A 55789-nucleotide genomic window follows, 5' to 3' on the forward strand; every position below is an offset into this window, starting at 1 on the left:
ACCACCCGCGTCTGGCACTCCGCCCCGGGGCCCCCCCCCCCCCCCCCCCCCCCCCCCCGGGGGGGCGGGGCCCGGCCCCCCGCCCCCCCCCGGGGGGGCCCCCCCCCCCCCCGGGGCCCCCGCGCCCCTGGAGTCTTTGATGAACATCCTCGGTTTCGGCGACAACGTCGTGGACCGTTTCGTGGACCGCGGCATCGACTACCCGGGCGGCAACTGCGTCAACGTCGCCGTGTACGCCCGCCGCCTCGGTCTCGACAGCGCCTATCTGGGGGTGTTCGGCGACGACGACCTCGCTTCCTTCCTCCGTACGGCCGTGGCGGCCCAGGGCGTCACGGTGGAGCGCAGTGTGGTGCGCCACGGTGAGTCCGGCGTCTCCACTCTCCATGTGCGGGACGGCGACCGGGTGTTCCTCGGCTACAACGGCGGTGGTGTCACCGTGCGAGAACCGCTCGTCCTGGACGACGCGCTGCTTGAGTACGCCTCATCGTTCTCGCTCGTGCACTCCAGCGTCTACTCGCGCACCGAGACCGAACTGCCCAAGCTCGCCGCGGCCGGCCCCCTGGTCAGCTTCGACCTCTCCGACGACGACGAGTTCCGCTCCCCCGCCTACCTCGACAAGGTCTGCCCCCACCTCGACCTGGCCCTGCTGTCCTGCTCGGACCTGGACGAAGCGGCCACGCGGCGGTTGCTGGAAGCCGTGGTGGCCCGGGGAGCGCGCATGGTCCTGGCCACCCGCGGGCTGGCGGGGGCCACCGTGTACGACGGCCGGACCCTGGCGACGGCTCCGGCACGCCCGGCGGACGCCCGGACCATGGCCGACACCATGGGCTGCGGTGACGCGTTCCTCGCCGGTTTCGCGGTGTCCCTGCTCCACGACGGCTGGTCCCGCCGCGATCCGCCGTCCCGCCCCTCTCTGGAGCGCGCCCTGCGGCAGGGCGCGCAGTCGGCCCATGACCAGTGCTTCGTCGAGGCCGCCTTCGGCCACGGCCGGCCTGCCGCGGCACCCGGGGCCGCCGCCCCGAAGGCACCGGTCCCGGTGCCGCCCGACCGGACCGGCACGAACGCCACGGAGTCCCAGCCGTGACCAGCCGTGCCGCGCGGCGGAGCCCATCACCTGTGCGCTGTCGCCAGGCTCAGGGTGGGTGGCGCTGCCGGGGCCGGAGACCGTATGCGCGTGTGCGCCGTCGCGTGGCACTGCTGCGGGACCTTCGTGCTCGGCGGGCGGGACGGGGTCTGTCTCGTCGTGCGGCCTTCGGTGCCGGACCGGTCGGTCCGCCGGGCGACGGCCGGTCGGCCCGGGTGAGCGTGACGGGAGTGCCGGCCGGGAACGGCGTCCGCGCACCGCTCAGAAGAGCCGGCGAATGACCTCGACCGCGCGCGCCAGGTGGGGTTCCTTGCGGTCGGCGCGGTGGGCCACGGCCAGTTCGATCGACGCCGCCGGGCGCACCAGGGGCCGGTAGACGACACCGTCGAGCGCCAGTGCGGTCACCGGCTCGGGCGCGACCGCGACTCCGAGGCCGCCGGCGACGAGGGTGATGAGCGTGGAGGTCTCCCCGACCTCGTGCCGGATCCGCGGCTCGATGCCGGCTTCCCGGAGGACACCGAGCACGACGTCGTGCATCACCGAGCGGCGGTCCGCCGAGTGCATGATCATGTCGAGGCCGGCGAGGTCGGCGGCGCGCACCCGGGTCTTGGCCGCGAGCGGATGCTCGGCCGGGAGTGCCACCACGAGGCGGTCCCGGCGCAGGGTGTGGACGGCGAGGGACGGGTCGGCCGCGGGCGGGCGCAGCAGGGCCACGTCGATGGCGCCGCCGCGCAGCGCCTCCACCTGATCGGGGGCGAGCATCTCCCCGCGGAAGGAGAAGTCGATGCCCGGCAGTTCGGTGGCGAGGTGACGCGAGAGTGTCGGCAGCAGGCTGTACGTCGCCGAGCCGACGCAGCCCAGGGTGAGGTGACCGACCGAACCGGCGGCGACCCGGCGGGCGTGGTCGGCGGCCTGGTCGACCTCGGTGAGGATCGCTCGAACCCGGTCGAGGTAGGCGCGGCCGGCCTCGGTGAGGTCTACCCGGCGTGTGGTGCGGTGGAACAGGGCGACACCGAGCTCGCCCTCCAGCTGCCGGATCGCCTGGGAGAGCGGCGGCTGTGCCATGTGGAGCCGTTCGGCCGCACGCCCGAAATGGCGTTCTTCCGCGACGGCGAGGAAGTAGCGGAGCTGGCGCAGATCCATATCCCCAGGGTATCAATCGAAAGCGATATCGATACTTCACGATATCGGCGGTGCGGTCTAGCCTTCGAGCCATGAAGAGCGCATTCCTCTACGCGGCCACGCGGACACCGTTCGGCAAGTTCAACGGCGCGCTGGCCGGCATCCGGCCCGACGACCTGGCTGCCACGGCGATCGGCGGCGTGCTCGGACAGGTGCCGGCGCTGGATCCCGCCGCGATCGACGAGGTCGTGTGGGGCAACGCCAACGGCGCGGGCGAGGAGAACCGCAACGTCGGCCGGATGGCCGCGCTGCTGGCCGGTCTGCCGACCAGCGTGCCCGGCACCACGGTCAACCGGCTGTGCGGGTCGAGCCTGGACGCGGCGATGACCGGCTCCCGCACGATCGAGACGGGCGACGCCGAGGTCGTTCTCGTGGGCGGTGTCGAGTCGATGACGCGGGCACCGTGGGTGCTGCCCAAGCCGTCGCGGGCCTTCCCGGCGGGCGACGTCACCGCGGTGTCCACGACTCTGGGCTGGCGGCTGGTCAACCCGCGGATGCCGAAGGAGTGGACCATCCCGCTGGGAGAGTGCAACGAGCAGCTCCAGGAGCGCTTCGGCATCTCCCGCGAGCGCCAGGACGAGTTCGCCGTCCGCTCCCACCGCCTCGCGCACCGGGCGTGGGAGGACGGCTTCTACGACGCGCTGGTCACCCCGGTCGGCGACCTGGTCCGCGACGAGGGCATCCGCCCGGACTCGGACACCGAGAAGCTCGCCGCGCTGAAGCCGTCGTTCCGGCCGGACGGCACCATCACCGCGGGCAACGCCTCCCCGCTCTCCGACGGCGGCTCCGCGGTGCTCCTCGGCAGCGAGGCGGCGGCGGCTACCATCGGCCGCGATCCGCTCGGCCGGATCCTCGGCAGGGGCGCGATGGCGCTGGACCCGCGGGAATTCGGCTACGCCCCGGTCGAGGCCGCCAACCGGGCACTCGCTCGCGCCGGGATCACCTGGGACCAGGTCGGTGCGGTCGAACTCAACGAGGCGTTCGCGGTCCAGTCACTGGCCTGCGTCGACGCCTGGCTCAAGGACGGCCTGCGCGACCCCGGGATCGTCAACCAGCGCGGTGGGGCCATCGCGATCGGGCACCCGCTGGGCGCCTCCGGCGGCCGGATCCTCGGGACCCTGGCCGCGGTCCTGAAGGAACGCCGCGAGCGGTACGGCGTGGCCGCGATCTGCATCGGCGTCGGCCAGGGGCTGGCCGTCGTCCTGGAGAACCTGGAGGTGTCGAAGTGAGCCGCGCCGCCGTGCTGGAGTCGACCGACGAGGCCGTGGCCGGGATCGAGGACGGTTCCACCGTCCTGGTCGGCGGCTTCGGCCTGGCCGGGATGCCGTTCGACCTCATCGACGCCCTCATCCGGCAGGGCGCGAAGGACCTCACGATCGTCTCCAACAACGCCGGGAACGGCGATGTCGGACTGGCGGCGCTGCTCGCGGCCGGCCGGGTCCGCAAGGTGGTGTGCTCGTTCCCACGGCAGGTCGACTCCTATGTCTTCGACGCGCTCTACCGCGAGGGGAAGATCGAGCTGGAGGTGGTTCCCCAGGGCAACCTCGCCGAGCGGATGCGGGCCGCGGGCGCCGGCATCGGCGCGTTCTACTGTCCGACCGCGGTCGGCACCCCGCTCGCCGAGGGCAAGGAGGTGCGCACCATCGACGGACGCGACTACCTGCTGGAGTATCCGATCAAGGGCGACTACGCCCTCATCTCCGCGCACCGGTCCGACCCGATGGGCAATCTCGTCTACCGCAAGACGGCCCGCAACTTCGGCCCGGTCATGGCGACCGCCGCCACCGCCACGGTCGTCCAGGTCGACGAGGTCGTCCCGCTCGGCGCGCTCGACCCGGAGGCGGTCGTCACGCCGTCCATATACGTCGACCGCGTCGTCCCGGTCGAGACCCGCCACTACACCGTCCAGGGGGCACGATGACCACCGACACCACCGCCGCGGCACGCTCGGCGTCCCCGGGCGGGGCGCCGATCGCCGCCGACCGTCCGCTCAGCATGGACGAGGTGGCCGCCGTGATCGCGCGGGACATCCCGGCCGGCGCGTTCGTCAACCTCGGCATCGGCCGGCCCACGAGGATCGCCGACCATCTGCCCGAGGAGCTCGGCGTCGTCCTGCACACCGAGAACGGCATGCTCGGCATGGGCCCGAAGGCGGAGGGCGCCCAGATCGACCCCGACCTCACCAACGCCGGCAAGGTCCCGGTCACCGAGCTTCCGGGAGCGGCGTACTTCCACCACGCCGACTCCTTCGCCATGATGCGCGGCGGCCACCTCGACGTCTGCGTACTGGGCGCCTACCAGGTCTCCGAACACGGTGACCTGGCCAACTGGCACACCGGCGAGCCCGGCGACATTCCCGCCGTCGGCGGCGCGATGGACCTCGCCATCGGCGCCAAGGACGTCTACGTGATGATGACGCTCTTCACGAAGTCCGGCGCGCCCAAACTGGTCCGGCGGTGCACCTATCCGCTCACCGGCACCGGTTGCGTCAGCCGCGTCTACACCGAGGTCGCCACCTTCGACCTGGGGCCCCAGGGCGTCCGCGTGCGGGAGACCTACGGCATCACCGTCGACGAGCTGCGCTCACGGCTCGACGTCGAACTGCGCTGACCTCCTCGACCGGTCAGCCGCTCGTCCAGCCGTGCTCCCCGTGCACGGCATCGGTCGCGTCCTCGCCGAGCCATTCCAGCGTGAACCGCCGGTCCCGCAGCCGGAAGCATCGCGAGGCCCAGTCCCGGAGCTCCTCATCGAGTTCGTCGGCACCGACGATCCCGTCCTCGAACTCGGGCACCCGCTGTGCCGCACCCACCCGGAACACGGCCCACCGAGGAAGCTCCCGCGGGTTCACCCACCGCCTGCGCCGGACCGGGTCTTCCCGCCACCACCACGTGGTGACCGTGGTCATGAGTACGCCGACCTGTTCGTCACCGTCCATGAGGCGGGCAGCGGCACGGCGGTACGGGTCGAGCCGGACATCCGCGGGCGGCTCCGCCCGCTCACATCTGAACACGCCCGCGTTCTCCCAGGCGACGGGGGATGACGGACGGTCGCCGCGAGCCGGCGGTCACCAGATGGGGACGAGTCCACCGTCGGTGATCAGGTCGCAGCGCCGTCCGCCGGGAGCCTCAGGAACGGATGGCGGTGTCGCTGTCCGGGTGGAGAGCGAAGATCTGGTCGAGGCCGACGATCCGCAGGACCCGCAGGGTGTTGGCGGGTACGGCCGCCAGCGCGATGTCGGCCCCGGCGGCCTGGGCGTGGCTGCGCGCGGCGATCAGGGCGGTGATGCCGCTGGAGTCGCAGAACCGCATGCCGCCCAGATCCAGGACCAGGCGCTGGCCGGGCTGGAGGGTGGCAGCGGCGACCCGTTCACGCAGCTCGCTCGCGTTGGTGTAGTCGAGCTCGCCGAAGATCTCCAGAACAGGACCGGTCGGGGCGTCTCGGGTGGTGATCTTCAGCGGGCTCATGTTCTGTTTCTCGCGGGGTGGTCGGGGGCCGGTGCGCCGAGGGCGAGCAGGGCGGTGTCGTCGTCGAGGCCGTCGCCGAAGCTGTCCAGCAGGCCGGTCAGGGCCTCGATCACGGCGTGGGGTGGCTTGCCGCCGTGGCCGGCGGTGAAGGCGAGCAGTGCCTCGTCGCCGTACAGGCTGGTGCGGTCCGCGCCGGTACGGGCTTCGGTGAGGCCGTCGGTGTAGAGCAGCAGGGTGTCGCCCGGGGCGAGGACCGTCGTGGCGGTCGTGAAACGCGCCGTGGGCAGTACGCCGACGAGCAGGCCGCCGGGGGTCGGCAGGAAGTCTGCCGTGCCGTCGGCCCGCAGCGTTATGACCGGTGGGTGGCCGCCCGAGGCGAGGTGGACGGTGAGCCGCCCGGTCGCCGGGTCGGGGTCGAGGGTGCCGAAGACGGCGGTGCAGTAGCGCGGGTCGCCGCTGCCGGAGTAGCGCTCGTGGAGCACCTTGTTGAGGGTGGTCAGGGCGGAGACGGGGTCGGAGTCGTGGAGGGCGGCGGCGCGCAGGGTGTAGCGGGTGAGCGAGGTGAGCGCGGCGGCCTGGGGTCCCTTGCCGCACACGTCACCGAGGAAGAAGGCGAAGCGTTTGCCGTCGAGGGGGAAGACGTCGTAGAAGTCGCCTCCGAGCCGGTCGGGAGAGGCCGTGTGGTAGTGGGTGGCCGTCTCCACCCCGGGTATGCAGGGCAGGGTGTCGGGCAGCAGTGACTGCTGGAGTACGGCGAGGGCGTCCTGCAGCCGGGCGCGATCGGCCTCCGCCTGTCTGCGTGCCGCTTCGGCCGCCTTCCGGCCGCGCAGCAGTTCCTCCTCGTAGGCCCGGCGGTCCCTGGCGTCGAAGACGGTGGTGCGGATCAGCAGCGGCTCGCCGTTGCCGCCGCGTTTGACCACCGAGGAGACCAGCACCGGTATCCGGTCACCGTCGGTCCGCTTGATCTCCAGGGCGATCCCGCTGATCTCGCCCTGCATCCGCAGCAGCGGCGCGAAATGCGTCTCGTGGTACAGCTTGCCGCCCACGCTCAGCAGGTCGGCGAAGCGCATCCGCCCCACCACCGCCTCCCGCTCCAGACCCAGCCAGCCCAGCAGGGTGGCGTTGATCTTGGCGATGGTGCCGTCCATCAGCGTGGACAGGTATCCGCACGGCGCCTTCTCGTACAACTCCTCGGCGCTGTCCTCCAGCAGTGCGGCGAACGCCGCGTCCGCCGCCTTCTCGTCGTCGGGGTCGTACGGGCCGTGCGCGTCGTGGGGGTCGGGCTGATGCCCGGCGCGGCACATCACCGTAGGCCGGCCAGGAAGCTCCGGATCGCCTCGTTGGTGGCTTCGGGCGCCGACAGGTGCGGGCAGTGCCCGGTCGCCTCCAGGGTCACCAGCGTCGATCCGGGGATCGCCCGGTGGACGAAGGCACCTACCTCCCGGGGGGCGATGACGTCCTCGCTGCATTCGAGCACCAGGGTCGGCACCTTCACGCTCTTGAGGTCGTCCCTCGAATCCGACAGGAACGTGGTGCGGGCGAAGACGCGCGCCATGTCCGGGTCGGTGGCGCAGAAGCTGTTCTTGAGTTCTTCGCCGAGTTCGGGGCGTTCCGGGTTCCCCATGATCACCGGCGCCATCACCGTCGACCAGCCCAGGTAGTTCGACTCCAGTGACGCCAGCAGTTCGTCGATGTCCTGCGCGCTGAACCCGCCGCGGTAGCCGTCGTCGTCGATGTACCGCGGAGACGGAGCGACCATCACCAGCGCCCCGATGCGCTCCGGAGCCGCGTCCGCGGCCAGCACCCCGATCATGGCGCTGACGGAATGCCCCACGAACACCGCGTCTCGCAGGTCGAGCGCCTCACACACCTCCACCACGTCCCGGGCGTAGCCGTGCAGAGAGCCGTAACGGTTCTCCGAGAACGCGGCCAGGTCAGAGCGGCCCGAGCCGACGTAGTCGAAGAGCACCACCCGGTAGTCCTCGACCAGGGCAGGCAGCGTCAGTCGCCACATGTTCTGATCACAGCCGAACCCGTGGGCCAACACCACGGTGAACCCCTGCGGGTTGCCGGTGACGGCGACGTTGTTCCTGCGGGCGATATCCATACCCGCCAGTCTCCCAGGCACGGACCACCGCTCTCCCACTGCCCCCAAGGCCCAACCATTACCTGTTCGAGCAAGTAATGCCAGGGCTCCGCCTTCGAGGCGACTGCGGTGGCGGACTAAGACGCTCCGTGCGCCTATGGGCCGACATTTGCCCGCCTGCCTCGCCGCTGGTGACGCAGCTCACATCTACCCAAGGAACGCTGATGGCTACTTTCCTGTTCGGACAAGTAATGGCTCCGCACAGACCAGCGTGGCCGTACGAAGACGCCCTTCCCCTACAGAGGAGATGACGATGTCGAAGGCATTCGAGCCCTACGAGCTGGGTGGCAAGCGCCTGACCAACCGCCTGGTGATGGCGCCGATGACCCGGAGCCGCGCCTACGGCCCCGGCCAGAGCCCCGTGCCGTTGACGGCCGACTACTACGCGCAGCGCGCCTCCGCCGGGCTGATCGTCACCGAGGGCGTCCAGCCCTCCCGGGTCGGCCAGGGCTACCCCGACACCCCCGGCATCCACACCGCAGGGCAGGTCGCTGCCTGGCGCCAGGTGACCGACGCGGTGCACGCCCAGGGTGGCGTGATCTACCTCCCGATCATGCACACCGGACGGGTCGGCCACCCGGCACTCACGGGCCTGCGGCCCGTCGGCCCCTCCGCCGTCGCGGCCGCCGGGCAGGTGTACACCCACGAAGGCCCCCAGGACTTCGTCACCCCGCGCGAACTGACCGATACCGAGATCCGCGCCACCATCGCGGACTACGCCGCCGCCGCCCGCAACGCCGTCGAAGCCCGCTTCGACGGCGTCGAGTTGCACGGCGCCAACGGGTACTTGATCCACCAGTTCCTCGCCCCGAACAGCAACCAGCGCACCGACGCCTGGGGCGGCAGCCCCGAGAAGCGCATCCGCTTCGCCGTGGAGACCACCAAGGCCGTCGCAGAGGCCATCGGCGCGGACAGGGTCGGCTTCCGCCTCTCCCCGGGCAACCCCTACAACGACATCGACGAGTCCGACACCGCCGTCACCGAGGCCACCTACACGGCCCTGGTCGAGGCCCTCGCCCCGCTGAACCTCGCCTACCTGCACCAGCTGGAGGCCCCCGGCGTACGCGAACTGACGCTCCGGCTGCGCAAGGCATGGCCCACGACCTTCATCCTCAACCCCTTCACCGGCCGGGAGCCCACCGGACCGGCCGAGCTGGAACTCGTCGAGAACGGCACCACCGACCTGCTCGCCTACGGCGCCCTCTTCCTCGCCAACCCCGACCTGCCCGCCCGCCTGGCCCAGGGCGGCCCGTTCAACACCCCCGACCCCACCACCTTCTACGGCGGCGGCGAGAAGGGCTTCACCGACTACCCCACGCTGGAGGAAGCCCGCGGCTGACCGCTCGGCCACGGATTCGAGCCCGTCGGGCGTGCCGCGCCTGAGCAGCACATACCCTGCTGCACAGAAACGCGGACCCGAGAGCCTGTACGCGGCAACCGGCGCCGGCACCGGCTGCCGCGGTCGGCACGGGCAAGGACGGCCGCACGGGAGAAGGCAGAAGGCAGCACCATGGACTCCGAGGCAATGGACCAGGTCACCGAGACCGGGGAACTCCCCGAGGCCGCACACCGCGGACCCATCAGCCATGCGATCTTCCGGGTGGCCCGCCTGCACCGCATGCTCGCCGGCCAACTGCTGCGCGAGGTCGGCCTGCACCCGGCCCAGGAGCTGGTCATGATGCAGCTGTGGGACCGCGGCCGGATGCGCCAGACCGACCTGGCCCGGCACGTCGGTGCCGACGCCGCCACCATGACCCGCACCATCCAGCGTCTGGAGAAGGCCGGCTTCGTGCGCCGCGTGCGCTCCACCAGCGACCGGCGCTCCGTCCTTGTCGAACCGACCGCCGCCAGTCAGGCCCTGCGCCAACAGGTCGAAGACCTCTGGGCCCGCCTTGAGGACTACGCCACCGGCGACCTCACCGACACCGAACGCGGCGAGGCCCTCGCCGTCCTCGAAGCCCTCGAAGCCAACCTCGCCGCCCGCGTCAGCGACACCGAACCCCCCTCGCGCCCCGGCGCGCCCGACGCCTGACCACGGGATCGCCGGTGGCGGCGAACAGACGGAAGTCCGGTCACCGAGGAGTCCGAGCGGGGCGGATGCGGACATCAAGTCGTCCTGTGTGTAGGCGCAAGGCTCCCTGGGAATGACGGCGCGTCGCTCAGCGGTGGCGGCGTCAGCGGCGGGAACACGCACCTGGCTCTGCGCCTCCCAGGCATCCGCCGCCGCGCCCCGCTCCCGCGTACCGACGTGCCCGGGAGAACCGCCTGTCTGGAGCGGACGCACACACGGCAGCTCGGCTAGCTTCCGTAGCGGCGTTGGCGGTTCCCGTACTCGGTGATGGCCTGCCACAGGTCGCGGCGATCGGCGTCCGGCCAGTAGCCGGACGTGAAGTACAGCTCGGCGTACGTGGACTGCCAGGGCAGGAAGTTGGAGGTGCGCTGCTCGCCTCCGGTGCGCCACAGCAGGTCGACGTCGGGCAGGTCGGTGAGAGCCAGGTGACGTGCGAAGTCGTCCTCGCCGACGAGGTCGGGGTCGAGGTCGCCGGCCCGCGCCGCGCGGGCGAGGGAGGCGGCCGCGCGGGTGATCTCGTCCCGGCCGCCGTAGTTGAAGCAGAGGGTGCAGGTCAGGCCGGTGCGGGTGCGGGTGGCGGCCTCCTTCTGCCGCAGGGACTCGACGAGGTCCGTCGGCAGCTTCTCGGGGTTGCCGGACCAGCGCAGGCGTACGTCCAGGTGGCGGAAGGGGTCGTCGTCCAGTTCCTCGCGCAGGGTGCTCATGATGCGCTCGACCTCCTCCGTGTCACGCCTCCAGTTCTCGGTGGAGAACGCGTACACGGTGAGGTGGCGGAGGCCGATCTCCAGAGCGCCGTAGACCATCTCGCGCAGGGCGGCGGCGCCGGCGCGATGACCCTCGGACCGGGGCAGGGCGCGTTGCTCGGACCAGCGGCCGTTGCCGTCCATGACGATGGCCACGTGGGCCGGCATCGCCTCGGCTTCGATCCGGGGAGGCCGGCAGCCACTGGGGTGTCTCGGCGGCTGCTGGAACGCGGTCGTGCCAGGAATCGGACGGGCTGCCGGGCAGGGTTCGGTCGCTGCGCGCCTCTGCCGGGTGTCCGGAGGCGTCAGTGGTGTCAGGCTCCATACCAGAGCCGTCCGGAGGCGAGCGGGAAGGAAGATGCGCGCACGTGTCAGGTGTGAGGGGCGCGGCTGGGAGCGGAGCAGGGCGGGGCCGGCCGCCTCGACCGCGTCGAGCAGGGCGAGCAGGAGACTGATCAGCGCGTTGCCCGCGGTGGCGGTGCCCGGGTGCATGCCGTGGGTCAGGTGGGGCTGGTTCACCCAGCGGCGGGTGATGGAGGTCAGCTCGGTGACCAGGTCCGCGGCTGCTGGGCTCCATCGGCCGTGCAGCAGGTCGTCCTCGGCTCCGGGGAACTGGTTCAGGATCTCGTCCGGCAGAAGGAGCTTGTCCTCGCCCTGGTCGGTGTGCAGGTCGGTGAGGGTGTCGACGAGCCGGATGCCGTCGTTGAGCTGCTGGTAGCTCTCCAGCCGGTCCAGGCGGAAGACCACCGGCACACCCGCCTGCCCGAGCAGAAGGCGAACCGTGTCGAACATGGGGACAATGTGGCCGCGGCTCCAGGCCCGCCACTGGGCCCAGTCATCGAAACGCCGGTGGTCGATGTCGTTGCGCGACACGGATACAGCGTTGCGGAAGTCGGAGAGATCGACATGCCAGCGTTCGGCCGTGTCCACCAGAGCACGGCGAATCGGGTCGGTGCTGGTCCCGGCGGCCATGTCGGTCTCCAGCGCGGCCATCCACGCGTCGGCACGGGTGGCCCGTTCGGCTGGTGTCGCATCCCGGTCGTCGATCAGATCGTCGACGACTGTCAGTCCCGCCCAGACGGCCCAGCATGCCGGGTGCAGCACGGGGGGCAGCAGGCGCAGAACGGCGTACGCTCCGGGGTCCTGACTGCGTGTGATGCGACGGCACAGACGATAAGCGGCCCGCAGGTCGGTCTCGACGCGGCCGCCTGGGAGGGGTACGGTCCGCTCGGCGACCGGGCTGTCCTGCGGTGCGCCGGCCGGCGGCCGACGCCCACGGAGGAACCGACGGAAGCGTGCACGATCCTGGGCGATGTCCATGAGGGCTCCACGAGGCAGCGGAAGGGCCTGAAGGTTGCTGGGCGCGGGTGCTGCGGGAGGTTCAGCCCGCCGCCGTCGGGTCCGCGTTCACCGCCTGGTCCCGAGCGGTTCCGCGGGGCCCCGGCACGAAGGGGCGGGCTGCCGGGGGAAGGGCGTTGCGCGTCCGGCGGTGGAAGGCGAGGAGACCGGCCAGCGCGGCGGCCGCGAACCAGACCAGCTGGATGGCCACGTGCCCCGGCACGTCGGCGGTCGAGAAGCCCGCGGCGGTACTGGCCTGCATCGCGCCGTAGGAGGGCAGGAAGCGCGTGACGGGGCTGTCGCTCCCGGAGCTGGAAACGGGGTTCTGCAGGCCGAGGTCGATGATGCTCGTCATCAGGATGGCGAACATGCCCTCGACCTCCCTGCGCATCACGGCACCGAAACCGACGCCGAGGACGCCGTAGGTCATGGCGGCGCTGAACAGTGCCACGGCGAGCAGGACCGGCTGGCGCGGTGTCCAGATCAGACAGGTGACGGCGGTGGCGTAGGCGGACACAGCGGCGGAGGCCAGGGCGAGCGCCGCGACCTTCGCCAGGACGAGATGGCTCCGGGGATAGCCGGCCATGGCCAGGCGGCGGTCGAAGTCGTGGCCGGCGAACGTGGCCGCGAACATCATGAACCCGGTGATCAGGGTGACGGCGTTGAGCGCACCGCTGATTTCGGTGATCTCGTTCCCACGCGGAGCCAGCACCTGCCCGGTGGCCCGGAGTCTCATCCGGGCCGGGGAATCGGGCATGACCAGGTACGCCAGCATCGTCCACAGCGGGATGAACACGGCGACCAGCACCATCGCGAACCGATTGCGTACGTGTTCGGTCAGCGCGTACCGGGTCGCGGTGGCGAACAGTCCCAGGTGCCGTTTCACGCGGCACCCGCCGCCGGCCGGAGCGTCCCGTGGTTCAGCTGCCACAGTTCGTCCAGCCGTTCGGCGTCATAGGCGAGGTGCGAGACGACCAGGACCGAGCGGCCGGCGTCCCGCAGCCGGGCCGCCAGGTCCCAGAAGCGCTGGTAGGTGTCCCAGTCGAAGCCCTGGTAGGGCTCGTCCAGCAGCAGCACCTGCGGGTCGTGCATCAGGGCCAGGGTCAGGTTCAGCTTCTGCCGCGTCCCGCCACTGAGTACCGCGGCGCGTACGTCGGCGTACTCGGCGAAGCCCAGGATCTCCATCGCCTCCTCGGCGTGGCGCAGGTCGGCCAGGCCGAACGCGGTCCTGAAGAAGTGCAGGTGCTGCCGGACGGTGAAGGCACCGTTGAGGACCGGGTGTTGCGGGCAGTACCCGAAGCGGCCGGTGTGGCGGACGGTGCCGCGGGAAGGGCGCAACTCGCCCGAGAGGATCTTCAGCAGTGTGGACTTGCCCGCCCCGTTCTCCCCGACGATCCCGACCAGCGCACCGGCGCGCAGGTCGAAGTCGACCCCGCGCAGTACCGTTCGCCGGCGGTACGAGTGATGCACGTTCCTGACCTTCACGCCCCTCCAGGCAAGTCGGTTGTGTGATCCCGCGCCGCACCGGCCAGGTGGCACCGCCAGTGCGGTAACAAGCCGATGCAGTAAGCGAGTTGACGCCTCTTCAGTTGGGCGACACACAGACCGTACAGTCCACGAAATGATGGTTGAGGTGCCGGTACGTTAATCCCCTCGATCGGGTGACAGCCGAGTCCGGCCTTCGGTACGGCGGCCACATCAGGGCCTCACCCGGTGGGCGGACACGTACACGCACCGGTCGGTGTCACCGGCCGTGAGAGCCACCCCGGCCCACGGCTCAGGGGGGTGAGCCGCCGGCGGCCGGTGCGCGGACCGTCCAGGAGACGGACGATCACTGAGCGACCGTGAGCACGATCTTGCCCTGGATGTGCCCTCGGGCGGCGCGTTCGTGCGCTGCTCGGGCATCCGCCAGAGCGAAGGTGCTGTCGATCGCGACGCGGACCGTGCCCGCGTCGAGCAGGCGCCCCAGTTCGGCAAGCTGCGCGCCGTTCGAGCGGACCTGTGCGCTGGAGACCGTGACACCCAGTTTCGCGGTCTCCTCCTCGTCGAAGTCCCCGGGGAGCACGGGGAACTGGGCGCCGCCGCGCTTGAGTGTGCGCAGGAAACGCCTGCTGTCGGGGCCGCCGACGGTGTCGAGAACGAGGTCGACGTCGTGCACCAGTTCCTCGGGACGACTCCTGGTGTAGTCGATGAACCGGTCGGCGCCGAGTTCTCCCAGGAACGACTCATGTGCGCCCGACGCCACCGCGATGACCCGTGCGCCCTTCCACTTCGCCAGCTGCAGCGCGAAGTGCCCCACACCGCCCGCGGCGCCGTTGACGAGCACCGTCGTGCCGGCGTCGAGTGCCATCGGGCGGTGCTGTGCGTCCTGGAAGGGCGAGGGGCGATCGTGTCCCAGGTCGATCAGGAACTGCCACGCCGTCAGCCCGGCCATGGGCGCCCCGGCGGCGTGCACGTGGTCGACGCCGGCCGGCTTGCGCGCGAGGTCCGATGCGGGCGCGGCCACGTACTCGGCGTAGGCGCTGCCGCGGAAGCTGGGAAAGCGCAGGAGACCGAAGACTTCGTCACCTACGGCGAAGCGGTCCACGTCCGCGGCGACGGCCTCGACGACACCCGACACATCCGTCCCCGGAATCACCGGCAGACTGACCCTCGACTCCGCCTCCCCGGGGATTTCGGTCAGCCCGCCCCGCAGGTACCAGTCGGGGGGATTGACGCCGGCCGCGTGGACGCGGACCAGTACCTCGCCCGGCCCCGGTTCGGGGATCGGCACCTCGTCGTAGCGCAGGACCTCAGGGCCGCCGTGCTCGTGGAGCCGGACGGCCCTCATCGTGTGTGTAGGCATCGTTTTCTCCTGCCCGCGCTGCGGGGATACGCTATTCGGATCAGCGGTCCATATAACCGGACCACTGATCCGAATATATGGACCACTGATCCGGATAGTCAAGAGGGAAGATGCGGGCCGACGCCAGGAAGAACCGCGACCACCTGCTCGCAACAGCGGGCACCGCCATCGCCGAACATGGCGTCGACGTGTCACTGCGCGACATCGCCCGCCGGGCCGATGTCGGGCTCGCGACGCTGCTGCGGCACTTCCCGACGCGCGAGGCGCTGCTCGATGCCCTGCTGCGCGCGAGCTTCGAGGAACTGACGGCGAAGGCGGGCGAGCTTGAGGTATCGAACTCGCCCGAAGACGCTCTGGTCGCGTGGCTGCGCGACTGCGTCGCATGGACGACCGAGTACCGCGGTGTGACCGTGCTGATGGCAGCCGCCATCGAGGACACCGAATCCGCACTCCACACGTCATGCGTCACTCTGCGCGCGGCCGGAGCGCGGCTCCTCGCCCGCGCCCAGGCCGCGGGCGCGGCGCGCACCGACATCGATGGCGCCGATCTGTTCGCACTGGTGGCGGCGCTCGCGTGGCTCGGCGACCAACCCTCGCTCGCACGCCAGGCGGACCACCTCTTCGAGGTCGTCGCGAACGCGATCGTGACGAGACCAGCGAGGACCGGCGCCGAGTGAACGGCACCACCAGGTTGCCGGTCAGGCCGCTCAGCGGGCGAAGACGGTACTGACCAGAGCCACGTGGACGGCCGTGCCTCCGAGAATGCTCAGCAGCGCGTTGCGGCGCCACAGGTGCAGGCCGACGGTGACGGCCAGGGCGGCCGGCGGGGCCGAGGAGCGGGTGTCGGTGAGGGGGAGGTCGCGCAGGCAGTAGACCACCAGGATCAGCATGACGCCGGCGGGCATGCGGGTGCTGAGGTACCGCACGGTCGCGCTGTTGCGCAGGGCCATGAGCGCGGCGAAGGGCAGGGCGCGCAGCGCCCAGGTGACGGCGGCGGCGGCGAGGACAGCGGCGACGACGTAGGGCGTGTCAGGCATGACTCGGTTTCCTGCGGGTCGTGAGGCGGCGGGTCAGGAGGCCGGCGGTGAAGAGGGCGAAGGCGGCCAGGAGCATCCGGTCCGGGACGAGGAGCCGCGCGGCCGGCGCGCTGAGCAGCGCCAGTGCCGGCGTGGGCAGGTCGCCGCGGGGGCGGGCTCAGGGGCTGATCCTGCCGGGGGCGGCTTGAGGGCCGGTCCCGCCGGGGGCGGATTGCGGCTGGTCCCGCGGGAGGCCGGCTCAAGGGCTCGTCCTGCCGAGGGCGGCCTCAAGGACTGGTCCAGCCGGGGGCGGGCGGCTGACGTGCTGGACCGTCCCCCTGCTGCCGCACGCCGGCGGGGTGGGCCGTGGCGGTCAGGTCATCCCGCTGCCACGGGCCGCGAGGGGCGAAGAGAGAGCTTCCCGTCAGGCGGCGGGGCGGATGGTGATCTCGTCCGCCGTGCGGAGCCGTTCGGCCCCGTCGTACGTCATGTGGCCGATGATGACGAGGCCCGCGGCGTAGGGGGCGTCGTGGTAGTAGGTGGCGAGGGTGCCCCAGGGCGCGTAGTAGGCGATGTCGCCGACGCGGGGGTCGGCGCCCTCCGACGCGCCGGCCGTGGACAGTCGGCTGGGCAGGTCGCCGGTCTTCTCGGCCTGGTTGAAGTCGGTCAGGCGGAGCGTGAGGGGGAGGTGGCTGGCGAAGTCGCGGGCGGTCGCGCTGTCGTTCAGGGTGGCGTCCACAGTGGTGCCGTCGAGGGTGAGCCGGATGGACGACGCGCCCGTACGGCCGGGGGCGGTGGTCGGTGCGGAACTCGCCGTCGTGACCTCCGGCTCGGGAGCGGAGGCCGACGAGTCGTGCGTGCAGGCGCTGACGGTGGTGGCGGCGAGCAGCGCGGCGGCGGTGGTGGTGGAGGCGAGGGTGACCGCACGAGGGCGGCGGGTGGTACGGGGGTCCGGTGTCACAGGGTGTCCTGGGTCAGTCGGGGAGGGGTTCGGCGTAGTGGCGGAAGGCGCCACGCTCGTGGTGGATGCCGGACAGCCGCCGGCGGTTCCGAAGCGGCGGGCGGTGGGCAGGTAGGCGCGCACGGGGGCGGGGCCGCCGCGTAGTCCGACGTGGCGAAGGAACCGACCGCGGACTGGCCCGGCCTGACCGAGGTGACCTCATCGCCCGCCTCCTCCTCGATGCCCACGCACTCGTGTCCCATGGGGTGCGGATCGCCGATGGGTTCCAGACCGCGGTACGGCCACAGGTCCGAGCCGCACACGCAGGTGGCGACCGTACGGATGATCGCGTCGGTCGGGTGGACGGTCTCCGGGTCGTCGCGCTCCTCGAAGCGGACGCCGCCGGGGCGTGGATCACTGCGCCGCGCATGGTGGGGCTCCCTTCGGTGCCGGGGAGGTCTTGCAGCCGAGACTCACACGCGGCGCTGAGGTGCGAGAAGAGGAGGGACACATCCGTGGAGAGCGACATCCTGGGAAGGATTTCTCCCCCCTTTGCCAGGTGGAACCAGTGCCATTCTGGGAAGCATGACGAGCAACGTGCCCCTCGACGAGCTGGGGCAATTCCTCAAGAAGCGCCGTTCGGAGCTCAGTCCCCGCACGGTCGGGCTGCCGGAGACCGGCCGGCCCCGGCGGGTCGCCGGACTGCGCCGGGAAGAGGTCGCCCAGCTCGCCAGCATCAGCACCGACTACTACACCCGCCTCGAACAGGGGCGCATCCAGGCGTCCGCCCCCGTGCTGGACACCCTCGCCCGGGTGCTCCACCTGGACGACGACGAGCGGGCCTACCTCTTCCAGCTGGCGGGCAAGACCACCACCCGCTCCCGGGGCCGGGGACGGCAGAAGGTCCAGCCGCAGTTGCAGCGCGTGCTGGACGACCTCACGGCGACCCCTGCCCTCGTCCAGGGCCGCCGTGGCGACATCCTGGCCTGGAACGCGCTGGCCGCCGCGCTGGTCACCGATTTCTCGCGCCTGCCGGAGAAGCACCGCAACTATCCCCGGATCCAGTTCACCGATCCGGCGATGCGCACCTTGTACGCCGACTGGGAGACATCCGCGCGGATCTCCGTGGCCCAGCTGCGGATGGAGGCGGCGAAGTACCCCGAGGACCCCCGCCTGATCGAGCTGGTCGGTGAACTGTCGATGAGGGACGAGCAGTTCGCCCAGTGGTGGGGTGAACACCGGGTCGCCGCCCGCACGGTGGGCACGAAGACGCTCCACCATCCGGTCGTCGGCGAACTCGTCCTGGACTGGGACACGCTCACCGCCAACACCGACCCCGACCAGCACCTGACCGTCTGGACGGCCGTCCCCGGCTCCCCCACCCACGAACGGCTGCGCATCCTCGCCTCCTGGGCGGCCGACGAGGAGGTCCCGGCCTCTTCGGCGCTCAGGTGAGGATGCGTTCCGCCACGGATGTCCGGTCCCGGTGGATCGGGCCGGAGAGCCGGGACAACGGCAGGCCGGTTCCCCGGTTGACGGCGGCGATGATCTCCGCGGCGATGGAGACGGCCGTCTCCTCGGGCGTGCGGGCGCCCAGATCCAGACCGATCGGCGAGTGCAGACGGGCCAGCCGTTCAGGGGGGACGCCCGCCTCGCTCAGCAGGCGCAGGCGTTCGTCATGGGTGCGCCGTGACCCCATGGCGCCTATGTAGGCCACGGGCAGCGTCAGAGCCACCCGCAGCAGGGGGATGTCGAACTTGGCGTCGTGGGTGAGGACGCAGACAGCGGTGCGGTCGTCGGCCTCGGTGTCCGCCAGGTACCGGTGCGGCCAGTCCACGACGACGTCGTCGGCGTGGGGGAAACGGGCTCGGGTGGCGAACACGGGGCGTGCGTCGCAGACGGTGACCCGGTAGCCGAGGAAGCGGCCGGCCGCGCTGAGGGCGGCCGCGAAGTCGACCGCGCCGAAGACCAGCATGCGGGGGCGGGACGCGTGGACGTGGACCAGGACGGACAGCCGCTCCGGGCAGGTGACGGCGTCGCCCCCGACCTCCGCACGGGCCGTGGTTCCGGCCCGCAGCAGTGCCCGCGCCCGCGCGGTCACCTCACGTCGTACCGCGCCGGTGAGACCGCCGTGCCCGGTTTCCTGACGGGTGCCACCCTCCGCGTCGACGTACGTGATCCGCCCGAGGAGGTCGGCCGGACCGTCGATGACCTGGGCGACTGCGGTGGGCCTGCCGTCCCGTACCCACGCGAGAGCCGCGGCGAGCCGCGGCTGTGCGTCGGCGTCGACGCGCTGGACGAAGACTTCCAGTTCGCCGCCGCAGGTCAGGCCCACGGCGAAGGCGTCGTCGTCGGAGTATCCGAACCGAGCGCGTCGCGGTGCTCCGCCGTCACCGAGCACCTGTCGGCACAGGTCGTGGACCGCGCCCTCCACGCAGCCGCCGGAGACGCTGCCGGCCGCGTTGCCGTCGACGTCGACCGCGACCGAGGTACCGACCGGCAGGGGTGCGCTGCCGGTGACGTCGACGACGGTGGCCAGGGCGAAGGGCCGCGCCGTGCGGCACCAGTGGTGCAGTGTGTCCGCGATGTTCAGCATGGGCGGGTCTTTCGTGAAGGGTGGCTCGGGCGGGCCGCCGCCCCGCCGCCGGGGAGCGACATGGCGCGGCGGCGGCCCTGGAGAGTCCGGCGCCCGGACGGGGGGACAGGCTGCCGGACGAGGGAGGAGCGCCCGGGTGCGGGAGCTGTCACACCGCTTCCGTCCGGTCCGGGGCGCTCGGTCTCAGAGCAACGCCTCGGCGGTGATGGGCAGTTCGCGCACCCGTCGGCCGGTGGCGTTGAAGACCGCGTTGGCGATCGCGGGAGCGACACCGACGTGGACGACCTCGCCGAGCCCCTTGACGCCGAGCGGGTCGGCCTCGCGGTCCTCGCCGTTCAGGTAGATCGCCTTCAGGTCGGGGACGTCGGCGTTGACGGGGACAAGGTAGTCCGCGAGGTCGGCGTTGACGATCCGTCCGTCGCGGTGGTCGGTGACCGTGTGTTCCAGCAGGGCCGTGCCGATGCCGCCCACGATGCCGCCGAGGGCCTGGCTCTCGGCGAGCTTGGGGCTGATGATGCGGCCGGCGTCGTAGACGCCGAGCATCCGCCGCACCCGTACCAGGCCGAGCGTGGCGTCCACGGCGACCTCGGCGAAGGTGGCGTTGTAGGCGTAGAAGGAGTGCCGCTCCGGTCCCGACGGTGGCGCGAAGGACCCGTCCGCTTCCAGGTGCGGGCGATCGTTGCGGGTGAGCAGCCGCTGGTACGTCTCGCCCCGGGCCGGATCGCCCTGCACGTGCAGCCGGCCGCCCCGGACGACGACGTCCTCGGCCCGGGCGCCGTACAGCGGTGACTCCTCGTCCCGGACGGCCAGTTCGATGGCCTGCCGTCGGACCCGGTCGCAGGCGTCGAGGGTGGCGGAGCCGACGCTGGCCATGGTCATCGAGCCGCCGTGCGGCGGAGTCCGCGGGTAGCGGGAGTCGCCGAGCCGGAAGGTGACCGCGCGCATGATCAGCCCGAGCGCGTCCGCCGCCACCTGGGTCTGGGAGGTGTACGTGCCCGGCCCCATGTCGCTGGCTGCGGCCTCGATCACCGCGGTGCCGTCGGCGTTCAGCCGGGCCCGTGCCCGCGCCGGCATGCGCGCGGTGTCGTACACCCCCGCCGCCATGCCCATGCCGATCAGCCAGTCGCCGTCGCGCGTCGAGCGGGGCTTGTGCCGACGCCGAGCCCAGCCGAACTCACGGGCGCCGACGGTGTAGCACTCGCGCAGCCTGCGCGTGGAGAAGGGCAGCCCGCTGGACTCGTCCTCGTTCGGCTCGTTGCGCCGGCGCAGCTCGATCGGGTCGACGCCGAGCTCGTGGGCGAGTTCGTCCATGGCCGACTCGATGACGAACGACGCCGTCGCGAAGCCGGGGCCGCGCATCCACAGCGGGGTGTTCACGTCCAGCGGCACCGTCCGGTACGCCTGCCGGACGTGCGGCATGCTGTAGAGCATCTGCCCGGCCCGCATGACGGCCTCGGTGAACGTCTCGTACGACGACGTCTCGGCGTCCATCTCGTGCACCGCGGCACTCAGCCGTCCCCGCCGGTCGCTGCTCAGCCGCAGCCGGTACGCGTACGAGGGCCGGAAGCCCGTGCCGAAGTACATCTGCCTGCGGCTGAGCACCAGCTTGACCGGGCGCTTCGTCTCACGGGCGGCGAGCGCGGCGGCGACGGTGTGCGGCCAGCAGCGCAGTCCGCTGCCGAAGCCGCCGCCGACGAACGGCGAGATCACCCGCACGGCGTCCAGGGGCAGGCCGAAGACGGCGGCGAGTTCGGTCTGCGTGCCCACCACCCACTGGGTCTTGTCCCACACGGTGAGGCGGTCGCCGTCCCAGCGGGCGATGGTGGCGTGCGGCTCCATCGGGTTCTGGTGGTTGCGGGCCGTGCGGTACGTCAGGTCCAGCCGTACGGCCGCCGAGTGCCATGCGGTGTCGACGTCGCCGCGCGCGTAGCGGGTGGGCTCGTCCGGCTGGGCCCCGGTGAGGTCGGTGGAGGGCTGCTCGGCGTCGTAGCGGACCTTCACCAGGCTCGCGCCGTGTTGGGCGGCCTCCAGGGTGGTGGCCACCACGACGGCGACCGGCTGGCCGTGGAAGTGCACCCGGTCGTCCTGGAAGACCCGCAGCCTCCGTCCGGGCGGGTTGTTCGAGCCGGGGTTGTCGCGGTACGGCAGCTCCGGCGCGTTCCGGTGGCTGATCACCCGCAGCACGCCCGGCTGGGCCTCGGCGGCACGGGTGTCGAGGGACGTGATGCGGCCACGGCCGACGGAGGCGTCCACGAGGACGGCGTGCACGGCGCCCTCGACATCGTGCTCGGCGGCGTACAGCGCCTTGCCGGTGACCTTCAGGCGCCCGTCCACCCGGGACAGCGGCGCGCCCACGGCTGCCTGCGGCTGGGGGCTCACTCGGCACCTCCTACGATGCGCAGCTGGCGTTCGACGGTCCGCTTCAGCAGCTCGACCTTGAAGTGGTTGTGCGCGAGTGGGCGTGCGCCCTCGGCCGCGAGCGCGGCGGCGGCGGACCAGAGGGCGTCCGAGGGACGTTCGCCGACGAGGTGCCGTTCGACCGCGGGGAGCCTCCACGGCACGGTGCCCACTCCCCCGGCGGCGACCTTCGCCTCACGGATCACCCCGCCCCGGACGTGCAGCGCGACGGCCGCCGAGGTCAGGGCGAACTCGTACGACTGCCGGTCACGCACCTTGAGATAGCCGGATCGCAGCGGGCGCGGATGGGCGGGGATCTCCACGCTGGCGATCAACTCGCCCTGCCGGACGGTCTGTTCGAGGTGGGGTGTGTCACCGGGCTTGCGGAGGAAGTCGGCGAAGGGGACACGGCGCTCACCCTCCGGTCCCAGCAGATGGACGGTCGCCTCCAGTGCCGCGAAGGCCACGGCGACGTCGGAGGGGTGCGTGGCCACGCAGGCGTCGGACGTGCCGAGGACGGCGTGCGAGCGGTTGAAGCCGTGCAGCGCGGCACAACCCGAGCCGGCATCACGCTTGTTGCAGTCGGCGGTCACATCGCGGAAGTACGTGCACCGGGTGCGCTGCATGATGTTGCCGCCGATGGTCGCCATGTTCCGCAACTGGGCGGACGCGCTCAGCTCCAGCGCCTCGGAGACGACCGGGTACAGGGCACGCACCTTGGGATGAGCGGCTGCCTCCGCCATGCGCACGAGCGCCCCGATGCGGAGCCCGCCCCGCTCGGTGACCGTGACCTCGCGCAGGGGCAGGCCGGTGATGTCGACCAGGGTCCCGGGGCGCTCGACGGTCTCGCGCATCAGGTCGACGAGTGTGGTGCCCCCGGCGATGTACCGACCGCCGCGCCGGCCCGCGTCGAGTGCCTCACGTGTGTCGGACGCCTTGGTGAGGGAGAAGGGATACACCGGCGCTCACTCCCGTCCCGCGGTCTGCTCGACCGCGCGCACGATCTTGACGTAGCAGCCGCAGCGGCAGATGTTGCCGCTCATCCACTCCCGGATCTCCTCCGGCGAGCCGGTGTGACCTTCCTTGATGCACCCGACCCCGGACAGGATCTGCCCCGGGGTGCAGTAGCCGCACTGGAAGGCGTCCTGGTTGATGAACGCCTGCTGGAGGGGGTGCAGTCGGTCGCCGTCGGCCAGGCCCTCGATCGTGGTGACCTCGGCACCCTCCAGCCGCACCGCCAGTGTGAGACAGGAGTTCACCCGGTGTCCGTCGACCAGCACCGTGCACGCCCCGCAGGCCCCGGCGTTGCAGCCCTTCTTGGAGCCGGTGAGAGCGAAGTGTTCGCGCAGGAGGTCCAGCAGTGAGGTGCGGTTGTCGACCGTCACCGTCCGCCGGACGCCGTTGACCGTCAGGGACACCCGGCCGGTGGGCGGCGCCTCGGCGGCTGCCGCCTCCTGCGGGTCGGCGAGGAGCGATCCGCCGATCACGCCGCCGGCGACGACGGCACCACCGACGGCGCCGGTGGTGGCGATGAAGGTGCGCCGGGTGGGTGCCAGGGAGGTCTCGTCGGCTCCGGTGGGGGGTGGAAGGGCGGACTCGGGGAGTTCAGTGGACATGCATACGCCTTCGCATCGCGGACGGATCGCCGTGCACTGCGGCACGAGCGAGCAGACGGGATCGTCGTCACCGCTGGACCTGCGCGGCCTCACGCTCCGACAGCCCCAGAGCGGGTCGCACGGGAAGTCTTGCACCACCGGTGGCACCGGTGACAGGGAGACTTTTCTCCCCCCATGCGCTGCCGGGCGGCGTGGCGGACGGCCCCTACGGCGTCGGTCCGGTGCTCGTCGGGCTGTGGGGTGGCGCTGGGGTCACAGGATGGTCGTCGCGGCGCCCGGGGTCGTCCGGATCGGCATGACCGGGGTCCGTGGACGTGGACATCGCCGCAGGTACAGCCCGATCCGCGCGAGAGCCCGGAGGCTCACGCTGCGCAGGCCGCACGGGCGTGCTGCGAGGGGTGTGCTCCGCGTCCGCCCGAACCGTAGGCGCGGTGCGTCACCCCTGTCTCTCGACGGCCAACTCCTTCGCCCCGTGCACGGCGGAGTGTTCGATGGTGGCCAAGAGGCGGTGGTGACCGGCGGCTTGGTCGAAGTCGGGGCGGGCCGGCCGGTCTTCGGTGAGGGCTCGGGCGAAGTCGCGGTAGACCGCCGCGATCCTGACCGCCGGCCCCGACGGCACCCCTTGGGGAACGGTGCGGTACGCCGTCGGTACGTCGACGGGCTCGCCGTTCACGGTGATGTTCCAGTCGGTCCAGTGCATGTACATGCCGGTGTGGCGGGGCGTGGCGACCAACGTCCCCCGCTCGCAGGCTAGTTTCAGGAAGAAGCCGACCTCTTGGGGCCGGTTGCCGCCGTGGATGGTCACGGAGACGGTCGCCCCGCCCGCCAGTGCGGCGTGGAGCAGGACGTGGCCCGGAGTTCCATTGCGCAACGACTCCCCGGTGCCTGCGACGGCCACCTGTTCGTGAAGGCGGGGAAGCCGTGCGGAGACCGACACCAGCGGGCCCGTCACGCGCTCCAGCGTCGCCAGGAAGTGCCCGGCCATGATGCTGACGATGGACACCCCGGCCGCGGGATCGAGCGTCCAGGCCAGGTCCGCCGGGATGACGCTCCCCCCGAACGAGTCACCGTCCGCGACCAGGACGGCCGATTCCAGACGACCGAGCCGGCCTTCCGCCAGCAGGTCGGCGACGAAGCGGGCGTCCGGGGAGTGCATGCCCTGCAGCACCACCGCGTGCCGCACACCGACGGCACGCGCGGCGTCGGCCAGCGACCGGGCCTCCTCGGCGTCGACCCCCAGCGGCCATTCGGAAACGACGTGCTTGCCCGCCGCCAAGGCCGCGCGGATGGCCTCGGCATGGTCGGGCACCTTCACCGAGACCACGACGACATCGACCTCCGGGTGCGCCGCCAGCTCCGCGGCTCCGACGAACGCGTGCGGGACGCCGTGCGCGTCGGCCACGCGTTGCGCGCTCACGCGGCTGGTGGTCGCCACGCCTGTCACCGTGAACTCCGGCAGATGCGCCAGCGCGGGCAGGTGGCCCACGGACGCCCAGCCGCCGGCCCCGACGATCCCGACTCCGATCACGCGCCCTCCGAAGTTTGTGTACCGAGCGGTATGAAACTTAGGAGCAGCGAGGCGACTGGCGCAAGAGGTAATGTACCGACAGGTAAGAAACTGGAGGGAGGAACCGTGGCCGGTGGCCGACCGCGCGCCTTCGATGCCGACGCGGCGCTCGACGCCGCGTTGGACGTGTTCTGGCGCCAAGGCTACGAAGGCGCGTCGCTGGCGGATCTGACCCGTGCCATGGGCATCAACAAGCCCAGCATGTACGCCGCCTTCGGCAACAAGGAGGATCTGTTCGGCAAGGTCCTCGGCCGTTACCTGCATGGACCGGCCGCGTTCGCGGAGGCCGCGCTGGCCGCTCCCACGTTCCGGGAACTCGCCGAACGCCTGGTCCTCGGCAGCGTCGAACTCACCGCGGGCGGCGGGACTTCCCGAGGATGCCTCACCGTCAAAGGCGTCCACGCCTGCGGCCCGGGTGCCGAGCGCGCCCGGGAGGACGCCAACGCCGTGCGCAAGGCGGCCGAAACCGCACTGCGCCGACGCCTGGAGCAGTTGGACGACCTGCCCGCCGGGTCCGATCCGCCGACCCTGGCCCGGCTGCTGCACACGATCACCGACGGCATCGCCGTCCAAGCGGCCTCCGGAGCCCCGCACGCCGAGCTCGAACACGTCGCGCGAACGGCTCTCCGACTCCTCCTCGGCGACCACGCCCCGGACCACGGCACCACCCGGCACCCACCGAAGGCGACCTGACGGCACACGCGGCAACCCGGCGTCGCGACCAGCCCGGTCGGCGCGGTGACGGGGAGGTCGTGCGGCGTCCACCCGGCCGGCGCGCCGCGGAACCCGCTGGAGCGGTGCGCCACAGCTCGCCCCCCACGCGGGTCCGAGCCGTCCTCCTCGCCTGCGGGTGCCCTTCGGCGGTGGCGGGGCCGTCCGGTGGGCCCCGCCACGTCATGCGGCGCAGCCGGTGCCCAGTTTGAAGCCCACGCCCCGGACCGTGATGATCCAGTCGCTGTCACCCAGTTTGGTGCGGAGGCTGCTGACGTGGGTGTCGACGGTACGCCTGGACCAGGAATCGCCCCACACCTGTTGCAGCAGTCGTTTCCTGGGAATCACGGTGTCGGGGTGCGAGGCGAGAATGCAGAGGAGGTCGAATTCCTTTCGGGTCAGCCCGACACCACGGCCACCCAGGCTGACCTGCCGCGCATTCACGTCGATGTGCAGCGGGCCGTGCGTGATTTCCCGGTCGACGGTGCGCGAGGACCGGGTGCGGCGCATGACGGCCTCGATACGTGCCATCAGTTCGCGGAATCCGTACGGTTTCACGAGATAGTCGTCCGCGCCGGCCTGGAGCCCGAGCACACAGTCGAGTTCGGAACCGCGACTGGTGACGACGAGCAGCGGCACACAGCTGACGGAACGGATGCTCTTGCACACCTCCAGTCCGTCGAGGTCCGGAAGCTCCAGGTCGAGGAGGATCAGATCCGCGTCCTCGTGGGCTTCGAGGGCGGCAACGCCGAGGCTCACATGGGTGACCTCGTGGCCGTGCCTGCGCAGCCCCCCTGCCAGGGACTCGGCGTCGGTGGAGTCGCTCTCCACCAACAGGATCTGCCAGCCGGCCGCAGGAGCGGGCACCGTCCGTGCCGGACCCGGCATGTCCTCCAGCACCGTCTGCGGTCCGCGTGCGACGCGCTCGATCGATCGATGGTTCTCCGACTTCACCGCTGATGAGTATGGACCCATGGCCTCCCCCGGCTCATCCGGTCAGCATGGACGTCGAACCTGCGCTCGAAAATTTATCGGTCGCTTGTAGTCCATTCAAAGACTCCTGTCGTAAATACATCGTTGCGGGTTCATGAAGGTGCATTACGGAGTCATCAACGTGTCGTTGTGCAGGAATTCCTGACATACCCGTGGGTTTATGGCCCGCCGGTCGTGGAGATCCGCAGCGATCCGCCGGGGGGAACGCGGGAGCGGCGCGGGCGACCCGTCCGACATGCTGCCGCAGCACCCGCTTCACACCCGCGGTGCAGGATGGACACGGCCGGCCCCGGCTTCCCGGCTTCCCGGCTTCCCGCACCTGACCCGGTCGGAGCCCGATTCCCCACCTACGGAAGCGAGTTGCGGATGTCGCACACCTCTCAGTCCCCTGCCGTCGACGGCCGCGGTACGCTCCCCGGCCCTCACTCGGTCGTCGTGGCCGGGGCCGGCCCCACCGGACTACTGCTCGCCGGAGACCTCGCGGCGGCGGGCGTGGACGTGGTGGTGGTCGAGAAGCGCCCGGAAGGCATCAGCAACCTGACCCGTGCCTTCGGCGTCCACGCCCGCACCCTCGAACTCCTCGACGCCCGCGGCCTCGCCGACGAACTGGTCGCGACCGGTCAGGTCATCCGCGAGCTGCGACTGTTCGGGGCGATTCCGTTCGACATCGGCGCGCTGCCCTCCCGCTTCCCCTTCCTGCTGGTCACTCCGCAGTACGAGGTGGAGAAACTGCTGCTGCGGCGGGCCCTGGAGAACGGTGCGGTCATCCGCTACGGGACCGAGGTGCTCGGCCTCACCCAGGACGCCGAGGGTGTCACCGTTTCGGTGCGCGACGCGGAGGGCGACACGACCCTGCGGGCCCGCTATCTGGTCGGCGCTGACGGAACGCGCAGTGCGGTGCGCGAGGCCCTGGGACTGCCCTTCCCCGGAAAGGTGGTGATCAGGTCGGTGGCGCTCGCCGATGTGAAGTTCACCGAGCGGCCCAGCCTGGTGGTGCAGGTGCACGGCACGGGCGACGCCTTCGGCTTCATCGCCCCGTTCGGCGACGGGTACTGGCGGGTCGGCGGCTGGGACCGGGCCCACCGGGGCCAACCCGACGACTCCCCGGTCGCCTTCGAGGAACTGCGCTCGCTCATCGAGCGGGCCTTCGGCTCCGACTTCGGCATGCACGACCCGCGCTGGCTCTCCCGCTTCCACAGCGACGAGCGCCAGGTCCCCCGGTACCGTGTGGGCCGCGTGCTGCTGGCCGGTGACTCCGCCCACCAGCACTCGCCGGCCGGCGGGCAGGGGATGAACACCGGCCTCCAGGACGCCGTCAACCTCGGCTGGAAGCTGGCGGCGGTGCTCCACGGCTGGGCCTCCGACGCGCTGCTGGACACGTACCACAGCGAGCGCCATCCGATCGGCCGGGCGGTGCTGCGCAGCAGCGGTCTCAACCTGCGTCTGGCCATGGCGCACAATCCGCTGGAGATCGCGCTGCGCACGGTACGGAAGCTGGTGGTCACCCATGTGCGGCCGGTGACGCGGCAGGCGGTGGGTGAGATCACCGGAATCGGCCACTCCTACCCCGCCGCGCGCGGGGCGCACCCGCTGGTGGGCAGACGGGCGCCGGACCTGGAGCTGGAGCGTGGGCGGCTCTACGAGGTGCTGCGCGAGGGGCGGTTCGTCCTGGTGCTGCCGCCTGCCGGGAAGTCCGGTGCCCCCACCGCGCTCGATGCCGCCACCCGGCGGGGGCGGCTGGTCCTCGCCCACCGCGCGGACGGCGGCGACACCGCCGCCCCGGAGGCGGTCCTGGTGCGGCCCGACGGCTACTACGCCTGGGCCGGGGCGGCGGACGGACCGGCCATCGAGGCCGGCATCGGACCGTGGGTGGGGTGACCGGGCCCGTCCGCTGACGCCTCTCGTCGAGCGGCCCCTCGCCGGGCCGCTCGCCCCGGCCCGCCGCGTTCTCAGCGCTGCGGCAGCGGCGAGAGCGTGGGCAGGTGGGAGAGGAAGCCGCCGTCCACGGACAACACCTGCCCGGTGATGAAGGAGGCGGCCGGGGAGGCGAGGAAGGTGACCAGGTGGGCCACGTCGTCCGGGGTGCCCAGCCGTGGGATGAGGTTCGCGCTCTGGAACATCTGCTGCACCGGCACGGGCATGTCCGCCTCCAGGGCCGGGGTGCGGACCAGTCCGGGCGCGACGGCGTTGCAGCGTATGCCGTCCGTGCCGTATGCGGCGGCCACGAAGCGGGTCAGCGCGACCAGTCCCCCCTTGGAGCTGCCGTAGGCGACCATCACACGGTCGCCGGACAGGCCCTGACCGCTGGTGATGTTGATGATCGAGCCGCCGCCGCGCTCGATCATCACCGGCACGGTGTGCTTGCACAGCAGCATGGGGCCGCGCAGGTTGACCGCGAGGACCTGGTCCCACAGCTCCACGGACATCGACACCACGTCCCGGTCCTGCCGGATCGCCGAGGTCAGCGCCGCGTTGTTGTCGAGTACGTCGATGCCCCCGAAGGTGTCCACGGCGAAGTCCACCAGGCGCTCGACGCTGTCCTCCGAGGCGATGTCGACGGTGTGCCCGACCACCGACAGGCCCTTGGCGGCCAGCTTCGCGGCGGCGGCCCGGGTCGGCGCGTCGGCGACATCGGCGAGTACGACGTCCGCACCGGCGGTGGCCAGCGCCTCCACGGTGGCCAGACCGATCCCTCCCGCCCCGCCGGTGACCACGGCCACTTTGCCGGCGAGGGAGTGCGTTCCATTGCCCATCGGTCAACGACCTCTCGTTCAGGACGGGGAATCGCCCCCGATTCTGGCGGGCGTGCGTGAAGGCCGTGCTGCGGGAACGTGTCGCGATCGACCCGGTTCCGGCGGGGGCGGGCGGCGGTCCGCTTCCCGCAGGGGCGGGTGGCGGCCCGGGGGCCGGGTTCAGCCTCCTGTCCGCGCGCTGTGGTCCTCGGCGACCAGGACCTTGCGCAGCAGGGCGATCAGGGTGGCGCGCTCGGCCGGTGACAGGTCGTGCAGGAAGGCATCCTGGGAGCGCTCGGCCACGGCCAGCAGCCGGCGTTGCAGGTCCTCGCCCTCGGGGGTGAGCTCGACGACCTGACGCCGGCGGTCGGCGGGGTCGCGGGTGCGCCGGACCAGTCCCCGCTGCTCCAGGGTGTCGAGGTAGCCGACCAGGTGGCTGCGGTTGAGGGCGAGCCGGTCGGCGAGCACGTGCTGCGGGAGCGGGCCGAAGTCGGCGAGCGCCGTGAGCGCGGCGAAGTGGGGGAGCCTCAGGCCGTGGTCCGCGACCGCGGCGATCAGTACGTCGTGGCCGAGCCGGGCGACATGGCTGACCAGGTACGAGGGCAGCGCGAGCAGGCTCGGCGGGCGGATCTCCGTGTCCGGCCGGGGGGTCTGCGGTCCGCAGTCCGAGGCGTCGTTCATGGAGCGCAGCATAACCACGGAAAGCCACTGGACGTAAGAATGTCGCGATGTAATCATTACGACACGACATGATTTCGCCGGTGTCGGTGCTCGGCGTGTGGTGCCGCCCGCGCCCCCGCACCTCCCGATCAGAGCGGAGGACCTCCTCATGACCGATCCGACGACCACCCCGGCCCACCCGCCGGTCACGGAGGGGCGGCGGGGCGTCGCGGCCCCGTTCACCGCCCTGCTGATCGCGGTGCTCTCCTTCTCCCTGATGCAGACGATGGTCGTGCCCGCACTCCCGGACCTGCGACGGGAGTTCGACGTGAGCACCACCGTGGTCTCCTGGGTGCTCAGCGCCTTCCTCCTCACGGCCTCGGTGGCCACCGCACTGCTCGGCCGGGTCGGCGACATGTTCGGCAAGCGGCGCGTCCTCGTCGCGAGCCTCACCGTGTTCGCCGCCGGGACGCTGCTGGCGGCCCTGTCGGACTCCATCGGACTGCTCATCGCCGCCCGCGCCGTCCAGGGGGTCGGCTCGGCCGCGTTCCCGCTCGCGTTCGGCATCGTCCGCGACCAGTTCCCGCACGAACGCGTTCCCGTCGCCATCGGGCTCATCAGCTCGACCTTCGGGATCGGCTTCGGCGTCGGGCTCGTCATTCCCGGCCCGATCGTCGACGCCCTGGACTGGCACTGGATCTTCTGGCTCGGCCTCGTCGTGATCGTCCTGGGCGTCCTCGCCGTCGTCGCCTTTGTCGAGGAGTCGCCCGTCCGCTCCCCCGGCCGGATCGACTGGACCGGTGCCGTCCTGCTCAGCGCGGGCGTCGTCGCCCTGCTGCTCGCCATCAGCGAGGGCAAGTCCTGGGGCTGGGCGTCCGCCGGTGTGATCGCTCTGTTCGTGGCGGCGGTGGTGCTCCTCGCGGTGTTCGTCCTGGTGGAGCGGCGGCTGTCCGCACCGCTCATCGACATCGAGCTGCTGCGCCGTCCGGCGGTCGCGGCCTCCCATGTCACCGCGCTCATCATCGGTTTCGGGATGTACGGCGCGTTCACCCTGGTGCCGCTGCTGGCCCAGACCCCTCCGCAGGCCGGCTACGGGTTCGGCGCCTCGGTCACCGGGGCCGGACTGTTCATGGTGCCCATGGCGGCCACCATGCTGGTCGCCAGTCCGCTCGCGGGCCGGATCGGTGCCGCCGTCGGCTTCAAGCTGCCCCTCGTCCTCGCCTGCCTGATCGGCGTGGTCGGCTTCGCCGTGTACGCCGGGGCCCATGACACCGAGTGGGCGCTGTACGTCGGTTCGGGCATCCTGGGCATCGGTGTCGGCTTCGCCTTCGCGGCGCTCGCCAACCTCGTCGTCGCCGCCGTCGACCCCCGGCAGACCGGTGAGGCGACCGGCATCAACACGATCATGCGCACCATCGGAGGATCGCTGGGCGCGCAGGTGTCCGCCTCGCTGGTGGCCTCCCACACCCTCGCCGGCAGCGGTCTGCCGGCGGAGTCCGGCTACACCACCGCCTTCGTGATGTCCGCGATCGCCCTGGGCGTGGCCACGCTGGCCGCGCTCTCCGGACCCGGCGGACTGTGGCGCACCCCGGCGAAGGCGGCCGCGGCGGGACCCCGGCCCGAGACCAGCGGCCCCGCCGCGAGCTGAGAACGGGACACGCACATGACCGACTACGGGCACGACCTGCTCTTCGGTGCCGTACTGGTGCCCTCCTCCGGACAGCCGCACGACGCGGTGGCGTCGGCAAGGTCGGCGGAACGGGCCGGACTGGACCTGGTGAGCGTGCCGGACCACCCCTACCGGCCGGAGTTCCTGGACGCGTGGACGGTGCTGGCGAGCATGGCCGCCGTCACCTCCCGGATCCGGGTCTTCCCCAATGTCGCCAACCTCCCCCTGCGGCCGCCCGCCGCCCTGGCCCGCGCCGCGGCGAGCCTGGACCTGCTCAGCGGCGGCCGGGTCGAACTCGGGCTGGGCGCCGGGGCGTACTGGGACGACATCGCCGCCGAGGGCGGTCCCCGGCGCACCCCGGGCGAGGCCCTGGACGCCACCCGCGAGGCGGTCGCGGTCCTGCGCGCCCTGTGGTCCGGCCGTGGACGGGTGCGCAGCGAAGGAAAGCACTACGCACTGGACGGGGCCGCCGCCGGGCCCGCGCCCGCCCATGGCATCTCCGTGTGGATCGGCGCGGTGGGCCCCCGGATGCTGCGACTGACCGGCGAGGTGGCGGACGGATGGCTGCCCAGCGTGCCGCATGTGCCGCCGGGCCGCCTCGCGGCGGGCCAGCGGCTCGTCGACGAGGGGGCCGCGGCCGCGGGGCGAGAGCCGTCGGCCGTACGACGGCTGTACAACCTCTCGCCCGGAGCGGAGGGCGGCTTCCCCCGGGGCGGCCCGCGCGACTGGCCGGAGCAACTGGCCGCGCTCACCGTCGACGTGGGCACCAGTGCCTATCTGCTGCCCGCGCACCACCCGGACCTGCTGCGGATCTTCGGCGAGGAGGTCGCCCCGGCCACCCGCGCACTGGTCGCCGCGGCACGCGAGCGGCCCGCCGGGGCCGCCGCGCGGTCCGTCGCGTCCGGTGCCTCCCGGCCGGCCGCGACGCCGCTCCCCCCGCAGCGTCCGGCCGCGGCGGACGGTGGCGCGGCCGGACGCTCCCTCGTCGTCGAGCCCACCCCCGCGCCCGCCGAGTGGCTGAGCGACGAGCGGCTGTGGGACGAGGAGAACCGGCCCACCGGCCCCGCCCCGGATCCGAATCGTCGCTACTCGCGTGCGCGGCAGGCCCCGGCCGAGAACCTGGTCGCCGCCCACGACCAGCTGCGCGCGGACCTGGCGCGGCTGCGCGCGATCGTCGACGAGGTGCTGGCCGAGACCCTGGACCCCGGTGACGCCCGGTCCGGGCTCCAGGAACTGAGTCTGCGGCAGAACTCCTGGACGCTGGGCGCGTACTGCGCGTCGTACTGCCGGATCACCACCGTGCACCACACCCGGGAGGACCAGGATCTCTTCCCGCACCTGCGGCGAGGGGACCCGCGGCTCGCGCCGGTGCTGGACCGGCTGACCGAGGAGCACCACGCCATCCACGGGGTGATCGAGCGCATCGATCGTGAGCTGGTCGCCCGGATCGAGGGCGGGGCGGGTGCCGCGGCCCGCCCGGCGGGGCTGCGCGCGGCGGTGGACCTCCTCACCGACGCGCTGCTGTCCCATCTGGCCTACGAGGAACGGGAGTTGATCGAGCCGATGGCCCGGCTCGGGACCGGCTGGTGACCCGCCGGCCGTGTGCCACCGCCCCTGCCCGGCTCCGCTACCCCGGCTCCTCACCCGTCGCCACGGCGCGCGAGGGGTCCGCCGACCAGGCGGACCACGAGCCGGGGTAGAGGGCCGCGGTGGGCACGCCCGCCAGTTCCAGCGCCAACAGGTCGTGGCAGGCGGTGACCCCGCTGCCGCAGTACACGACGACGTCGGTGCCGGGGGTGACTCCGAGGGCCGCGTAGTGCGCGGCCAGCCGGGCCGCCGGGGCGAAGCGGCCCTCGTCGGTGAGGTTGGCGGCCCAGGGGGCGCTGCGGGCTCCTGGGACGTGCCCGGAGCGCACATCGCTGGGCAGCACGGTGGCGCCCGAGTACCGGTCGGGGGCACGGGCGTCCAGGACGACGGCGGTGCCCGCCGCGAGCGACGCCTCGACCTCGTCGGCCGTCCGCAGGAGCTCCTTGGGCCAGCTCACCGGGGTACGGGCCACCGGCACGGGGACGACCGGCCCGGTCTCCAGGGGGCCGTCCCAGGCCTGGAGACCGCCGTCCAGCAGGGCGGCCCGGCCGCCGGTGCGGCGCAGCAGCCAGACCAGCCGGGCCGCGCAGGCGCCACCGCTGTCGTCGTAGGCGACCACCGTCGTGTCGTCACCGATGCCCAGTGTGCCCAGCGCCCGGGCGAACTCCCGCTCGTCGGGCAGCGGATGGCGTCCGCCGGACTCGCTGGGCGGTGCGGACAGCACGGTGTCCATGTCGACCCACACGGCACCGGGCAGATGTCCGGTGAGGTGGGCCTCGCGTCCGCTGCGGCCGTCCAGGTACCAGCGGACGTCGGCCAGGACGATCCGCTCGCGGTGCTCACGCACCCATCCGGCGTCGACGACGGGAGCCGGCGGTTCGGGTGGCGGTGCGGGGGAAACGGTCATGTGGGGTTCTCCTCTCGGATCAGGGCAGCGGCGGGGGGCCGTCGTCCGCGTCCGGAGCGGCCGGCGGTCACTCCTTGCGGTGGATGCGGTCGGGTTCCAGCCGGAGCAGCACCCGTTCGCCCTCGGCCTGCCGCACCTGCTCGCTGCCCGTCCACTTGCCGAAGGTGGTGCGGGCCAGTCGCAGCGCGGCCTCACCCGGCTCGATGTCCACCACCCGGGCCCGGATCTCGATGTACCGGCGGCTGTTGTCCGAGTCGAGCAGCAGGATGTTGACGCGTGGGTCGGCGATCACGTTCCGGTACTTCTGCCGCGAGGTGTTGGTGCCGACGAGTATGTGCTCCTGGTCGGCGTGCGGCCACACGAGGCTCGTCTGCGGTCCGCCGTCCGGCATCAGCGTGGTGAAGACCCCGAGGGTCCGGGCGAGGGCGAGTTCGCGGACGTCGTCGTCAAGCACCGGCCGTCACCCTGTCGTCCCGCCCCAGGGTGCGCACCTGCGGCAGTACCTCGGAGGCGACCAGTTCCGTGGCCGCCTGGACGTCGGCGTACGGGAGACCGCCGACGTCGATGGCGAGCAGATGCAGGTCGTGGCCCCACAGCTCCTGCAACTGCCCGAGCCGGTCGACCACTTCGGCGGGGCTGCCGCAGATCGCGGGGCCGTCGGGGCCGATGTAGGTGTCGAAGTCCGGCGGGGCCGGGGGCCCGACGGTGCCGGGCTTCTTCACCGTCAGATAGGTCTCGATGTAGGGGGCCCAGCGGGCGCGTGCCTCCTGCGAGGTCTCGGCGACGAACACATGGCTGGCGGCGCCCAGCCGGCCCGTGGGCTCCGTCCGCCGCTCCTTCCAGAGCGCACGGTAGGAGTCGAACACCGGGACGAAGACGTCGGGTCGGCGCGCCGTCGTGCCGACCACCAGGGGCAGCCCGTGGTCGACGGCCAGCCCGACCGACTCCGAGCCCACTCCCCCGCTGATCCAGAACGGCGGCCGGGGCTGCAGGGGGCGCGGCTGTACCAGCACGTTGTCCAGGGGCGGGCGGAACCGCCCCCGCCAGGTGACCCGTTCCTCGGTCCACAGCCGCAGCAGCAGTTCGGTGTTCTCGCGTTTGCGGGCCGCCTTGGACTCGGGTGCCTGGTCGAAGACGGCGTACGGCTCGGGGAAGAAGGAACCGCCGATGACCATGTCGAGGCGCCCGTCGGACAGCAGGTCCAGCAGTGCGTAGTCCTCCGCGACGAGTACCGGGTCCCGGTTGGCGACCAGGGTGGTGCCGGTGGCCAGCCGGATGGTGGAGGTGTGTTCGGCGATCGCGGCCAGGACCAGTGCCGGAGAGGGGATGACGTCCCGCTCCCCGAAGTGGTGCTCCCCGAGGGTGTACCAGGAGAAGCCGAGCCGTTCCGCCTCGGCCGCCGCCCGGACGACGTCCCGCAGCCGTTCCCGCTGGGTGAGGATGGTCCCGGTGACCGGGTCGGGCAGCAGGCTGCCGAACGTGATGAGGCCTAGCTCCATGAGGTGTCCTCCGTGGGACGGTCGTGGTGGTGCGTGGTGCGGGCGGCGGCTTCCCCCGGGGCGTCCGGGGTGTCCGCGGTGATCGAGGGGTACGGCGTGTCCCGTCCGGGTACGGCGGCCAGCAGTTCGCGGGTGTAGGGGTGCCGGGGCGCGCGCAGGACGCGGTCGGTGGCGCCTTCCTCCACGACGTGTCCCTCGCGCAGGACCGCGATGCGGTCGCTGACCTGTCCGACGACGGCCAGGTCGTGCGAGATGAACAGATAGGCCATCCCGTGGCGCTCCTGGAGTCCGAGCAGGAGTTCCAGGATCCTGGCCTGCACGGTGACGTCGAGCGCGGAGACCGGTTCGTCGCAGACCAGCAGTTCCGGGCCGAGGGCGAGGGCGCGGGCGACGGCCACCCGCTGGCGCTGTCCGCCGGAGAGCTCGGCGGCCCTGCGCCGCAGCGCGTCCGCCGGCAGCGCGACGTCGTCCAGCAGCCGGCGCACGGTCGCGGCGCGCTGCGCGCGGTCGCCGACGCGGTGGTTGCGCAGGGGCTCGGTGAGCAGTTCCTCGACGGTGAAACGGGGGTTGAGGGAGGCGTACGGGTTCTGGTGCACGAGCTGGACACGGCGGTGCAGGCGGCGCCGGGCCGCGCCGCGTACCGCGGTGACGTCGACGCCGTCCAGTTCGACGGTGCCTGCCTCGGGCCGTTCCAGGCCGAGCACCAGGCGGGCGGTGGTGGACTTCCCGGAGCCGGACTCGCCGACCAGGCCGAGGGTGCGGCCGCGCGGGATGTCGAAGCCGATCCCGTCGACGGCGAGGTGCCGGCGTCGGGGGCCGGGGCCGCGCAACGGGAAGGAGAGGGTGAGACCACGCACCCGCAGCAGTACGCCGGGGTCCGGTGCGTCGCCGGGCGGGCCGGTCGCCGGCGCCGGGCGGGGTGTGGGGGCCGGGCGGGGTGCGGGAATCGGTCGGGGCGCGGGGGCCGTTCCGGGGACGGGGGCCGTTCCGGGGGCGGGGGCCGTTCGGGGCGCGGGAGCCGTTCCGGGGGCGGGAGTCTGGCGGGGCGCGGGAGTCGCCGTGGCCGGTGGCGCCGGGGCCGGTGGCGCCGTCGGGGCGGCCGGGCGGGCGCGGGGGGTGCGGGGGGCGGGACGGGGGACGTCGGCGAGCAGGCGGCGCGTGTACGGGTGCCGTGGGTCGGCGAGCACCTCGCGGGTCGGTCCGGCCTCCACGACCCGCGCCCGGGACATCACCACGACGTACTGTGCCCGGTCGGCCACCACACCCAGGTCGTGGGTGATCAGCAGCACGGCGGTACCGGTGTCGGCGGCGAGCGATTCCAGGTGGTCGAGGATCTGCCGCTGCACCGTCACGTCCAGGGCCGAGGTGGGTTCGTCCGCGACGAGCAGGCGGGGCCGGGCCGCGGTCGCCATCGCGATGAGCACGCGCTGGCGCATGCCGCCGGACAGTTCGTGCGGGTACTGGCGGGACCGCCGGGCGGGGTCGGGCAGTCCCGCCCCGGCGAGGAGGTCGACGGCCCGTTCCGCAGCGCCCCGCCCGGTGGCCAGGTGGTGGACGCGCAGCACCTCGGCGACCTGCCGGCCGACCGGCTTCACCGGGTCCAGCGACACACCGGGGTCCTGGGGCACGAAGCCGATGCGCCGGCCCCGTACGTCCCGCCACGCCCGCTCGCTCAGTCCGGTCAGTTCCTCGCCCTCCAGACGGACGGAACCGTGCTCCACCCGGCCTCCCGGGGGCAGCAGGCCGATCACGGCGTGCGCGGTGGTGCTCTTCCCGGAGCCGGACTCGCCGACGACGGCCGTGATCCGGCCCGGCGCGGCCGTCAGGTCGAGTCCGTCGACGGCGGTACGGGTCCCGGCGGCCGTACGGTAGCCGACCCGCAGGTCCGTGATCCGCAGCACCGGGGTGTCCTGCGACACGGCCTCGGGACGGGTCGTCCCGGCCGGTGCGGAGGTCATGGTCGTTCTCCTCGGGTCTCCAGGATCCTCGACAGCCGGTTCGCGGCGAGGACCACGGCGGTCACGATCAGGCTGGGCAGGGTCGTCAGCCACCACGCCGTGGCGAGGTAGTTGCGGCCGTCGGCGACCAGGGCGCCCCACTCCGGGGCGGGCGGCGGTTCCCCGTAGCCGAGGAAGCTGAGACTGGCGATGGCCAGCACGACCAGCCCGAAGTCCAGCGCGGCGAGGGCCAGTACGGGACCGACGGCGGCGGGCAGGACGTAGCGGAACAGGACGCGCCACCAGCGGGAGCCCAGCAGGATCGTGGCCTCGACGTAGCCGGCCGTGCGCACCCGCAGCACCTCGGCCCGCATCACCCGGGCGAACGCGGCGACGCTCGTGACACCGACGGCGACGGCCACCTGGACGGTGCCGAAACCGATGGCGGCGACGATGGTCAGTGAGAGCAGGACCGGCGGTACCGAGAGCATCACCTCGACCAGCCGCATGATCACCGCGTCCGCCCACCTGCCGAAGGTCCCGGCGGCCAGGCCCAGCAGGATGCCGACGACGAGGGCCACGGCGATGGCGACGACCGTCGCCCGCAGCGACAGGGACGCCCCGTGCACCACCCGGGCGTACACGTCCCGGCCGAGCTGGTCGGTGCCGAAGGGGTGCGCGCCGCTCGGCGGCCGGAACCGCTCGGCCGGTGTCCCGGTCGTGGGGCTCTGGTGGGTGAACCACTCGGGCGCGACCGCCCACCCCAGCACCAGCAGAAGCACCAGGACGGACAGGACGGCGCCGGGCGAGCGCGGCACGTGCCGTACCGTCGCGTCGCGCGCGGCACGGAGACGGCGGCCGGCCAGGGCCGCGAACCCGGGCGGCACCGGCCCGGCGTCATCGGCCAAGGTCCCGTCGGTCACGGCGCCGGGGGCCGTGCCGTGCCCGCTCATGACGTCACCAGCCGGCCGGTCGCCCGGATCCGCGGGTCCAGTACCGGGTACAGCAGGTCGACGCCGAGGTTCACCACGGCGAAGACGAACGACGCCAGGACGACGACCCCCTGGACGACGGGCAGGTCCTGGGTGGAGACGGCGGCCTGGGTGATCCGGCCCATGCCGGCTCGGGAGAAGACGGTCTCCACCACGACCGCGCCGCCGATGAGATAGCCGACCAGGAGGCCGACCACCGTCACCGCCGGGATGGCCGCGTTGCGCAGCCCGTGCGCGAGGAGCAGCCGGGCGCGGCCCGCGCCGGTGGCGCGGATCGTGTCGGCGTACGGTTCCCGCAGGACGGTGTGCAGGCTCTTGCCGAGCACCTGGGCCACCAGCGCCGCGCCCGGGATGGCCAGGGTGCACGCGGGCAGGACCAGTCCGGCCGCCCCGGTGCCGCCCAGGGACGGGAAGAGGTGCCACCGGACCGACAGCAACTGGATCAGCAGCAGTCCGACCGCGAACGACGGCAGCGAGACGGCGAACGAGGGGATGGAGCGCAGCAGTTGCCGTACCGCCGGGGAGCCCGCGAGGTGGGCGGAGACCGCCAGCGCGGACCCGGCGGTGAGCGCGAGCGCCAGGGCGGTGCCGCCCAGTGCCAGCGTCGACGGCAACGCGTCGGCGATCATGCGGGTGACGGGCTGCCCCGTCTGGAGCGACGCGCCGAGGTCACCGTGGAGGGCGTCCACGAGCGCGTGGCCGTACTGCACCGGCAGCGGCCGGTCCAGGCCCAGCTCGGCCTTGGCCCGGGCGATGTCCTCCGGGCTGAGGGTGTCGAACCCGCCGCGCCCGCTCAGCATGAGCGCGACGGGGTCGCCGGGCAGCAGTCGCAGGGCGGCGAAGGCGAGGGTGAACGCCGCCCACACGACGAACACCGCGCGCAGCGCACGTCCCGCGAGGTACCGCGCGGGGGTCATGGCGCACCGCCCGGCGTGGGCCCGGCCTTGCGGAAGGCTCGCACCGGCATCACCCGAGCCACGCGTCGTGGAGGTTCAGCCGGGTCGACGCGTCCAGCGTCAGGCCGTGCACCTGGTCGGACACGCCGTGCACCAGGGAGCCCTCGTACAGCGGGACGGTGTCCGCGTGGTCGAGGATCCAGTCGGTGGCCTTGGAGACCGCCTCGCGGCGGGCCTTGTCGTCGGTCGCGGACGCCTCCTGCTCCAGGTAGGTGTCGAGCTCGCTCGCCGGCAGGTGCCAGAGGTTGGAGCCCTTGGAGTAGAAGATGTTGCGCAGCACGTCCGGGTCGGCGCGGGTAACGGCGACCGCGGTGATGTCGAACTGCCCCTTCTGCTGCTGCTCGACGTAGGCGGCGGGCTGGACGGCCTTGAGCTTGACGTCCACGCCCAGCTTGCGCAGCTGCTGCTGGACGTACTCGTCCACCGGCGGCATCGGCGCGGGGATGAGCCAGGTCAGTGTGAGCTGCTTGCCGTTCGTGGCCCGGATGCCGTCCTCGCCCTTCTTCCATCCCGCCTCGTCCAGCAACCGAGCGGCGCCGTCCGGGTCGTAGCGCAGCTTGTCGCTGTCGTCGGTGTAGTAGGGGGTGGTGGAGGCGAGGACACTGGTGGCCGGCTTGTACGAGGAGTTGAAGACGGTGTCGACGAGCTGCTCGCGGTCGATGCCCATCAGCAGCGCCTTGCGCACCTTCTCGTCGGCGAGGGCACCGACGTGGTTCAGGGAGAGCGGGGGCACCAGTCCGGGTGCGGGCTTGGACAGCAGGTGGAAGCCGTTGCCCTTGAACTGCGCCTGGTCGGTGGGCTGCACGCTCTTGGCGACCTGGACCTGGCCGGAGCTGAGGGCGCTGGTACGGGCGCCCGCCTCGGAGACGAAGGTGAACTTCACCTGGTCGAGGTGGCCCGCGCCCCGGTTGTCGTCCAGCGAGGACGGCCAGGCGTAGTCCTTGCGCCGTTCGAGGACGACTTCCTGGTTGGCCGTGTAGTGGTCCAGTACGTACGGTCCGGAGCCGTGGAACTGGCCGCGGCAGCGCTGCGCGTTGGACTTCGCGAAGCCGGCCGGTGACAGGATGCCCAGACCGACGCCCGAGGTGGCCTGGAGGAACTGTGCGTTGGGTGCGTCGAACCGGACGGTGAAGGTGTGCGCGTCCTTGACGGTGGTGCCCCGGTAGCCGCGTATGTAGGCGGGGGCGCCGTTGGCGGGCTGCTTGATCAGGTTGTCGAAGGTCAGTTTCACGGCCTTCGCGTCGACGGGCTTGCCGTCGCTGAAGGTGACGCCGTCGCGCAGGACGAAGGTGAAGTCGCGGCCGTCGGCGCTCTGTTTCCAGGACTTGGCGAGCCACGGCACGATCTTGCCGGTCTTGGGGTCCTGGTCGGTGAGGGTGTCGACCATGGAGCGGGTGATGTCCACGGCGGCCAGTTGCCCGGTCTGCTGCGGGTCGAGGCAGGCGGGGTCGGCCTCCGCACCGGCCACCAGTGTGCCGCCGTCGCGCGGCGCGCCGGCCGCGGCGCCGGCCGAGCTGCCGGAGCCGTCTCCGGAACAGGCGGTGGCGGTGAACGCCAGCGCGAGCAGCGCGAGTGCCGGGCGGAGGGACAGCCGGTCGAAGTGGTCCGGACCGGTTCGGCTTCTGGACATCCAAGGCCCTTTCTGGGACGTACTGACGTGCGGTGCACGCCGCCGGCGCCGCCCGGGTCGAGCGGCGCCGCGGCGCGCGCGGGTGCAGGGACTCGTATGTGGGGGGACCCGCGTGGACTCGCGCGGGGGCACGCGGAGGGGGCTCACGTGCGGGGACTCGTAGGTGGCGGGCTCGCGCGGTCACCTCTGGAGGAGGGCGCGGGCCGGGAGGCGGGGAGTGCCGGCGGGTGGGCGCGTCCGGTACCGGTGCGTCAGCCCAGTTCCTTGGCCACGGCCTCGCGTACGGCGGGGACGATCTCCTGCGTCCAGCGCTCCAGCCCCTTCGCGCGGGACGGATCGCCCGCCGCGAAGAACACGAAGCCGGAGGCGCCGTGTTCCAGCACCGCCTCGGTCAGTTCGTCGATCCACTGCTGGACGGAGCCGCCGGTCCACCGCCCGGTCTCGTCCCGGGGCGCGTCGACGGGCCGGTCGGTGATGCGGGCCGGCAGGTTGAAGATGGTGGCGATGTCCGACGGGTCCCGGCCGGCGGCGACGGCGGCCTCCTCGACGATCCGCCGCGAGGCCAGGTAGCGGGGGCTCCGCCAGTCGGCCGCGTTGCCGGGTATCCAGCCGTCGGCCCGGCGGCCGGTGACGGCCAGCGACTTGGGCCCGACCGAGCCGGTCCACACCGGCGGAGCCGGTACCGGGGCCGGGTCGAGCGCCTCCACCCGGGTGAACTCGCCCTCGAAGGTGACGGGCCCACCGCCGCCGGACAGCGACCTGACCAGGCCGATGGCCTCCTCCAGCGCGCGCACGGCGGCGGCCGGCTCCAGCCGGGGCACACCGAACCTCACGATGTCGTCCCAGTAACCGCCGGCCCCGATGCCGAGGACGACACGGCCCTGCGCGAGCGCGGAGAGAGTGCTGAGCGTGCGCGCCAGCAGGGGCACCGGCCGGGTGGGCAGGTTGGTGACGGTGACGACACCGGTGATGGCGCGGGTACGGCCCAGGAGCAGTCCCAGGGTGGCGTACGCTTCCAGCCGGCTGCCGTAGTAGGGGTGGTCGGACACGGTGAAGAAGTCGAGTCCGGCGCGGTCGGCGTGTTCCACCCCGCGCAGGATCTCGTCTGCCTCGGCGAGGGTCGACCCCGGTCCGTATCCGAACCACGGTTTGCGTGCGAGCCGTTCTGGCATGGCTGGTGCGTACCTCTTTCGCTGGATGGGTCAGGACGTCCACCGGGGACGGGCCGGGAGCGTGCGCCGGCCGCCGGTGCGGGTTGTTCTACGCCGGTCCGGCCTCCACCACGCTGCAATGACCGCCGGGGACGATCCGTGTCAGCCGCAGGCCGGACTTCTCCAGCAGGACCTCGAACTCTTCCGCGGTGCGCTGTTTCCCCCCGGCCACGAGGAGCATGTCGAGGTCCATCAGGGAGACCGTGGGGGTCGGCCGGGGCCGTTCCGGCAGCACGGCCTCGACGAGCAGCACCCGGCCGTCGTCGCCGAGCGCGGTACGGCAGTTGCGCAGGATGCGCCGGGAGAGTTCGTCGTCCCAGTCGTGGATGATGTTGGACAGGACATAGGCGTCGCCGCCGGTGGGCACCGTGTCGAAGAAGTCGCCGCCCACCAGCCGTACCCGGTCGCGCACTCCGGCGGCCCGCAGGGTGTCCTCCGCCTGGGACACCACCTCGGGCCGGTCGTAGAGGGTTCCGCTCACTCCCGGGTTGGCGTCGAGCACGGCGGCCAGGAGCGCGCCGCGGCCGCCGCCGACGTCGACCACGGTACGGAAGGCGCCGAAGTCGTAGGCCGCCACGACGGGGGCGATGATCCCCCGGGACGCCTCGGTCATGGCCTTGTCGAACACGGTCAGGACGTCGGGGTGCTCGCCGAGGTAGTCCCAGACGGATGTGCCGTGCACGTCGTGGAAGGCGGTACGGCCGGTGCGCACGGCGTCGGCCAGCCCCGTCCAGGCGTGGCGTTCGGCGGGCAGCCCGGTCCAGATCGCGAAGTTGCGCAGCGAGCCGGGGCTGTCCTCGCGCAGCGCCTGCCCCAGCTCGGTCAGGGCGAAGGCGCGGTCGTCGAGTTCTTCCAGGAGACCGGCGTCGGCGGCGGTCCGCAGCAGCCGGTGGAGAGTGGGCGCGTGTGTGCCGGTGGCGGCGGCCAGGTCGTGGACGGAGCGCGGGCCCTCGGCCAGCGCGTCGGCGACGCCCAGCTCGGCGACCGCGCTCACGGCCTGGGCGAGCCAGCCGCCGGCGAGCAGGTTCAGGATGCGGGCGGGTGCGGGGAGCCGGGAGGTGTCTGACGGCATGACGAACTTCCTCCTGAGTACCGGATGAGCGGACCGGGACGCACCGATGGGCCCACCTGAAGCCTCTTCGCTGTGGGTGGCCCGTTCAAGGCGGTCCTGTGTCAGGTTTTGGTGAACTCGCGTCAGGTCTTGGCAGACCGGCCGGGCACGGGCAGCGGTGACGGCCGGCCGGGCAGAGTGGTCAGTGGCCGCGCTCGGTCAGTGGTCCACTGCCCGCGTGCCAGACGAGGTCGAAGACGAAGCGGCGCAGCCGCCAGCCGTCCGGGGTGCGTACGGCCTCCGCCTCGTAGTGGCCGCCGATGTCGAAGTGCGCACCGGGTTCCGCGGCCCGTCGGACGTGGACGGCCGTGAGGTGGGCCCGGATCAGGGCGCGGTCGCCGTCCACGTCGACGGCGTAGTTGGTTCCCTGGTGGTGCGTGCGCTCGAAGGTCGTGCGGGCAAGCTGCTGGAACTCGGCGAGTCCGGCGGTCCCCCGGTACTCGCCCATCGGGAAGACCAGGTGGGCGTCCTCGGTGAACACCGAGTCGAACCAGTCGTCGCGGTGCCGGTCGCGGTCGAGGTGGGCGAGGTAGCGGTCGGCCAGGGCGGTCAGCTCGGCGCGGTCGGCGAGCAGCCGCACCTGGCCGCGCAGCGCCTCCAGTTCCTCGGACAACGACGTGGAGGCGGGGGCTGAGGTGGTGGACATGGCGTTCCCTTCCGGAGGGGCGGGGTCGGGTGTCTGCGGGGTGGTACGACGGTGTGCGGTACCGGGGTCAGCGCGGTGCGGAACGGGTCACGCAGTCCTCCAGGAAGGCCAGGGCGCGCAGGTGGTAGGAGCGGGCCGCCCAGCCCAGGCTGATGTTGTGGCCCGCGGCCGACTGCCGTTCCACCAGGACGCGTGGGGCCCCGGTGAACCTGGCCGCGAGGTCGGCCAGGTCCTCCGCGCCGTGCCGCCACCAGCGCTCGTGCTCGGCGAAGGTCAGCCGGACCGGGGCCCTGACCAGCGGCGCGATCCGGTCGAAGTGGCGTGGCCAGTGCGGGAGTTCGGCAGCCTCCTGGGAGGGCACCGGCGCCGTCAGGGCCTCGCACGCCCGGAACGTGCCCGGTGGGTAGAGGCCGAGCGGCCCCCAGTACCGGGTCCATGCCGGGGCTCCCTGGCGCGCCCGCGGAGCGGTGAGCGGTACGGCGGGGCGGTGACCGCATCCGGAGACGTCCAGGCCGAGTACCGCAAGTCCGTCGGCGGCGGCCCGCAGGACGAGTTTCCCGCCGAAGGAGTGGCCGAGCAGGAACAGGCCCGCGCCGGCCGGGTGCCGGGCCGTGAAGTCGTCGAGGGCCGCGCGCAGCAGTACGGACTGCGTGGACAGCGGCAGTCCGGCCGGCAGCTGTGCCGCCGACCGGCCGTAACCGGGGCGGTCGACGGCGAGCACGGAGCAGCCGAGCCGGGCGCCGAGGGTCAGCAGGGACACGTCCGGATGGGCCTGCCCGTCGAAGTACCCGGCGCGCAGCCCGCCACCGTGGACCGCGACGACGGTCGCCCGCGGCGCACCGCGCGCGGGTTCGCTCAGCAGGGCGGACAGGACGGTGCCGGCCGCGTCCAGTTCGATGCGGCGCACGCCCTTGGAGACGGGCGCCGGTGCCCTCGCGCCCGCCCGGCCGACGGCGACGGTCGCCCGGTTCACGCCGCTCCCCCGGCGGCGGCCGCCCCCGGGGCCGGTACGCCGCCCGCCGGCCTCCCGGACCTCGGCCGGGCGGATGCACCGGCCGGGCGCGGGCCGGTCGTGCCGATCCGGTCGCCTCCGGCGGCGAGCCGTCCGGCGCCGCCGCCGTCACCCGGTGCGGCCGCGCCGAGCCGTCCGACACCGTCGCCGCCGCCTGCTCCGATGTTCCCGGCCCAGGGCACCAGCCCACCGGGCATGGCCGGGAGCAGGGGGCCACGGCCGGGCCCGCCGGCCGACGCCGCGTGACCCGCGCCGCCCGGCCGTTCCGGCCCGGTCCCCCCGCCCGGAACGGGGCGCGTGCCGCTTCCGGCGAGCTGTTCGTCGCTCCGGAGGGAACGCGTGCCCTCGCTCGCGCGCCGGACCGCACGCGTCCCTTCATCGGCACGCTTGCCAGAGCTCGGGCCCGCGTCGGCGCGCCGGCCCCTGTCCCCAACGGAACGCCCGCCCCCGTCAACACCCCGAACGACACGCGTCGCTTCATCGGCACGCCGACCGGAGCCCGCGCCCTCGCTGGTGCGCCGGCCCCCGCCCCGGCTGGAACGCATATCTCCATCGGTCCGCCGGTCGCCGCCCGGGTCGGTACCAGTGTCACCGCCGACACGCCTGCCCCCGCCCCGCAGGGAACCCGTGTCCCCGCCGAGGCGGGCGAGCCAGGGGGTGAGCTCCCGTGCCGCGGCCGGGCCGTAGGCATGCCGTAGGCGCCGGTCGAGGTCCTCGTGGTCGAGCACGTACTGCTGGGGGCCGACGGCCTCCAGCACCACCGTGGCGAGCGCGCAGCCGAGCCGGGCCGCGGCGCGCGGTGGCCGTCCCCACGCGGTGGCGGCGAGGAATCCGGCCCGGAAGCCGTCGCCCACGCCGGTGGGCTCCCCCGCGGTCTGCGGGGGAACCGCGGCGACGTGCAGCGGCGGGCGCCCGGCGCCGGTGAGGTCGACGCCGTCGGCGCCGCGCGTCACGATCCAGGTGCCGGTGCGGTCCAGGACCTGCTCGTGCGTCCAGCCCGTGCGCTCCTGGAGCAGGGCCGCCTCGTACTCGTTGGTGAACAGGAACCGCGATCCGGTGACCAGGTTCCGGGTCTGTGCCCGGTCCAGTCTGGCCAGTTGCTGAGAGGGGTCCGCGGCGAACGGGATGCCCTGACGTCGGCACGCCTCGGTGTGCAGCACCATGGCGCGGGGGTCGTCCGGTCCGATCAGGGCCATGCCGAAGGGACCGTGGCGGGCGGTGACGTCGGCGATCCGGATGTGCCGCGCCTCGGCCATCGCCCCGGCGTAGAACGTGGCGATCTGGTTCTGCTCGGTGTCCGTGGTGCACACGAAGCGTGCGGTGTGCAGGGTGTCGCTGATGCGTACGGCCCCCGTCTCCACCCCCTCGTCCCGCAGCCGGTTCCCGTACGGTCCGAAGTCCCGCCCGGCGGCCGCGGCGAGCACCGGCGAGAGCCCCAGCCGGGCGAGTCCGAGCGCGATGTTGGCGGCCACTCCCCCGGGGCGGACCTCCAGCGTGTCCGCGAGGAAGGACAGCGAGACGCGGTCCAGCCGGTCGGGGACGATCTGTTCGGCGAAGCGTCCCTGGTACGCCATGAGGTGGTCGGTGGCGACGGAACCGGTGACCAGGACGCGCCGCGACCCGCTCACCGTCCGGCCGCCGCGCGCAGGGCGTCCACCCGGTCGGTGCGCTCCCAGGTGAACTCGGGCAGCTCGCGGCCGAAGTGGCCGTAGGCCGCCGTTCGGGCGTAGATCGGGCGGAGCAGGTCGAGGTCGCGGATGAGGGCGGCCGGACGCAGGTCGAAGACCTCGGTGAGGGCGGACTGGATGCGCGGCACCGGTACGGTCCCGGTGCCGAAGGTCTCCACGAACAGGCCGACGGGCTCGGCCTTGCCGATGGCGTAGGCGACCTGGACCTCGCAGCGCGAGGCCAGGCCCGCCGCCACCACGTTCTTCGCCACCCAGCGCATCGCGTACGCCGCCGAGCGGTCCACCTTGGACGGGTCCTTGCCGGAGAAGGCGCCGCCGCCGTGCCGGGCCATGCCGCCGTAGGTGTCGATGATGATCTTCCGGCCGGTCAGGCCCGCGTCACCCATCGGACCACCGATCTCGAAGCGGCCGGTCGGGTTGACCAGCAGCCGGTAGCCCTCGGTGTCCAGCTTGATGCCGTCCTCCGCGAGCGCCTCCAGCTCCGTCTCGACGACGGACCGCCGTATGTCGGGGGCGAGTTGGCTCTCCAGGTCGATGTCGCTCGCGTGCTGCGCGGAGACCACGACCGTGTCCAGCCGTACGGCACGGTCGCCGTCGTACTCGACGGTGACCTGGGTCTTGCCGTCCGGCCGCAGGTAGGGGACGGTACCGTCGCGGCGTACGGCGGTGAGGCGATGGGCGAGCCGGTGGGCGAGCCGGATGGGCAGCGGCATCAGCTCCGGGGTCTCGTCCGTCGCGTAGCCGAACATCAGGCCCTGGTCGCCCGCGCCCTGCCGGTCCAGCTCGTCGTCGTTCCCGCGGGAGGCACGCTCGACCCGGGCCTCGTACGCCGCGTCGACACCCCGCGCGATGTCCGGGGACTGCGCGCCGATGGACACCGAGACACCGCAGGAGGCGCCGTCGAACCCCTTCGTCGAGGAGTCGTAGCCGATCTCCAGGATCTTCTCGCGCACCAGCGTCGCGATGTCCGCGTACGCCTTCGTCGTCACCTCGCCGGCCACGTGCACCTGGCCGGTGGTGATCAGCGTCTCCACGGCGACCCGGGAGGACGGGTCCTCCCGCAGGAGCGCGTCGAGGACGGTGTCGCTGATCTGATCGGCGATCTTGTCGGGATGCCCCTCGGTCACGGACTCCGAGGTGAACAGGCGTGAGGCCATCATGCGTCCTTGGTCGAGGAGGTCGAGAAGGTCGGGGAGGAATCGGCGGAAGGGCGGGGCGGGCCGAACCACGTCCGCAGCGCGTCGCCGAGGCCGGCCGCCGGGTCGCCGGTGCCCGGCGCCGCCCAGGCGACGTGGCCGTCCGGCCGGACCAGCAGCGCGGTGGTGCCGGCGAACGGATCGGCGCCGTCCACGGGTTTGGGCACGGCGGTGACCACCCTGACCCGGCCGGAGAAGCCGTCGGCGGCGGCCCGGACCGCCGGTTCGTCGGTCAGATCGAGCAGGACGCCGTGCGCCGGGTGGAGCAGTTCGGTGGTGCTGGTGCCGCCCGCCCCTCCGACGAGTTCGCGGTGTCCGACGCGGCGGCCGAGCAGCGGGTGGTGGCCGGGGCCGACCGGGTGACGGACGTCGAGTCCGCTGACGACACCGGCCAGATGACGTTTGACGTCGTCGTACTCCAGCAGTTCGGTGAACAGTTCGCGCAGCGGGTCCGCCTCGGCCCCACCGAGGAAGATCAGGCCCTGGGCGCGGGTGTTCATCAGCAGCCGGGCGCCGACCGGGCGCCGTTCGTCGTCGTAGGTGTCGAGCAGGGACTCCGGTGCGGTGCCACGCGCCACGGCGGCCAGCTTCCAGCCCAGGTTGACGGCGTCCTGCACCCCGGTGCTCAGGCCCTGGCCGCCGGCGGGCAGGTGGATGTGGGCGGCGTCCCCGGCGAGCAGGACGCGGCCGCGCCGGTAGCGGTCGGCCTGCCGGGTGGCGTCGGTGAAGGAGCTGACCCAGGTGGCGTGGCCGTCGCTGATGTCCTCGCCGGTGATGTGCTGCCAGGCGGCGGCGACCTCCGGGAAGCCGGCCGGCCCGCTGCGGGCGTCCGGCGGGGAGGCGTGCGGACAGACGATGATCCGGTCCACGCCCTCGCCCAGCGGCGCGGCCATCACCATGCCGTTGGGCAGCCGTTCGCCGAGCGGCCGGGGACGCAGGGCGCGGCCGGCCACGTCGGCGAGGTACATCACGCGGGTGGCCGGGGTGCCCGGGAAGCCGAAGCCGGCCAGGTCCCGGACGGTGCTGCGGCCGCCGTCGCAGCCCACCAGGTAGGCGGCGCGCAGCCGTTCGGTGCCGGCCGGGGTGCGCAGGACGGCCTCCACGCCGGTGTCGTCCGCGGTCAGACCGGTCAGTTCCCGGCCCCGTCGCACGTCCGCTCCCCGTTCCGTGGCCCACCCCTCCAGCACCGCCTCCGTCTCGGACTGCGGGATGTCGCGGGCCCCGAAGTGGGCTCCCTCCAGAACCGTGTAGTCGAACCGGACGCCGCCGAAGTGGCCCACCGGGCTGATCGGGGGAACCGGGCCGCGGCCGAAGCGGGGCAGCAGGCCCCGCTGGTCGAAGACCTCCATGGCGCGGGCGGTGAAACCGAGGCCGCGGGACTGCCCGGTCGGTGCGGCGAGCCGTTCGACGACGGTCACCCGGACCCCGCCCAGGCGCAGTTCACCGGCGAGCATCAGACCGGTCGGCCCGGCGCCGACGACGATGACGTCCGTGTCGTGGGTGCCATTCGTGCCGTGGGTGCCGTCCGTGACACCCCTGTCCTCAGTGCCATCCGTGACATCCGTGTCCATGGCCGCCCCTCCCTCAGCCCTTCGCGGAGCGCGAGTGCGTCACCCGGTAGGTGTTGGCCTGGCGCCCGGTGACCAGTTCCCGGGCGCGGACCCGTCCGGCGCGGACGTCCGCCGGGCGCTGTTCCTCGGGGAGGTGGTGGAAGGCGTCGTAGAGCTCCTTGCTGTCCCACTGCGCGTAGTTGACGACGAAGGTGCCGTCCAGGCCGCGGAAGTAGGTGTGGGAGCGGTAGCCGGGCACGGTGGTGATCCACTCGTCGGGCTTGGCGAGGGTGTGGAGGAGTTCCTTCTGCCGGTCGGGGGTGGTGTCGAGGACGATCAGGACGGTGTAGTCGTCCCGGTCGGGGGAGATCTCGATGCCGTCGCCCAGCCCCGGGTGATGCTGGGTGAACTCCAGCTCCGCCTTCAACAGCCGTACGGTGCGGGCGAGTTCGTGGAACTGCGGCACGGTCTTCTGCTGGAACTTCTGACCCTGGTAGCGGGCTTCGAGGTCGGCGAGGCTGCGCCACTGGATGTAGTTGGCGGTGCCGGGGCTGTCGATGCCCGCGTGCAGGGTGGAGGAGATCCAGCCGGGGTAGTCCGCGTGGTCGATGATGTCGCGCATCGCGTCGAGGACGTCGTCCTGGAGGGCGCGGGTGTCGGTCTCGAACAGGTTGAAGACGGTGAGGTGGCCGTCGTCGGGCGAGATCAGGGGCATGGTGTTCCTTCCGTGGTGGGGAGGGTGGCGCCGGCCGGGAACCAGCGGGCGCGTGCCGCCGCCTCGTCGTCGGCCCGCTGCGGTCCCGCCCGTACGACATGGCCGTCGGGGCGTACCAGCACGGGGCCGTCGGCGCCGGGGCCCGGCCCGCCGTGCGGGCCGCCGAGCCGCAGTCCGCGGCCGGCCCGCAGCAGTTCCGTGGTGCTGGTGCGCCCGCCGGGGGTGTCGAGGTCCAGGTGCGGCAGGCGTGCCCCCAGCAGGGGGTGGGCGGGGCCGCCGACGTCGTACCGGACGTCGAGACCGCTGATGAGTCCGGCGAGGTGGGCGCGCACCGGCTCCAGGGCGATCAGTTCGGTCATCAGCTCACGCAGTGGCTGCACCTCGGGGCCGCCGAGCAGCAGCAGCGCCTGGGCGCGGATGCCGGCCAGGACGCGCCGGCCCACCGGGTGCCGTTCGCGGTGGTAGGTGTCGAGCAGGTCCGGGTGGGCGCGGCCGGTGACGTGCGCGGCGAGTTTCCAGCCGAGGTTGAAGGCGTCCGCCAGGCCGAGGTTGAGCGCCTGGCCGCCGATGGGCAGCTGACGGTGGGCGGCGTCCCCGGCGAACAGGACACGGCCGTACCGGTAGTGGTCGAGCTGACGGTTGGTGTCGTCGAAGGCGTTCACCCACAGCGGGGTGCCGCCGCTGATGTCCTCACCGGTCACCCGCTTCCACACCTCGGCGATCTCCGCGAACTCCGCTGCGCCGGCGCGTCGTCGGGGCGGTACGCCGAACTCGTGGGCCATGACGCGGGTCACCCCGTCCGCGCGGCGGGCCGCCACCGCGAAGCCGTCGGGCAGCCGCTCGAAACGCCGGTCCGGCACCTCGACGCCGGCGACGTCCGCGCGGACCAGCTCCCGCCGGGCCTCGTGCCCGGGGAAGGCGGCGCCCAGCAGCCGGCGTACGGTGCTGTCCTCGCCGTCGCACGCGACGAGGTACGGGCTGCGCACCCGCAGGGCGCCGCCCGGGCCCTCGGCCACCGTCTCCACGTAGGGGGCGGAATCCGCGGTGACGGCGTGCACGTCGTGGCCGCGCCGGACGTCGGCGCCGAGGTCGCGCGCCCACTGCTCCAGCAGCCGTTCGGTGTCGTACTGCGGGACCTTCCACTGCCCGGCGTACGGGCCGGGCAGGGTCAGGTCGAGGGGGATCCCGGCGTAGTGTCCGCGGTGCTGCCGCGGCGGCTCGCCGAGGCCCGGGAGCAGACCACGGCTGTCGAGGATCTCCATGGTGCGGGCGTGCAGCGTGGAGGCCCGCGACTCGGTGGTGGGTTCCCGCCGGCGTTCGAGTACGACGACCTCGGCACCGCCGAGTCGCAGTTCGCCTGCGAGCAGCAGGCCCACGGGCCCCGCGCCCACCACCACGGCCTGGGTGTCCAGCCGGGCCTCGGCCACGGTCAGGCCTTCCCTTCGGCGTAGGCGCGCGCGTGGCCGAGGGTGGCGAGGCTGTTGGCGCTCAGCGCGCCGCGGACGTAGGCGCGGGCGTCGGCGACGGTGGCGTCCGGGCCGAGCACGGCCAGGTTGTCCGGGTTCAGGGTCACGGTGTGCTGGGAGGAGGCGACGGTACCCTCCGGAGTCTCCTCGAAGGTCCAGAGCCCGGTGTGCAGGGTCAGCAGGGCCGGCAGCGTGACCTGTTTGTAGGCGATGCGGTGGTGCGGGAAGGTCACCCGGTACGACTTGGTGGTGTGCGTCGAGCCGTCCTTGGCGCGGGTGTCCATCTCCAGGGTCTGCAGTCCGGGGGTGTCCTCGGTCAGGCGGGCGGAGGCGACGTGCGGCAGCCGCTCGGGCCACAGCCCCGCGTCGTTGACGAAGTCGTACACGTCCTTGGCGGCGCCGGCGACGGTCACGCTGTCGGTGAAGGAGAAGGTCAACTCCTCCGAGTTGAGGGCGCGTTCGAGGTTGTCCTTGAGCGCGGCCAGTTCGGTGCGGCTGTTGTGGTCCACGGCCCGGTCGATCCAGTCGAGGGAGTCGCGGTCGTCGTCGACGGCGCGGTAGTCGTGCAGCAGCCGTACCCGGGCGGTGTCGTCCGAGACCGGCTCGACGATCCAGGTGCCGCCCATCGCGGCCACCGGCGGTGCGGTGATCTCCTGACGGAAGGTGATGCGCAGCGCGTCGGCGTCGAGGGTGCGGCGGGACGTCCAGCTCTTCGCCCCGTCTCCGGCGGTCGCCCAGATGCGGATGCGTTCCTCGGCCTCGCCCCGCTCCACCTGGTCGACGTGGAGGGTGGGCGGGAAGATGCGGGGCCACTGGGCGACGTCGGCCAGCAGCCGGTAGACGGCGGGCGCGGGGGCGCCGACGGTGATCTCGTGCTCGACCTCGCGGGTCGTCATGGCGGTGTCTCCTCGACGGATGCGGTGGGTGCGGCGGGCACGGCGGACGGCGAGTACGACCGGCAGCGGGTACGGCGATGTCCCGGGAGGGGGTCAGAAGTTGCCGAGTCCGCCGCAGACGTTGAGCGCCTGCGCGGTGATGGAGGCGGCGGTGTCGGAGACCAGGTAGCCCACCAGTCCCGCGACCTCCTCGGGGGTGGAGTACCGGCCGAGCGGGATCTTCGCCCGGAACTTCTCCAGGATCTGCTCCTCGGTGGTCTCGTAGGCGGCGGCGTACCCCTGGCGGACCCGCTGGGCCATCGGCGTCTCGACGTATCCGGGGCACACCGCGTTCACGGTGATGCCGGTGGGCGCCAGTTCGTTGCCCAGTGCCTTGGTGAAGCCGACCACGCCGTGCTTGGAGGCGGAGTAGGGGGCGCCCAGGACCACGCCCTGCTTCCCGGCGGTGGAGGCGATGTTGACGATCCGGCCGCGGGACTTGTGCCGCAGGCCGCCGGCGTTGAGCACCTCCCTGGTCACCCGGAAGACACTGGTGAGGTTGGTGTCGAGGACGTCCTCCCACAGCGCGTCCTCGATGTCGGCGGTGACACCGCCGCCGGACCGGCCCGCGTTGTTGACGAGGACGTCGATGGTGCCGAAGCGGTCCACGGCGGCCCGGACCAGGTGCTCCACGGCGGCCCGGTCCCGGACGTCACAGGCGGTGCCGTCCACCTCCAGTCCCTCGGCGGTCAGTTCCTTCACGGTCGCGGCGACCCGGTCCGCGTCGCGGGCCGCGAGGAACACGCGGTGTCCGCCGGCGGCGAGCAGCCGCACCACCGCCAGCCCGATGCCGCTGGTACCGCCGGTCACGAGCGCGACCGGTGCGCTCGGCCCGGGTGTGCGGGGTTCCTCGGGCGTTCCGGTCGTCTCGGTGGTCTCGGTGGTCTCGCTCGTCATGGTGATCCCCTCTCAGGCGGCCCGAGCGGCCGAGAGCCGCTCGTTGACGAGGTCGACGAGGGTCCGGGGGGTGGGGGCTTCGGAGAGCACGTCGTCGTCGAGCGAGACGCCGTACTCCCGCTCGATCCGGCCGACCGTCTCCAGCAGTGCCAGGGACTCGTAGCCCAGGGCCGTGAAGTCGGTGTCGAGGATGTCACCGTCCAGGTCGACGGTCTCGTCGGCGCCGGCGGCCTCCAGCAGGATGCGCCGGAGCGCGTCGGGGGTGAAAACGTCGGTGGCCACGGAGGGTCCTTTCGCGGGGTGGGAAGCGGAACTCGGGGTGGTGAGCGGAGTTCGGGGAGGGAATCGGAGTTCAGGGAGGGAAGCGGCACGCAGGATGAGGCGCGGGAAGGGGACGGTGGACCGGCGCGGCTACCGGGCGGCGCGGCGGACCACCAGGGCGGAGTTGAAGCCTCCGTGGCCGCGGGCCAGCACCAGGGCGGTGCGCACGGGCAGGGTGCGCGGCCGGTCCAGGACGAGGTCGAGGTCGTACTCCGGTGCCGGATCGCTGTGCACGGTGGGCGGCACGACGCCGTCCCGGATGGCGAGCAGGGCGGCGGCGACGTCGAGCGGGGCCCCGCCGGAGTACAGGCGTCCGGTCATGGTCTTCGGAGCGGTCACGGGGACGCCCCGGGGGCCGAAGACGGCGGTGAGGGCTTCCGCCTCGGTCCGGTCGAGGCCGGGATCGCCTGCCGCGTCCGCGAAGACGACGTCCACGTCGGCGGCGTCCGCCCCCGCGTCGGCGAGGGCGATCTCGACGGCCTTGCGCAGTGCGGGAGGACGTCCCGAGCCCGGCTTCGGGTCGAGGGTGGCACCGTACCCGGCGATCTCGCCGTAGACGTGCGCGTCCCGGGCGCGGGCCGCCTCCGCCTCCTCCAGGACGAGAAGGGCACCGCCCTCGCCGGGCACGTGCCCGCGCGCCGCCCGGTCGAAGGGCAGGTAGGCCCGGTCGGGGTCCTCACCGGTGCTCAGTCTGCCGCCCGCCAGCTGGGCGACCCATCCCCACGGGCACAGGGAGGCGTCCACCGCGCCGGAGACGACCAGCCGGGTGCCCCGGCGGATCTGCCGGCGGGCCTGGGCGAGGGCGTCGATGCCCCCGGCCTGGTCGCCGACGACCACGCCGCTGGGCCCCTTCATGCCGTTGCGGATGGAGATCTGGCCGCTGTTGACGGCGTAGAACCAGGCGAAGGACTGGTACGCGGACACGTACTGACTGCCCTGGCTCCACAGTTTGCGCAGTTCGTTCTGGCCGAACTCGAAGCCTCCGGAGGCGCTCGCCGTGACCACGCCCATGTCGAACTCGGGCAGCTCGCCGGGGCGCACGCCCGCGTCCGCGAGGGCCCAGTCGGCGGCGGCGAGGGCGATCCGGGTCATCCGGTCGGTCTGTGGGATCAGCCTGCTCGGCAGATGGTCCTCGGCCACGAAGCCGCTGATCTCCCCGGCCAGCCGGGCCGGATACCGGCCGGGGTCGAAGCGGGTGATCCGGCCGATGCCGCTGCGGCCGGCCAGGGTCGCCGCCCAGTACGCGGGCGTGCCCAGTCCGTTGGGCGAGGCGACGCCCAGCCCCGTGACCACCGCGGTGCCGGTCATGTCCGCCTCCGTCCCGGCTCGGCGAGCACCATCGCGCTCTGGAAGCCGCCGAATCCGCTGCCCACCGTGAGCACCACGTCGGTGAGCTGGTCCCGGGCGTGCAGGGGGACGTAGTCGAGGTCGCACTCCGGGTCGGGGGTGTGCAGGTTGGCGGTGGGCGGCACCACGTCGTACTCCATGGCCAGGACCGAGGCGGCGATCTCCAGGGAGCCGATCGCGCCCAGCGAGTGCCCGATCATGGACTTGATGGAGCTGACCGGGGTCCGACGGGCGTGGTCGCCGAGGCTGCGTTTGAAGGCGGCGGTCTCGTGCCGGTCGTTCTGCCGGGTGCCGGAACCGTGGGCGTTGACGTAGTCGATGTCGTCCGGGTTGAGCCTGGCCTCGTCCAGGGCGACGCGGATCGCCTCGGCCATCTCGGCACCGTCAGGGCGCAGTCCCGTCATGTGGTACGCGTT

At 72.7% G+C, this 55789-nt stretch carries 51 protein-coding genes and 2 pseudogenes (1 of these 53 cut by a window edge); 12 read left to right on the top strand and 41 right to left on the bottom strand.

Going from position 1 to position 55789, the window contains the following annotated elements; genetic code table 11:
• Positions 1 to 139 precede the first annotated feature (139 nt).
• Positions 140 to 1084, top strand: coding sequence for a PfkB family carbohydrate kinase (locus tag ACH4LD_RS14470; RefSeq protein WP_398055042.1), 945 nt, complete (start codon positions 140 to 142; stop codon positions 1082 to 1084).
• A gap of 261 nt (positions 1085 to 1345) precedes the next feature.
• Here ACH4LD_RS14470 and ACH4LD_RS14475 read toward each other — a convergent pair whose 3' ends face one another.
• Positions 1346 to 2227, bottom strand: coding sequence for a LysR substrate-binding domain-containing protein (locus tag ACH4LD_RS14475; RefSeq protein ID WP_398055043.1), 882 nt, complete (start codon positions 2225 to 2227; stop codon positions 1346 to 1348).
• A 71-nt stretch (positions 2228 to 2298) separates the two neighbouring features.
• On the opposite strand from ACH4LD_RS14475, the gene ACH4LD_RS14480 reads away from it, so the two are divergent.
• From ACH4LD_RS14480 to ACH4LD_RS14490, 3 genes are read left to right on the top strand one after another with little or no spacing between them, the layout of a single operon-like run.
• Complete coding sequence (locus tag ACH4LD_RS14480; RefSeq protein ID WP_398055044.1) at positions 2299 to 3495, top strand: thiolase family protein; 1197 nt, start codon at positions 2299 to 2301, stop codon at positions 3493 to 3495.
• Positions 3492 to 4187: a 3-oxoacid CoA-transferase subunit A gene (locus tag ACH4LD_RS14485; RefSeq protein ID WP_398055045.1), complete on the top strand. Its 696-nt coding sequence runs from the start codon at positions 3492 to 3494 to the stop codon at positions 4185 to 4187. The genes ACH4LD_RS14480 and ACH4LD_RS14485 overlap by 4 nt, the downstream gene beginning before the upstream one ends.
• The gene (locus ACH4LD_RS14490) at positions 4184 to 4876 is read left to right on the top strand and encodes a 3-oxoacid CoA-transferase subunit B (RefSeq protein WP_132784281.1); all 693 of its coding nucleotides are present in this window, start codon (positions 4184 to 4186) and stop codon (positions 4874 to 4876) included. Before ACH4LD_RS14485 ends, ACH4LD_RS14490 begins: the two co-directional genes overlap by 4 nt.
• A gap of 13 nt (positions 4877 to 4889) precedes the next feature.
• Here ACH4LD_RS14490 and ACH4LD_RS14495 read toward each other — a convergent pair whose 3' ends face one another.
• The 4 genes from ACH4LD_RS14495 to ACH4LD_RS14510 form a co-directional block, all read right to left on the bottom strand.
• Complete coding sequence (locus tag ACH4LD_RS14495) at positions 4890 to 5276, bottom strand: hypothetical protein (protein ID WP_398055046.1); 387 nt, start codon at positions 5274 to 5276, stop codon at positions 4890 to 4892.
• Positions 5277 to 5391: 115 nt separating this feature from the next.
• Positions 5392 to 5730 (bottom strand): STAS domain-containing protein, encoded by a 339-nt coding sequence (locus ACH4LD_RS14500; protein ID WP_398055047.1) that lies wholly within the window; start codon positions 5728 to 5730, stop codon positions 5392 to 5394.
• Positions 5727 to 7034 (bottom strand): PP2C family protein-serine/threonine phosphatase, encoded by a 1308-nt coding sequence (locus ACH4LD_RS14505; protein WP_398055048.1) that lies wholly within the window; start codon positions 7032 to 7034, stop codon positions 5727 to 5729. Before ACH4LD_RS14505 ends, ACH4LD_RS14500 begins: the two co-directional genes overlap by 4 nt.
• Positions 7034 to 7837, bottom strand: a complete 804-nt coding sequence (locus ACH4LD_RS14510; protein WP_398055049.1) for an alpha/beta fold hydrolase — start codon at positions 7835 to 7837, stop codon at positions 7034 to 7036. The genes ACH4LD_RS14505 and ACH4LD_RS14510 overlap by 1 nt, the downstream gene beginning before the upstream one ends.
• Positions 7838 to 8129: 292 nt before the next feature.
• On the opposite strand from ACH4LD_RS14510, the gene ACH4LD_RS14515 reads away from it, so the two are divergent.
• Positions 8130 to 9215, top strand: coding sequence for an alkene reductase (locus ACH4LD_RS14515; protein WP_398055050.1), 1086 nt, complete (start codon positions 8130 to 8132; stop codon positions 9213 to 9215).
• Positions 9216 to 9386: 171 nt separating this feature from the next.
• On the top strand, positions 9387 to 9908 hold the full coding sequence (locus ACH4LD_RS14520) for a MarR family winged helix-turn-helix transcriptional regulator (protein ID WP_398055051.1): 522 nt from the start codon (positions 9387 to 9389) through the stop codon (positions 9906 to 9908).
• A 266-nt stretch (positions 9909 to 10174) separates the two neighbouring features.
• Here ACH4LD_RS14520 and uppS read toward each other — a convergent pair whose 3' ends face one another.
• The 4 genes from uppS to ACH4LD_RS14540 all read right to left on the bottom strand — a co-directional run bounded on the left by uppS (position 10175) and on the right by ACH4LD_RS14540 (position 14873).
• On the bottom strand, positions 10175 to 12010 hold the full coding sequence (gene uppS / locus ACH4LD_RS14525; RefSeq protein WP_398055052.1) for a polyprenyl diphosphate synthase: 1836 nt from the start codon (positions 12008 to 12010) through the stop codon (positions 10175 to 10177).
• A 61-nt stretch (positions 12011 to 12071) separates the two neighbouring features.
• Positions 12072 to 12914 carry an ABC transporter permease gene (locus tag ACH4LD_RS14530; RefSeq protein ID WP_398055053.1) on the bottom strand — a complete coding sequence of 281 codons (843 nt, stop codon included), beginning with the start codon at positions 12912 to 12914 and terminating at the stop codon, positions 12072 to 12074.
• Positions 12911 to 13513 carry an ABC transporter ATP-binding protein gene (locus ACH4LD_RS14535; RefSeq protein WP_398055054.1) on the bottom strand — a complete coding sequence of 201 codons (603 nt, stop codon included), beginning with the start codon at positions 13511 to 13513 and terminating at the stop codon, positions 12911 to 12913. Before ACH4LD_RS14535 ends, ACH4LD_RS14530 begins: the two co-directional genes overlap by 4 nt.
• 346 nt (positions 13514 to 13859) lie before the next feature.
• Positions 13860 to 14873: an NADP-dependent oxidoreductase gene (locus ACH4LD_RS14540; RefSeq protein ID WP_398055055.1), complete on the bottom strand. Its 1014-nt coding sequence runs from the start codon at positions 14871 to 14873 to the stop codon at positions 13860 to 13862.
• Between the two features lie 110 nt (positions 14874 to 14983).
• Between ACH4LD_RS14540 and ACH4LD_RS14545 the strand changes: the two genes are divergently transcribed.
• Positions 14984 to 15550: a TetR/AcrR family transcriptional regulator gene (locus ACH4LD_RS14545; protein WP_398055056.1), complete on the top strand. Its 567-nt coding sequence runs from the start codon at positions 14984 to 14986 to the stop codon at positions 15548 to 15550.
• Between the two features lie 30 nt (positions 15551 to 15580).
• On the opposite strand, the gene ACH4LD_RS14550 is transcribed toward ACH4LD_RS14545, so the two are convergent.
• The 3 genes and pseudogenes from ACH4LD_RS14550 to ACH4LD_RS14560 form a co-directional block, all read right to left on the bottom strand.
• Positions 15581 to 15910: a branched-chain amino acid transporter permease gene (locus tag ACH4LD_RS14550; protein WP_398055057.1), complete on the bottom strand. Its 330-nt coding sequence runs from the start codon at positions 15908 to 15910 to the stop codon at positions 15581 to 15583.
• A 403-nt stretch (positions 15911 to 16313) separates the two neighbouring features.
• On the bottom strand, positions 16314 to 16850 hold the full coding sequence (locus tag ACH4LD_RS14555; RefSeq protein WP_398055058.1) for a cyclophilin-like fold protein: 537 nt from the start codon (positions 16848 to 16850) through the stop codon (positions 16314 to 16316).
• 131 nt (positions 16851 to 16981) lie between these two features.
• A pseudogene (locus tag ACH4LD_RS14560) lies at positions 16982 to 17259 on the bottom strand (alcohol dehydrogenase catalytic domain-containing protein); the annotation flags it as partial.
• 155 nt (positions 17260 to 17414) lie between these two features.
• Between ACH4LD_RS14560 and ACH4LD_RS14565 the strand changes: the two are divergent.
• On the top strand, positions 17415 to 18284 hold the full coding sequence (locus ACH4LD_RS14565) for a helix-turn-helix domain-containing protein (RefSeq protein WP_398055059.1): 870 nt from the start codon (positions 17415 to 17417) through the stop codon (positions 18282 to 18284).
• Here ACH4LD_RS14565 and ACH4LD_RS14570 read toward each other — a convergent pair.
• From ACH4LD_RS14570 to ACH4LD_RS14590, 5 genes are all read right to left on the bottom strand, one after another.
• Entirely contained in the window at positions 18277 to 19425 is a 1149-nt protein-coding gene (locus ACH4LD_RS14570; protein ID WP_398055060.1) for an XdhC family protein, read from the bottom strand. The two genes, ACH4LD_RS14565 and ACH4LD_RS14570, sit on opposite strands and share 8 nt — an antisense overlap.
• Before the next feature lie 183 nt (positions 19426 to 19608).
• Positions 19609 to 21804, bottom strand: coding sequence for a xanthine dehydrogenase family protein molybdopterin-binding subunit (locus ACH4LD_RS14575; protein WP_398055061.1), 2196 nt, complete (start codon positions 21802 to 21804; stop codon positions 19609 to 19611).
• Entirely contained in the window at positions 21801 to 22781 is a 981-nt protein-coding gene (locus ACH4LD_RS14580) for an FAD binding domain-containing protein (protein ID WP_398055062.1), read from the bottom strand. The genes ACH4LD_RS14575 and ACH4LD_RS14580 overlap by 4 nt, the downstream gene beginning before the upstream one ends.
• Before the next feature lie 6 nt (positions 22782 to 22787).
• Positions 22788 to 23438: a (2Fe-2S)-binding protein gene (locus tag ACH4LD_RS14585; RefSeq protein ID WP_398055063.1), complete on the bottom strand. Its 651-nt coding sequence runs from the start codon at positions 23436 to 23438 to the stop codon at positions 22788 to 22790.
• 436 nt (positions 23439 to 23874) lie between these two features.
• Positions 23875 to 24966: a Gfo/Idh/MocA family protein gene (locus tag ACH4LD_RS14590; RefSeq protein WP_398055064.1), complete on the bottom strand. Its 1092-nt coding sequence runs from the start codon at positions 24964 to 24966 to the stop codon at positions 23875 to 23877.
• A gap of 105 nt (positions 24967 to 25071) precedes the next feature.
• Between ACH4LD_RS14590 and ACH4LD_RS14595 the strand changes: the two genes are divergently transcribed.
• Positions 25072 to 25698 (top strand): TetR/AcrR family transcriptional regulator, encoded by a 627-nt coding sequence (locus tag ACH4LD_RS14595; protein ID WP_398055065.1) that lies wholly within the window; start codon positions 25072 to 25074, stop codon positions 25696 to 25698.
• Positions 25699 to 25899: 201 nt separating this feature from the next.
• Here the strand turns inward: ACH4LD_RS14595 and ACH4LD_RS14600 are convergent, their stop codons facing one another.
• A complete protein-coding gene (locus tag ACH4LD_RS14600) occupies positions 25900 to 26670 on the bottom strand; it encodes a response regulator transcription factor (RefSeq protein ID WP_398055066.1) in 771 nt (256 codons plus the stop codon).
• Positions 26671 to 27075: 405 nt separating this feature from the next.
• On the opposite strand from ACH4LD_RS14600, the gene ACH4LD_RS14605 reads away from it, so the two are divergent.
• Positions 27076 to 28587, top strand: coding sequence for an FAD-dependent oxidoreductase (locus tag ACH4LD_RS14605; RefSeq protein ID WP_398055067.1), 1512 nt, complete (start codon positions 27076 to 27078; stop codon positions 28585 to 28587).
• 71 nt (positions 28588 to 28658) lie between these two features.
• On the opposite strand, the gene ACH4LD_RS14610 is transcribed toward ACH4LD_RS14605, so the two are convergent.
• Positions 28659 to 29462 carry an SDR family NAD(P)-dependent oxidoreductase gene (locus ACH4LD_RS14610; protein ID WP_132784303.1) on the bottom strand — a complete coding sequence of 268 codons (804 nt, stop codon included), beginning with the start codon at positions 29460 to 29462 and terminating at the stop codon, positions 28659 to 28661.
• Between the two features lie 159 nt (positions 29463 to 29621).
• Entirely contained in the window at positions 29622 to 30122 is a 501-nt protein-coding gene (locus ACH4LD_RS14615; protein ID WP_165951565.1) for a MarR family transcriptional regulator, read from the bottom strand.
• 148 nt (positions 30123 to 30270) lie between these two features.
• Between ACH4LD_RS14615 and ACH4LD_RS14620 the strand changes: the two genes are divergently transcribed.
• The gene (locus tag ACH4LD_RS14620) at positions 30271 to 31749 is read left to right on the top strand and encodes an MFS transporter (protein ID WP_398055068.1); all 1479 of its coding nucleotides are present in this window, start codon (positions 30271 to 30273) and stop codon (positions 31747 to 31749) included.
• Positions 31750 to 31764: 15 nt separating this feature from the next.
• Positions 31765 to 33360: an LLM class flavin-dependent oxidoreductase gene (locus ACH4LD_RS14625; protein ID WP_398055069.1), complete on the top strand. Its 1596-nt coding sequence runs from the start codon at positions 31765 to 31767 to the stop codon at positions 33358 to 33360.
• 37 nt (positions 33361 to 33397) lie between these two features.
• Here the strand turns inward: ACH4LD_RS14625 and ACH4LD_RS14630 are convergent, their stop codons facing one another.
• The 21 genes and pseudogenes from ACH4LD_RS14630 to ACH4LD_RS14730 form a co-directional block, all read right to left on the bottom strand.
• On the bottom strand, positions 33398 to 34264 hold the full coding sequence (locus tag ACH4LD_RS14630) for a sulfurtransferase (RefSeq protein WP_398055070.1): 867 nt from the start codon (positions 34262 to 34264) through the stop codon (positions 33398 to 33400).
• 67 nt (positions 34265 to 34331) lie between these two features.
• A complete protein-coding gene (locus ACH4LD_RS14635) occupies positions 34332 to 34718 on the bottom strand; it encodes a TIGR03618 family F420-dependent PPOX class oxidoreductase (RefSeq protein WP_132784307.1) in 387 nt (128 codons plus the stop codon).
• Positions 34711 to 35763 carry an LLM class flavin-dependent oxidoreductase gene (locus tag ACH4LD_RS14640; protein WP_398055071.1) on the bottom strand — a complete coding sequence of 351 codons (1053 nt, stop codon included), beginning with the start codon at positions 35761 to 35763 and terminating at the stop codon, positions 34711 to 34713. Before ACH4LD_RS14640 ends, ACH4LD_RS14635 begins: the two co-directional genes overlap by 8 nt.
• The gene (locus ACH4LD_RS14645) at positions 35754 to 37721 is read right to left on the bottom strand and encodes a dipeptide ABC transporter ATP-binding protein (protein ID WP_398055072.1); all 1968 of its coding nucleotides are present in this window, start codon (positions 37719 to 37721) and stop codon (positions 35754 to 35756) included. The genes ACH4LD_RS14640 and ACH4LD_RS14645 overlap by 10 nt, the downstream gene beginning before the upstream one ends.
• On the bottom strand, positions 37718 to 38653 hold the full coding sequence (locus ACH4LD_RS14650) for an ABC transporter permease (RefSeq protein WP_398055073.1): 936 nt from the start codon (positions 38651 to 38653) through the stop codon (positions 37718 to 37720). Before ACH4LD_RS14650 ends, ACH4LD_RS14645 begins: the two co-directional genes overlap by 4 nt.
• Positions 38650 to 39609, bottom strand: a complete 960-nt coding sequence (locus ACH4LD_RS14655) for an ABC transporter permease (RefSeq protein WP_398055074.1) — start codon at positions 39607 to 39609, stop codon at positions 38650 to 38652. Before ACH4LD_RS14655 ends, ACH4LD_RS14650 begins: the two co-directional genes overlap by 4 nt.
• A 49-nt stretch (positions 39610 to 39658) precedes the next feature.
• Entirely contained in the window at positions 39659 to 41278 is a 1620-nt protein-coding gene (locus ACH4LD_RS14660) for an ABC transporter substrate-binding protein (protein WP_398055075.1), read from the bottom strand.
• 251 nt (positions 41279 to 41529) lie between these two features.
• Positions 41530 to 42450 (bottom strand): LLM class flavin-dependent oxidoreductase, encoded by a 921-nt coding sequence (locus tag ACH4LD_RS14665; RefSeq protein ID WP_398055076.1) that lies wholly within the window; start codon positions 42448 to 42450, stop codon positions 41530 to 41532.
• Positions 42451 to 42538: 88 nt separating this feature from the next.
• Positions 42539 to 43561 (bottom strand): methyltransferase, encoded by a 1023-nt coding sequence (locus tag ACH4LD_RS14670; protein ID WP_398055077.1) that lies wholly within the window; start codon positions 43559 to 43561, stop codon positions 42539 to 42541.
• 181 nt (positions 43562 to 43742) lie between these two features.
• On the bottom strand, positions 43743 to 44246 hold the full coding sequence (locus ACH4LD_RS14675) for a nuclear transport factor 2 family protein (protein ID WP_398055078.1): 504 nt from the start codon (positions 44244 to 44246) through the stop codon (positions 43743 to 43745).
• 67 nt (positions 44247 to 44313) lie between these two features.
• Entirely contained in the window at positions 44314 to 45153 is an 840-nt protein-coding gene (locus tag ACH4LD_RS14680; protein ID WP_398055342.1) for an alpha/beta hydrolase, read from the bottom strand.
• A gap of 743 nt (positions 45154 to 45896) precedes the next feature.
• Positions 45897 to 46886 (bottom strand): annotated as a pseudogene (locus ACH4LD_RS14685) (carbohydrate kinase family protein); the annotation flags it as partial.
• Positions 46883 to 48103 carry a methionine adenosyltransferase gene (gene metK, locus ACH4LD_RS14690; RefSeq protein ID WP_398055343.1) on the bottom strand — a complete coding sequence of 407 codons (1221 nt, stop codon included), beginning with the start codon at positions 48101 to 48103 and terminating at the stop codon, positions 46883 to 46885. The gene metK and the pseudogene ACH4LD_RS14685, both read right to left, overlap by 4 nt.
• On the bottom strand, positions 48103 to 49713 hold the full coding sequence (locus ACH4LD_RS14695; protein WP_398055079.1) for an FAD-dependent monooxygenase: 1611 nt from the start codon (positions 49711 to 49713) through the stop codon (positions 48103 to 48105). Before ACH4LD_RS14695 ends, metK begins: the two co-directional genes overlap by 1 nt.
• 13 nt (positions 49714 to 49726) lie before the next feature.
• Entirely contained in the window at positions 49727 to 50407 is a 681-nt protein-coding gene (locus ACH4LD_RS14700) for an antibiotic biosynthesis monooxygenase family protein (protein ID WP_398055080.1), read from the bottom strand.
• Positions 50398 to 51834, bottom strand: a complete 1437-nt coding sequence (locus ACH4LD_RS14705) for an FAD-dependent monooxygenase (RefSeq protein WP_398055081.1) — start codon at positions 51832 to 51834, stop codon at positions 50398 to 50400. Before ACH4LD_RS14705 ends, ACH4LD_RS14700 begins: the two co-directional genes overlap by 10 nt.
• 2 nt (positions 51835 to 51836) lie before the next feature.
• Positions 51837 to 52769 carry an aromatase/cyclase gene (locus ACH4LD_RS14710; protein WP_398055082.1) on the bottom strand — a complete coding sequence of 311 codons (933 nt, stop codon included), beginning with the start codon at positions 52767 to 52769 and terminating at the stop codon, positions 51837 to 51839.
• A gap of 93 nt (positions 52770 to 52862) precedes the next feature.
• Positions 52863 to 53705, bottom strand: a complete 843-nt coding sequence (gene fabG, locus ACH4LD_RS14715; protein WP_398055083.1) for a 3-oxoacyl-ACP reductase FabG — start codon at positions 53703 to 53705, stop codon at positions 52863 to 52865.
• A 12-nt stretch (positions 53706 to 53717) separates the two neighbouring features.
• Positions 53718 to 53987: an acyl carrier protein gene (locus ACH4LD_RS14720; RefSeq protein ID WP_103815545.1), complete on the bottom strand. Its 270-nt coding sequence runs from the start codon at positions 53985 to 53987 to the stop codon at positions 53718 to 53720.
• 129 nt (positions 53988 to 54116) lie between these two features.
• Positions 54117 to 55334 (bottom strand): ketosynthase chain-length factor, encoded by a 1218-nt coding sequence (locus ACH4LD_RS14725; protein WP_398055084.1) that lies wholly within the window; start codon positions 55332 to 55334, stop codon positions 54117 to 54119.
• A protein-coding gene (locus tag ACH4LD_RS14730; protein WP_398055085.1) for a beta-ketoacyl-[acyl-carrier-protein] synthase family protein crosses the window boundary here: on the bottom strand, positions 55331 to 55789 show its 3' portion. Its footprint extends 813 nt past the window's final position; only the last 459 of its 1272 coding nucleotides appear in the window; its start codon lies off the right edge, out of view; it ends in the stop codon at positions 55331 to 55333. Before ACH4LD_RS14730 ends, ACH4LD_RS14725 begins: the two co-directional genes overlap by 4 nt.

Origin of the sequence: Streptomyces sp. NPDC017676 (assembly GCF_044329325.1) — a bacterium.
In the GTDB taxonomy this organism is placed as follows: domain Bacteria; phylum Actinomycetota; class Actinomycetes; order Streptomycetales; family Streptomycetaceae; genus Streptomyces.

Excerpts from the sequence above, each read along its gene's own strand:
- ACH4LD_RS14470 (WP_398055042.1), top strand. The coding sequence starts at position 140 with ATGAACATCCTCGGTTTCGGCGACAACGTCGTGGACCGTTTCGTGGAC.
- ACH4LD_RS14475 (WP_398055043.1), bottom strand. The coding sequence starts at position 2,227 with ATGGATCTGCGCCAGCTCCGCTACTTCCTCGCCGTCGCGGAAGAACGC.
- ACH4LD_RS14480 (WP_398055044.1), top strand. The coding sequence starts at position 2,299 with ATGAAGAGCGCATTCCTCTACGCGGCCACGCGGACACCGTTCGGCAAG.
- ACH4LD_RS14490 (WP_132784281.1), top strand. The coding sequence starts at position 4,184 with ATGACCACCGACACCACCGCCGCGGCACGCTCGGCGTCCCCGGGCGGG.
- ACH4LD_RS14500 (WP_398055047.1), bottom strand. The coding sequence starts at position 5,730 with ATGAGCCCGCTGAAGATCACCACCCGAGACGCCCCGACCGGTCCTGTT.
- ACH4LD_RS14505 (WP_398055048.1), bottom strand. The coding sequence starts at position 7,034 with ATGTGCCGCGCCGGGCATCAGCCCGACCCCCACGACGCGCACGGCCCG.
- ACH4LD_RS14510 (WP_398055049.1), bottom strand. The coding sequence starts at position 7,837 with ATGGATATCGCCCGCAGGAACAACGTCGCCGTCACCGGCAACCCGCAG.
- ACH4LD_RS14515 (WP_398055050.1), top strand. The coding sequence starts at position 8,130 with ATGTCGAAGGCATTCGAGCCCTACGAGCTGGGTGGCAAGCGCCTGACC.
- ACH4LD_RS14520 (WP_398055051.1), top strand. The coding sequence starts at position 9,387 with ATGGACTCCGAGGCAATGGACCAGGTCACCGAGACCGGGGAACTCCCC.
- uppS (WP_398055052.1), bottom strand. The coding sequence starts at position 12,010 with ATGGACATCGCCCAGGATCGTGCACGCTTCCGTCGGTTCCTCCGTGGG.
- ACH4LD_RS14540 (WP_398055055.1), bottom strand. The coding sequence starts at position 14,873 with ATGCCTACACACACGATGAGGGCCGTCCGGCTCCACGAGCACGGCGGC.
- ACH4LD_RS14545 (WP_398055056.1), top strand. The coding sequence starts at position 14,984 with ATGCGGGCCGACGCCAGGAAGAACCGCGACCACCTGCTCGCAACAGCG.
- ACH4LD_RS14550 (WP_398055057.1), bottom strand. The coding sequence starts at position 15,910 with ATGCCTGACACGCCCTACGTCGTCGCCGCTGTCCTCGCCGCCGCCGCC.
- ACH4LD_RS14565 (WP_398055059.1), top strand. The coding sequence starts at position 17,415 with ATGACGAGCAACGTGCCCCTCGACGAGCTGGGGCAATTCCTCAAGAAG.
- ACH4LD_RS14570 (WP_398055060.1), bottom strand. The coding sequence starts at position 19,425 with ATGCTGAACATCGCGGACACACTGCACCACTGGTGCCGCACGGCGCGG.
- ACH4LD_RS14585 (WP_398055063.1), bottom strand. The coding sequence starts at position 23,438 with ATGTCCACTGAACTCCCCGAGTCCGCCCTTCCACCCCCCACCGGAGCC.
- ACH4LD_RS14605 (WP_398055067.1), top strand. The coding sequence starts at position 27,076 with ATGTCGCACACCTCTCAGTCCCCTGCCGTCGACGGCCGCGGTACGCTC.
- ACH4LD_RS14610 (WP_132784303.1), bottom strand. The coding sequence starts at position 29,462 with ATGGGCAATGGAACGCACTCCCTCGCCGGCAAAGTGGCCGTGGTCACC.
- ACH4LD_RS14615 (WP_165951565.1), bottom strand. The coding sequence starts at position 30,122 with ATGAACGACGCCTCGGACTGCGGACCGCAGACCCCCCGGCCGGACACG.
- ACH4LD_RS14620 (WP_398055068.1), top strand. The coding sequence starts at position 30,271 with ATGACCGATCCGACGACCACCCCGGCCCACCCGCCGGTCACGGAGGGG.
- ACH4LD_RS14625 (WP_398055069.1), top strand. The coding sequence starts at position 31,765 with ATGACCGACTACGGGCACGACCTGCTCTTCGGTGCCGTACTGGTGCCC.
- ACH4LD_RS14630 (WP_398055070.1), bottom strand. The coding sequence starts at position 34,264 with ATGACCGTTTCCCCCGCACCGCCACCCGAACCGCCGGCTCCCGTCGTC.
- ACH4LD_RS14640 (WP_398055071.1), bottom strand. The coding sequence starts at position 35,763 with ATGGAGCTAGGCCTCATCACGTTCGGCAGCCTGCTGCCCGACCCGGTC.
- ACH4LD_RS14645 (WP_398055072.1), bottom strand. The coding sequence starts at position 37,721 with ATGACCTCCGCACCGGCCGGGACGACCCGTCCCGAGGCCGTGTCGCAG.
- ACH4LD_RS14650 (WP_398055073.1), bottom strand. The coding sequence starts at position 38,653 with ATGAGCGGGCACGGCACGGCCCCCGGCGCCGTGACCGACGGGACCTTG.
- ACH4LD_RS14655 (WP_398055074.1), bottom strand. The coding sequence starts at position 39,609 with ATGACCCCCGCGCGGTACCTCGCGGGACGTGCGCTGCGCGCGGTGTTC.
- ACH4LD_RS14660 (WP_398055075.1), bottom strand. The coding sequence starts at position 41,278 with ATGTCCAGAAGCCGAACCGGTCCGGACCACTTCGACCGGCTGTCCCTC.
- ACH4LD_RS14665 (WP_398055076.1), bottom strand. The coding sequence starts at position 42,450 with ATGCCAGAACGGCTCGCACGCAAACCGTGGTTCGGATACGGACCGGGG.
- ACH4LD_RS14670 (WP_398055077.1), bottom strand. The coding sequence starts at position 43,561 with ATGCCGTCAGACACCTCCCGGCTCCCCGCACCCGCCCGCATCCTGAAC.
- ACH4LD_RS14675 (WP_398055078.1), bottom strand. The coding sequence starts at position 44,246 with ATGTCCACCACCTCAGCCCCCGCCTCCACGTCGTTGTCCGAGGAACTG.
- metK (WP_398055343.1), bottom strand. The coding sequence starts at position 48,103 with ATGGCCTCACGCCTGTTCACCTCGGAGTCCGTGACCGAGGGGCATCCC.
- ACH4LD_RS14695 (WP_398055079.1), bottom strand. The coding sequence starts at position 49,713 with ATGGACACGGATGTCACGGATGGCACTGAGGACAGGGGTGTCACGGAC.
- ACH4LD_RS14700 (WP_398055080.1), bottom strand. The coding sequence starts at position 50,407 with ATGCCCCTGATCTCGCCCGACGACGGCCACCTCACCGTCTTCAACCTG.
- ACH4LD_RS14710 (WP_398055082.1), bottom strand. The coding sequence starts at position 52,769 with ATGACGACCCGCGAGGTCGAGCACGAGATCACCGTCGGCGCCCCCGCG.
- fabG (WP_398055083.1), bottom strand. The coding sequence starts at position 53,705 with ATGACGAGCGAGACCACCGAGACCACCGAGACGACCGGAACGCCCGAG.
- ACH4LD_RS14725 (WP_398055084.1), bottom strand. The coding sequence starts at position 55,334 with ATGACCGGCACCGCGGTGGTCACGGGGCTGGGCGTCGCCTCGCCCAAC.